Source organism: Geobacter sp. SVR (assembly GCF_016865365.1).
Lineage (GTDB): Bacteria > Desulfobacterota > Desulfuromonadia > Geobacterales > Pseudopelobacteraceae > Pelotalea.
On sequence record NZ_AP024469.1, the window covers coordinates 1,367,051 to 1,423,813 of the forward strand.

A 56,763-nucleotide genomic window follows, 5' to 3' on the forward strand; every position below is an offset into this window, starting at 1 on the left:
ATGATTGCCCGCCAGGGCAGGGGCGAACTCGCGGCAGGCTTCCTCCGGATCGTCTGTTTTGCGCCCTTTCAGGGATGCGGCAACAGTCTGCAGGTTGGCCAGGGTGGTGGCCACGGTTTCGCCAGTAATGTGGGCGGCAACGGCCGCTTCGCCGTAACCGCAGATGCCGTCGCTGGTCCGGAGTCTGAGAAAGACGTTTTCCAACTCATCGTGCTGCCCGGTGGCAATCCGAAACGGCGTGATCATCGGTGCTTTGATGATCGCAACTGTTGCATCCTCTATCGCAAACGAGACTCTTTCCATGTCATGCACCTCCAGGGTCGGTAGCAGCATTGAAAATCCATGAAACCTATATCCAATCTGAACACAACCGGACTGTCCGGCGAATCAGCAATCTTGTGCGCCAGGGGCGGTAAAGTGGTACTTCTCAATTTCAGGTTTGTATCCTGTTTATCAGTAGTCTGCTAAGCCCTGGTGGTGAGCCAGATGCCGGAGAAGATCAGGCCGATGCCGGTTACCTGGAACAGGTGCAGCGACTCCCCCAGGAACATGATCGACAGGAGCGTGCCAAAGACCGGCATCAGGTGCAGGAAAAGCCCGGCTCTGTTGGCCCCCACCTGGCCCACCGCCTGATTCCAGAAGATGAAGGCCAGGACCGAGGGGAAAAAGGCCACATAGAGCAGGCTGGCCCAGGTGGCCGGGCCCGGCGCCATGTGCAGCCCCTGGCCAAGCTCCCAGGCATAGAGCGGAGCCAGGCCCAGCAGGCCGAGGGCAACGATAGAGGTCAGAAAACTCAAGGGGTGCAGCCCGGCTGGTCGCTGGCGCAGCAGAAAGGTGTAGAGCGCCCAGCAGGCCACCGCCAGCAGCACCCACAGGTCCCCCCGGTTGACCCGCAGGGCCAGCAGCAGGTCCAGGTCGGCACGGCTGATGATGGTTATCACCCCGGCAAAGGAGATCGCCATGCCCACTGCCTGGAGCTGCGTCACCCGCGTTCCGCCGAAGAGCCGCGACAGGGCCACAATGGCGATCGGGATGATGGAGTTGAGCAGGATAGCATTGGTGGCGGTGGTGCTCTGCAGGGCGATGTAGACGAACGTATTGAAGCAGAATACTCCCAGGAAGGCGAACATGGTCAGGGCCTTCCAGTTGTGGCGCAACAGAGGCCATTGGTCGCGGACGTGGCGCCAGGTGAAGGGGAGCAGGATCAGCAGTGCACCGGCCCAGCGCCAGAAGACCAGGCTGACCGGCGGAATGCTGGCATGCACGGCCCGGCCGAGCACGAAATTGCCGGCCCAGAAGAGCGTGGTAAGCACGAGCAGCAGGTAGGGGGAAAGGGGGATGTGCATGGACCATGGGCCTCTGGTAAAATCGTGAATCCGTGAGGCCTTCCAGCCTTCACTTGCTACCCAAACCTCTGTTCCTGCGTTTCTGAAGCAAGAGACTGTTCAGTGGAGGTGACGCGGCATTGTCGGCATGAAGCGGGGCCGGCGGCGATCAAGCCCCGACATGACGCTCGCTTCGGCTTTATACCTCACGAATTCAGGAGAATCTGAATCTGCCGTCCGCACTCGTGCAGGCCGGGGGCGGGGCGGCGCGAGATACAGTACAGCATTGCGGTGCCGGTTACCAGCCCAATGCCAGCTTCACTCCCAGTATTCCCCCCACCGTCAGGAACAGCACCCGCACAAATCCGTACCCTTTGCTGCGTCCCAGGCGGGAGCCGCAATACGCCCCCAGCACGGCACCGGCCGTGGAGGGTATCATCAGTCTGGCGTCGGCAAAGCCAGCGGATATGAAGATGACCACCGCGAAACAATTCCAGGTGAAGGCGACCACGTAGTAGTAGCCAAGGGCGGTGAGCAGAGGGAAACCGCGGGTCTTGGAGAGCAGGAACGAGGTGAACAGGCCGTTGCCGGAGCCGAAGAACGACTCGTAGGCCCCCAGCGGAAAGGCCAGCATGCCGGTTACCCGGCGCGAGAGGCGCGGTTCCGATTCCCCGCGGCCCAAGGAGGGACTGAAACCTACTGCGGCAACCAGGCTGATGATGACAAGACCGACCACGCGTTTCAGGATCTGTTCGTCCACCCCTCGCACCAGGAGCGTGCCGGCATAGGCCCCGGCCAGTCCGAAGCCGATCATGAACCTGATCAGCGTCCAGTCGAGGGTCTTGCCCCGGAGATAGTTGCGCGCCGCGATCAGGGTCCAGGCGGCGCCGTTCATCTGGTTGGAGGCGATGGCGACCGGCAGGGGAAAGCCGAGGGACAGCCAGACAGGCGTGGTCAGCATGGCAGCCCCGGCGCCGCTCATGGAGCTGAGTAGCGAGGCCAGGAATGCGACGGAGAAGATGATGGTGGTGTGCATGCGTGATGTTTTCCAGCGGGGCAGGGATCTGCCGGGATGCGTAATACTGTTACCTTACTAATTACTTTTCTTCGATAGGTCGCGGAATCTCTTGATCGCAACCTTCCGAACCTCAGAATGGGGGTCTTCAAGTGAAATCGTGTTAGCCAATTCTTTATTGGTTAATTTTTGAACTGCAGCAATTCTAACTATTTTAGAGGTGTCTTCGAGTGCAGATTTAGAGATAATGACTTGATCATCGATTTTTGATATTGCTATGCTTCTTATGGTAGCATCAGCATCCCCGATGGCAAGACGCTTCAAAGTATCCTCTTTACTCAATCTTATTGTGGCAGCGGCTCTAACATCTGCATTATCATTACTAGTGGCTATTTTCTCCAACAAATCCATGTCAGTTAATTTCAGGGTGGCCGCTTCCCTTACATCACTTTTCATATCCTTAATGGCCAACTCTTTAAGCGTCTCCATGTCATTTAGACAACTTGTTGCTGCTCTTCTCACGTCTGTTTTGGGATCGGACAAGGCGAATCTTTTAATTACCTCTTGGTCGTTCGTTCGGCAAATCGCTATTTCCCTTATATCTGCGATTTCATCCTTCAATAGTTTCCGTAATACCGCTTGATTTTCAAGTCTTGCCACAGCAGCTTTCCTAACATCTGTCTTTTTGTCGCTGAATGCTATGTTTTCAAGTAAAGTCTGATTGGTTATGCGACTTACAGCAATTTCTCTGACATCATTATCAGTATCATTTTTATATAAATGTTCTAAGGTTTCTTGATCTTCAATTCTTGAGACAGCAGCTTTCCTTACATCATCATTCTTTTCATTTTTAGCTATATCGCTGATCAATTTCTTATTCTCAATCTTTTCTACAGCAGCAGCTCTGACATATGAATCGCTATCTCTCAGTGCAAATTGTTCAAGAAGAGATTGATCCGATATGTTTGCGACCATGTCTCTTCGAATAATTCTGTTTGTATAAACTTGAGTCAGCTTTTCAAAATGCTCAGAGGTGTAGCCCCTAAAAGGGCCTAGGAAAACACACTCCGCGATATCCTGACTAGCTTCTTCAAATGTAGCTTCGTTCGGATAGAAGTTGCCGCCGGTGAGAAATCCTATAGTGCCATTTAAAATTATTGCGAATGGGTCAGGGGTGTAATTAAGTGAAACAAATTTTGTTTCTTTGGGTTTGACATGGATTTCCATATCGTGAGCAGGGTTTAATAAGTACTTATAAAATGTTTTCCTTCTTTGGCATTAACCAAAAAGTACCCATTGTTGAAAAGCTTACCTAATTCGTTTCCATCAAAACTGATTTTAACTATAGTTGGGCTTCCACCAATACTACTTCTGTATATTATTACCGTACCTTCATCATCTGCTGGTTCGTTCTTCAATAGAAGGCTGTCGCCATATTTGATACCGGTGGCGCTACACCCACACAAAATTGATAAATAGAGAATCAAGACGGAAAATATCTTATACACGGTGCTCTCCAGTCTTTAATTAATATAATATTATTCTAGCCGCTGAGTTCCATAGCAGAACGACAATGACGGCTAGGGCGATAAGGTAGTAGTAATGACTTCCGATCCAGTTGAGCAAGTTTACGGCATCGTACATGGACTCCTCCTGGGAATGTTGTGCATCAAAAGTTCAACTATACTGAGTCAGGCACGACTATCATCCTCTTCCAAACAGCTCGAATTCCGGAGATGTACCTTTATCTGCAGCATAATATCAAATACTACATTGCGCTTGAGGTTATCCGCCGCTGCTCTATCGTCGACTTACTCCTTGTAGCCAGCCCTTTGCAGAAAAAGCAAAACCCCGTGCTCCATCACAGGAACGCGGGGTTTCGTCTTGAATCGGGGAATTGTAAGATCCAGTTGTCCTCACGATAGCTCCGCAGACATTGTCACGATATGCCGCCGCAGCTAATCAAATTTACTCACAAATGTCAAGTTGGGTTAATTATATTTCCTTGCATATGGATATGCCACCCCTTCGATAGTGATTTTTCAGGTCTGCTTCCAGTGCCCACATTATTTTTTGATACTGGGAATGATCTTCAGAACGGCCAGGCCGAGCAGCAAACCCCAGAATGCGCTGCCGATGCCCCTCAGGGTAAGCCCCGATGCGGTCACAAGGAACGTAATGAGCGCCGCATCCCGTTCCCGCTCGTCATGCAGCGCACCTGCCAGGCTGTTGCCGATTGTTCCGAGCAGGGCTATGCCGGCTATGGCCGCTACCAGCTCTTTCGGCAGGGCGGCAAAAGCAGTGGCCACGGTCGCGCCGAGCAGGCCGGTGATCAGGTAGAAAATGCCGGCCCAGACCGCTGCAAGATAGCGGCGTTCCGGATTTACATCCGCTTCCGGGCTCATGCAGATGGCGGCGGTAATTGCGGCCAGATTGAACTGGAACCCGCCGATGGGCGCCAGCAGCACTCCGGTCAATCCGGTCCAGCCGATCAGCGGCGAGACCGGAGTCTGGTAGCCATTGGCACGCAGAACGGCAATACCCGGCACATTCTGGGAGGCCATCGTGACAATGAACAGGGGGATCCCGACGCCGATGATTGTCGAAATAGTAAACGTCGGTGCGATAAATACCGGTTGGGCAAGGGTAAGTTTCACAGCCTCGAAGTGAATCAATCCGCCCTGGGCCGCCCAGACCAGCCCGCCCAGGAAGGTCAGCGGAATCGTGTAGCGTGAGTTCAGTCTTCGGCCAGCCAGGTAGATAAACAGCATCAGGGCCACCAGCCGGAGCTGGGAACCGAGGGACACGAAGACTCCCATACCGAAGCGGAGCAGTACACCCGCCAGCATGGCAGCGGCCAGCGATTTCGGGACATGCTTCATGAGCGTCTCGACCCAGCCGGTTACACCGCAGATCGTGAGCAGCGCCGAGGCGAAGATAAAGGTGCCGATGGCGTCGCTCATCGGCAGACCGACCAGTGCCGTGGCCAGCAGCGCCGCACCCGGCGTCGACCATGCGGTCAGCACCGGACTGCGGAAATACAGCGAGAGACCGATGCAGGTCAAGGCCATGCCCACACCCAGGGCCAGCAGCCAGGAACTGACGTGGGCAGGGCCGGCACCAGCAGCGGTAGCCGCCTGGAAAACTATGGCGGCCGAACTGGTGTAGCCGACCAACACCGCGATAAAGCCGGCGGAAATATGCGAAGGTCCGAAAAATTTACCCATAAATACTCATTGCTCCTATTGTGATGCCATTACCCAGATACGAATAAACCCGAATAATAAGAAGACGCACCAATTCCCCTGATCATGACTGTTATCTGTTCAATTATTCCTATTCCAGCCTTGTCAGATACGTGTTCCTTGTCAACCAAAGCTCCTCCATCCGGTACATATGCCAGTGATCATGCATCAGTACATGCCTGGTCAGAATATAGAGCGAATACTCTTCATATTCAGGATGGGTCGCCCTCTTTTTCCAGGCTATGTCATCTGCACTTTCCAGGAGCTGCAGTTGACTGGCTCTGTTACAGGAGAACAGTTCGAGCGCAGATTCGATGCTCATGCGAAGGGGAGTATCAGATTCTGCCTTGTCTTCACCGGGAATGAACGGGACAAACTCGGGATTATCCTCATTCATGAACCGTTCAATACGCTTTGTCAGCATGGGTTGCACGTCGGCCAAATGGCTGTAATGCTCTGCAACAGTCCAGAAGCCTTCACCTCTTCGTAAATCCAGTTTGGCTTCCGGAATGGACAGGACAAACTGAGATAGTATTTTGGGCGACCGTCTGAGCGATTCCAGCAGATCCGGAATGTCTTGCACCTTCACTCTCCTTTCATGGAGAAAGCAAAACCCCGCGCTCCATCATAGGAACGCGGGGCTTCATCTTTGAACCAGGGAAATTGTAAGATCCAATTGTCCTCACGATAACTCCGGAAGGCATTTACACGATATTTATGCCGTCTGAATTAAGTATGCCGCCTCCGGATTCGCCTTAAAATGAACTTGTCCGGGAGACGCTAATGGCCGCTATTTAATGGCAGCCTGGAACGCATAGAACAGGATGGTCGAAAAGCACTTGTAGGTCTCGTCGCCGATGATCTTGAAGGCCTCCTCCGGGGTTGAAGCCTTTCGGGTGGGTCTGTCGGATATGAGGGTACAGTACATGTCCGCCAGACCGATCACCTGGGTCGATACCCTGATTTCGTCCCCCTTGAGGCCGCCGGGATACCCGCCGCCAAAATACCGCTCATGGTGATGACGCACGGCATCCAGCACCAGATCATTGTAACGGCCGTTTTTCCTCAGGAATATATACCCCTCGAATGGATGGCGCCTGATCTCCTCCAGGGTGGGAGAGGTCCAGTAATCCTTTTCTTCCGTAATGTCCTTCAGAATGAGGGACATGCCGATGTCGTGCAGCATTCCGGCCATGCCGATATCAACCAGATCATCGCGTTTTTCCGGAAAAAGCTTTGACCATACCAGCATGGACATGACCGCGACCTGCATGGAGTGCCTGATGGCGAAGACCGAGCCGCTCCCCAGGGTCTTGAGCAGGTCGGCGATGCTCTGCGACTCCGAGATATACTGGGCCAGATGGCCGCTCAGATTCCTGCACCGTTCGGCATCCTGGGCCTTCTCAGGGTCTACGAAGATATTTTTCAGATAGTTTGTGGTGGCCTGGGTCAGCGCGGCGGTTTTCGCCATCTGGTCCATATCGCACCGCTCCAGGATCTCAGCCAGGTTTTCCTCGGTAAAACGGGCGACCTCCTCATGGTCTCCGGACCTGACATAGAGTATACGCGTATTGCTGGCCAGCAGCCGGTCACGATCGACTTCGGTGAATGGAAGCGATTCTTCCTTGTAAAGGACATGTTTTCCCCAGGTTTCGGTAAAGAGCGCCACTCGGGGGAAGATATCGGGCAGCACGCATGCCAGGGAAACAGGCTCATATATATCATGGGTTCCCATCGATTCACCTCGGTAAAGGGGGGGAGCAGTTTGAAAGCGAACGATACCAATGGCTGGTACGGTTTCATTTTGATTACGCCATTGCAGCGATAAATGCAAGGAGGAGTGCTATTGGATGTTGCCCACGGATTTTAAGAAAAAAATTTAAAATTAAATTGAGAAAATCATTGGGGCAGGATTGCAATAACTGTAAATCCATAGCCCGGCAAAAAAGTTCCTTCAACCGCTCCTGCCCTTTTCGGCCAGCGGTGCGTCCCTCACGACCGTAATATCAGGCTGGCGTCGCAAGCTTAAGCCCGACAATACCGGCAATAATCAGCGCAACACTGATGAGCCGACCAGTGTTTGCGGGCTCGCCAAAGAGTACGACGCCTAACGCTACCGTCCCGACGGCTCCGATCCCGACCCAGATGGCGTACGCAGTGCCCACGGGAAGGGACTTCATGGCAATGCCCAGCAACCAGAGACTGATAAGCATCGACAGAATAGTCCCCACACTGGGCCACAACCGGGTGAAACCTTCCGTGTACTTCAATCCGATTGCCCAGCCGACCTCAAATAACCCCGCAATAATAAGAATGACCCAAACCATGCAGTTTTCCTCCCGCAAATCCGAGGTCGTCCTCGATGTGTAGTGGAGCGGTGAGGTCGTCCCCACTTCCGTTCAGGCCTTACATGATATGCTTCACCATGATTATCCTACGGCCCATTGCCATGCCTTCGCAGCCTTATTTTTCAAACAGACCGGCAAACAGCTCCTTTGACCTCTCCAGCCCTTTTTCAGTCAGCACAACGGCCTTGTTCCTATTGCGGGGATCAAGGATGTACCCCTGCTCAAAAAGCCGGTCCATAACCTCGAAATCCGTTCCTTTCCAGGCCCGGTTCCCGTCATGCAGCGTCAACTGCAAAAGAGCCAGCACGCACTCGTCTATTTTCTCGGTATCGTATTCCGTTTTTTCCGCTGGCACATACCCGGTCTGTGCCTCGTGTATTCTGCTCACCAGCGGATAGCGTTCCGGATTGAGGATGCTGTCCACCTCAAGATCGACATCGAGCTCCGGCCAGTAGAGATGCTTTGGAGAGGGACATTCGACATGCATGACTTTTCCGATAGCCGCCTCCCGGAACCAGGGGAACTGGTCGTAGGGTAGGAACAGCTCCCGGTCTTCCAGCAGTATCCAGAGCCCATGAGGGGAGACATTCGTTACTTCAGCGGTCGAAGTGGAGGTGCCATGTTTTGCGTATGTCATCCTCATGCTCCTTTATGAGCCTGCTCGCCGTTTTCAGCTCCACTTCCGACATACCATGATTCTGCGCCAGTTCAATTACCGGTTCAATCCAGAACTTCGCTTCTCCTCTCTGGCTCGTCACATGGATGTGCATCCGTGATTCCTCACGGGAGAAGAAGTGGAATCGCAACCCGCTTTTTGTAAAAACAGTGGGACTCATATCTTTTCCGTCAGACCCGTTCACACCATCCGTTTCAGCTCATCCAGCAGGTTGAGCGCCTCCAGCGGGGTCAGGGTGGCGATGTTGAGCTTCTTCAGGCGCAGCCGCAACTGATCCTCGCTGCTCTCGAACAGCGTGAACTGGGGCGATTCCTTGGGGGGCCGCTTGCTGCTCTTGGCGATGCGTGGCGCCCCCTCCTCGAACTCGCCGCTCTCCAGATTGCGCAGCACCTCCTTGGCCCGTTCGATCACGTCCGAAGGCATGCCGGCCAGGCGCGCCACCTGGATGCCGTAGGAGTGGGAGGCACCGCCGGGGATGATGGTGCGCAGGAAGATGACCTGATCGTTCCACTCCCTGACCGCCACAGTGAAGTTTTTGATGCGCTCCCGCGTGGCGGACAGCTCGGTCAGCTCGTGGTAATGGGTCGCAAACAGCGTCCTGCTGCGGCAGGTGGGGACGTCGTGGATGTACTCGGCCACGGCCCAGGCGATGGATACGCCGTCAAAGGTGGAGGTGCCCCGGCCGATCTCATCCATCACGATCAGGCTGCGGGGAGTGGCGTTCTTGAGGATGCTGGCCGCTTCCATCATCTCCAGCATGAAGGTCGACTGGCCGCGGGCCAGGTTGTCGCCGGCCCCCACGCGGGTGAAGATGCGATCGGCAATGCCGATCCGTGCACTGGCTGCCGGCACGAAGCTGCCGACCTGGGCCATCAGCGTGATCAGGGCCACCTGGCGCATGTAGGTCGATTTGCCGGCCATATTGGGGCCGGTGATCATCAGAACCTGGTTCTCGTCACCGTCCAGGCGCGTATCGTTGGGGACAAAGCGTTCCCCCAGCTTCATCCCCTCGATCACCGGATGCCGCCCGTCGCGTATCTCGATCACGTCCGATTCGTCCACCATTGGTTTGCAGTAGTTGCGCTCGCCGGCCACGGACGCCAGCGCGATCAGCACGTCCAGGGCCGCCAGTCCCGCGGCAGTGCGGCAGATGCGCTCCGACTGGGCCGCCACCTGTTCGCGGATTTCCTGGTACAGGGTATATTCCAGATCGCAGATGCGCTCCTCGGCTCCCAGCACCTTCTCCTCGTAGTTCTTCAGCTCCTCGGTGATGTAGCGCTCGGCATTGGCCAGGGTCTGGCGGCGGATGTAGTCGGCCGGCACATTGGCCAGGTTGCTTTTGGTGACTTCGATCGAATAGCCGAAGACCCGGTTGTAGCGGATCTTGAGGGTCGATATGCCGGTGCGAGCCTTTTCCTGGGCCTCCAGCCGGGCGATGAAGCCCTTGCCTTCGTGGCTGATGGCGCGCAGCTCGTCCAGTTCGGCATGGTAGCCGCTGGCGATGATGCCCCCCTCCCGCAGCGAGAAGGGGGGCTGCTCCACGATGCCCCGTCCGATCAGGGTACGGATCTCCTCCAGCGGGTCGATGGACTGGGCCAGCGAACGCAGCAGGGGAGACTGCAGCCGCTCCATCTGTTCCAGCAGCCCGGGCAATTGCCGAAGTGATTCGTGCAGGGCGCGCAGGTCCCGGCCCGACGCCGAGGCCATGCCGATGCGTCCATTGAGCCGCTCCAGATCGGCAACCTGTTTGAGTTGCGCAACCAGGTCGTCGCGCAGGTCCGCCGCTTCCAGCAATTCCTCCACCGCATCCAGGCGCCGGCGGATCGGCTCCACTCCCACCAGGGGGTAGCTGAGCCACTGCTTCAGACAGCGGGCCCCCATAGCGGTGGCAGTCCGGTCCAGGCAGCCCAGGAGCGAACCGCTTTTCTTGCCCTCGGCCATGGTGGCGGTTATCTCCAGGTTACGACGGGTGGCGGGGTCCAGGGCCAGGTGCTCGGAGCGCTGGTAGACCCGGATGTCGCGGATGTGCGGAATGGCGCTTTTGCGATTCTCGCGCAGGTAGTACAGCGCTGCACCGGCCGCCATCAGGCCGTGGGGCATGGATTCCAGCCCCAACGCCTCGGCAGAGGCGGCCGCAAACTGGCCGCACAAGAGCGAGCCGGCATAGTCGCGTTCATAGACCCAGGCCGGAGCGCGGGAGATGATCTTTTCCGCCAGAAAGGCGCGCAGGTCAGCCGGTAGGGTCCCCACATCCAGGCCGTCGGTCAGCAGTATCTCGCGTGGGTTGACGCAGACCGCTTCCGCCACGGCAGCCGGCGCGCCGGTCAGTTCGGTGACGCGGAATTCGCCGGTGGAGAGGTCGAGCCAGGCGCAGCCCCATTGATCGCCGCTCCCCTGGCACAGGGCCAGCAGGTAGTTGTTCTCATCCGGGGAAAGGCTCTCGGTCTCGATCAGGAGGCCGGGGGTCACGACCCTGACCACTTCGCGCCGCACGATGCCTTTGGTCTGCTTGGGGTCTTCCACCTGTTCGCAGATGGCCACCTTGTAGCCGTGCTCGATTAGCTTGGCAATGTAGGGAGTGGCGGAGTGGAATGGCACACCGCAGAAAGGGATCTCGTCGCCGCTGCCCTTGTTGCGGGAGGTCAGGGTGATGTCGAGGATGCGTGCCGCCAGCAGGGCGTCGTCCAGGAACATCTCGTAGAAGTCCCCCATCCGAAAGAAGAGGATCGCATCGGGGTAGCCGGATTTGATCTCCAGGTATTGTCGCATCATGGGGGTCTGCTCTGCCATTGTCACGCCTTAAGAGGTTGTTGAAAAACGGGCATCTCGCCGCCGTCCTCGTCAGCCCTCTTGTGCGGCGTAGCGCTGCTACGCCTCCGCGGGGCTTCCTGCGGGTGCGACGATCTGCCCATTTTTGAACAACCTGAGAATTTCAACAACCTCTTCCGAGGTGCAATTGGTTCCGATTCGGAATGACAGGTTGTAGCATACCCCCCGGTGCATTTCAAGGCTGTCGGAGGTCGGCCAGTACGGTCATTGTCATGCGGAACTGATTGAGATTCCTCAGGTTCGGAAACTGATCAGGAGGAGGGCCTGGAGGTAGTCGTCCAGCTTTTCAAGTGCATCCTGTGGCAGGTCATGCCGCTGTACCGGCTGGATGAACTGGCGCAGGAAGCTCCGTTCCCGGCGGTCAAGGAGGGGATTGCTCCAGCCGAGGCGGCCGGCGATGCGCACCGGAGCGAGATGGACGCCGCTGACGCTGCTGCGCAGGCAGGGGTTGAGCGTGATCCGGGAAGGACAGTAGCCGGAAACCGGTCCGGCAGTGTTCTTGCCCAGATAGAGCACGAAATTTCCGGGTGATTCGTGTCGAGCTTCCAGTTCGCTGATACGTCCGATCTCCCGCTCTACCTCCGGCAGTGCCCCGCAGTGCGCAAACTGCAGCGGCTGCAATCCGCTCTGCCCGACCAGCTCCATCAGATCTATGATCCGGAAAGTTGAAACCTGGGGATGCAGCAGGGCGTCGGCCAGTCCGGCAGCGAAGGACACCTCGGACGAAGCTTCTACATAATTGCGCAGACGGGAGCCGGGCTTGGAGCGCCCAATCAGCCGCCGGGCCTCAGTCGGCGTCCGTACGCCCAGCAGGCGGAAAGCGCGCCGAATCGATTCCTCCTCGCGCCGGGCGTAGCGGCTGTAAACCATGATCCGCAGGATCCCGCCTTCCGCCAGCCGCGAGGCCAGTGCCTGCAGCCCGGTCAGCGGGTCGGGCAGATGATGCAGCACCCCGTAGGCATCGATCAGACCGAATCGGCCGGCAGCCATGGCCGGGTCGAGCAGGCTGCCTACCTGAAAAGAGACATTGCGCCTGCCGTGCAGCAGGCAGTGCAATCGTGCGCGTTTGAGGCTGGTGGCTGACAGATCCAGGGCGGTGATGGGAATGGTGGGATTGGCAACCGCAAAAGGGTAGGGGGCAAAGCTGCCGCAGCCGGCGATCAGGATGCGCCGGGCCGCAGAGGGGGGCAATTCACCGTTGAAGCGCGCCCAGAGGGCTTCCAGGTTGAGGGCATAGGTATCGCACCGACGTACCGAGGCCAGCAGGGGGTAATGAGGGTAGGGGTACAGCTCGTAATGGCGCAGGACGGGGTCGGACATTGAGGCAGGTTAAGGTTGAGGTTAAGGTTGAGATGTTTTGCTTTTACTTGACCTCAACCTTAACCTCAGCCTGTTTATTTTTTGACTGTCGCGTTTTCGATGATGGCGCTGTACTTGTAGCCGGCGCCGAAGTCCTTGTCCTTGGCCAGCGTGCCGGTCACGGTTATCACGTCGCCCACGGCGGCCAGTTCCTTGGAGGTGCAGACGATGTTGTTGTTGGCCTTGGCCTGGCTGCCGGTGCCGTCCTGGATATGGATCCAGTTTTTGCCCATGATACCGGTGGAAACCTTGACCACCTTGCCCCGGATGGAGACCTTTTTCTTATCGAGCTTGGCGCTGTTGGCGAAAGCGCCCGCCACGGTGGAGGCATCGGGCCCGCTGGCCTTGGGAACCGAAATGGGAGCGGTCGGCTGGGGTGCGCTGGGCTGGGCCGTGGCCGCTACGGCAGCGGCCAGCACTGCGGCGATCGAAACGGACAGGACGGTGAGCTTTTTCATGTAATCCCCTTTTTTGAATTTACCGGCATGAATTTTCTGATACTATCACGGAAACGTAGTCCGGCAACTCAAAAACGGGATGAGGTATTCTTCTATGCAGCGGAAGGCTGTTGTACTTTACAGCGGAGGATTGGATTCAACCACCTGTCTGGCTTTGGCGGCACGCGACGGATTCGCGCCCCATGCAATCAGCTTTTCATACGGACAGCGCCACAGCCACGAGCTGGAGGTGGCCAAGGCATATGCCCGGCGCCTGGGGGCGGTCGAGCACATGGTGGTGGATTTCGACCTGCGCCTGATGGGGGGCAGCGCCCTGACCGCGGATATCGAGGTGCCCAAGGAAGGGGTGGGAAACGATATTCCGGTGACCTATGTGCCGGCCCGCAATACCATCTTTCTCTCCTTTGCCCTGGGATGGGCCGAGGTGCTGGGGGCCTTTGACATCTACATCGGCGTCAATGCCCTGGACTATTCCGGATATCCGGATTGCCGTCCCGAGTACATCGCCGCCTACGAAATCATGGCCAATCTGGCCACCAAGGCCGGAGTGGAAGGCTCGGCCAGGTTCCGCGTGCACACCCCGCTGATCAGCCTGAGCAAGGCCGAGATCATCAAAACCGGCGTTGCGCTGGGGGTGGATTACGGCCTGACCCACTCCTGCTACGACCCGACCCCGACAGGGCTTTCCTGCGGCCAGTGCGATTCCTGCCGTTTGCGCCTGAAGGGCTTTGCCGAAGCGGGTTTGACCGATCCGCTCAGGTATGCCTGAAGCCACTTCGAGGTGCCGTCACAGATGTAAAAAAACCCGCCGAAAGAGCGGGTTTTTTTACGTCACGACATCAGGTTTTTTCAGGCATTACGGCAGGGTCATGGCCACATAGTGCACGCTTCCATCGGGCAGCTTGACCAGCAGCCGGGTCACGTCGCCGCTCTTCAGCTGGGCAACCAGTTTGTTGTACTGCTCAAGGGTGGTCGGCCGCTGTCCGTTGATCTCGAGGAGCAGTGTACCCGGCGGGATGCCGGTATCATCGGCCGGTGAGCCGGGCTTGACCTCCGTGATCACCAGCCCCTTGCCCTCGGCGTAGCCGAAGCGGGCGGCCAGATCCTTGGTGAGTTCGCTCACCGTAAAACCGAGCTTGTCGTTGGCCTGTCCCTCTTCTCCCTTGGCGGCGGCCTCGCCTTCAGCCTCCTCCTTCAACTTGTCTATCGTGGCAACCACCTCGCTCTTCTGTCCTTCCCTGAAGATGGTGATTTTGACTTTTTTGTCCAGCGGTGTGGCAGCCACCATGCGGGGCAGCTCGGTGTACTCGACGATCGGCTTGCCTTCGTACTGCAGGATGATGTCACCGGTTTTGATGCCTGCCTTTTCGGCCGGACTGCCCTTGATCACGTCAGCCACCAACGCCCCCTTGTCGGCATCCAGGTTGAACGACTTCGCCAGCTCGGGTGTCAGCTTCTGGATCTGTACCCCCAGATAGCCCCGGGTGACCTTGCCGGTTTCGCGCAGTTGGTCGACAATGGCTTTGGCCATGTTGATCGGGGTGGCAAAGCCGATCCCCTTGCCATTGGCAACAATGGCGGTGGCGATGCCGACTACTTTTCCTTCGGCATTGAACAGCGGTCCACCGGAGTTGCCGGGATTGATCGAGGCATCGGTCTGGATGAAATCGTCATAGGGACCGCTGCCGATCACGCGCCCCTTGGCGCTGACGATACCGGCGGTCACCGTTTGCGAGAGACCGAAGGGGTTGCCGATCGCCATCACCCATTCCCCCACCTCCAGCTTGTCGCTGTCACCCAGCTCCAGCGCAGGGACCTTCTCCTTGTCGGTGATCTTGATCAGAGCCAGATCGAATTTCTCGTCCCCCCCCTTGATCTGCCCTTTCAGTTCCCGGCCGTCGGCAAGTTTCACCAGGACCTCGTCGGCGCCGTTCACTACATGGAAGTTGGTAAGGATGTAGCCGTCGCTGCTGATGATGAAGCCTGAGCCCAGGTTCTGTTCACGGCGCGGACGCTGCTGGTTCTGGTCGAAAAACTGTCCGAAGAATTCGTCGAAGAAATTGTCGTAGGGGCTCTGCTGCGTGTTCGGGGAGCGTCGCGTGCGCTGCTTGGGCTTGATGTTCTTGACCGTGCGGATGTTGACCACCGTAGGTTTGAGCCGTTTGGAAAGTTCGACGAAATCGGGCAGGGTGGCCGTGGCTGCGGAAAATGACGGTACTGCCAGGGTGCATACCACAGCAATGGCAACCAGGCGTGCAATCGACGTGATAAGTGCGGGCATTGTCGTGACTCCTCGATTCAATGGATGATAGTCGCAAGGGGGCCGTGGCGGCCCCCCGAATGGTCAGGCGGAAGGTGTCATGGAATCTGCCACCGCGCTTCAACCGCTGATCTTGATCTGGCGCGGCCGCGCTGCCTCCGCTTTCTGCAGGCGCAGCAGCAGCACGCCATTGGAGAAGCTGGCAATGGTCTTTTCCTGCTGGATGTTTTCCGGAATCTGGAACTGCCTGAAATAGGGAGCCAGTTCGAATTCTGCATAGACGCTCCGTCCCGGCATGCTCCGCGAAAGGGGGGCGGTAATGGTCAAAATGCCCTTGTCCACGTTGATGTCGATGGTTTCCTTGGAAGCGCCGGGGATATCGGCAGCCAGTATCAGCTCCTCCTCGCGCTCGATGATGTTGACCGCGGGCCTGACATAGCGCTCCGGCGCACGGGTACTCTCCCGGGTCTGAAGGTCCCGTTCGTCGTTCGACTGTGTGATGCTGTTGACAGACATTGCTGTACCTCCTTTCATCGTCATGTGAAGGTTATCGGCTGGATATCTCTATTTTTCTCGGTTTGGCGTTTTCCGATTTGGCCAGTGCGATGTGCAGGATGCCGTCCCGGCATTCTGCGGTGATCCTGTTGGGATCAACCTCCACCGGCAGCTCGATGGTACGGGAAAATTTCCCGAAACCGAGTTCGCTGCGATGCACCACCTGCCCTTCCAGGGCAAAGGGGGGCTTTCTCTCCCCTTCGATGGTCAAGGTGTTGCGCAGCAGGGAGATGTTGATCTCTTTGGGCTCGACACCAGGCACCAGTGCCTCTGCGTGGATCTGGCCCTCATCTTCGCTCAGGTTCACCTCGGGAAAACGGCGCGTGGACAGAGGCGAAAGAAAGGCCGTGAAGGGGCGGCTATAGCCGTAGCCCCGAAAAGTTCGGTCGATTTCCCTTCTCATATTTTCCAATTCCCGGAACATATCCCAGCTTGCCATGTGAGTTATCTCCTTTCATGGGTCGATATTTATCTAAACAGTAATAATTGATATTCCAATGTCAAGGGGGGCGAGGCACGATCCTCGCGTCCCGCAGGATGATGAGCGGAGGGGGCTAGGCCCGCTGCGCATGCCACCAGCCGTGATAGCTGAAGGGAACATGATGGCTGAGATGCACGCGTGCGATTGGTCCTGCGGACAGGCAATCCGCCCGAAGCACGGCCAGAAAGCTCTTTTTGGTCCCGCTGTCGTATACTTCGGTCAGCAGAAAGCCCGCTTCCCGGGAATCCTCCGCCGAATACGCCACTCTCGGTATCGGGACGAATACCGGCTCGCTGCAGTAGCAGCCGGCACCGAAATCGAAATTCTCCATTCGTCCGGTGTGCAGGTCGATCCGGCAGATCAGCGACCAGAAGAATTCCCCCCGTGCCGTCTTGGCCATATACCCGAAACGGCAGCACCGGCCGCGCAGCAGCTCATTGATGCGCGGCCACTCGTAGCTGCCGGAGGCGATCTTCTCGTCGCGGATGGTCCGTGCCGAGGGATCGATCAGGTAGCGGCGCACTTCGCCGGGCCAGGCGTATTCGCCCCTGCGCCCCATCATGACCGCCGAGACGACCGGGTCCGCGCCGATGAAATGGTCCGGGTTATGGTAGCCGATAAATTCGGCTATGATTTCGGCACCCCGTTCATAGGCGTTGAAGGAGTGCCACATGTAACGCGCCGGAGTTTCGAGAAAGAGCGGAGGCTTGTCCCCTTCCCGATCAAAAACCATTACAAGGTTGCCCTTTTCCGGTTGCCAGCGCAGGGAATCCGCCATGCTGGAGTACCCCAGCATGAAGCCGAGATAGGAGATTTCCGCCGGGTGGAGGTTGAGAATCAGGTGGCGCGCCGAAACGAACCAGTCATGCATGTAGACGTTGCGCGGCAGCGGGACACTGCGGTGCTGTTTCAAGCTTCCGTCCGGCTTGAAGATGGTGATGTGGATCTTGGGGGAAGGGCCATAGCGCACCCCGAAATGGAGCCACTCTCCACTGAAGGGGTCCATCTTGGCGTGGGCCGCGTAAATGGTCATGTCCTCGGGCAGGCCCAGCAGTGAGAGACCGCTGGTCTCCAGCGTGTCCGGATCCAGTTCGTAGGGCAGGGCGCACTCGTCGAAGGCATACAGGCGTTTCCGCCAGTAGAAAACGGTGATGCCGGCCTGGCTTTTGAGGCGGCCGGGCGCCATGAAATTGGCCAGCATGCCCCCGGGCGCCTGGGTGCTCCAGCTCGGATAGACGAACCTGCCGGCCCGTTCCTCATCGATGAATTTCTGCGTTCGCACGAACCTGTTGCGGTAATGCACGCCGTTGTCATGAAAGCGGAACGACTGCACCAGGCCGTCCCCGTCCAGCAGGTTCCGCTTGCGCATCTCCCCCCGATCGAACAGCCCCGGCCCATTGCGGTAGAGCGTGCCGCGCAGTTGGGCCGGAATCTGCCCTTCGATCCGGGCTTCGTAGCTATATTCGTTTCGCAGGGATGTTGCCAGGCCGAGGTAAGGTCTGGCCGGATCGCCGAAATCGGCAAAGGCCTCCTTCCGCAGCGGAGGGCTGGTTGCGCAGCCCAGGACCGCCAGCGAAAGCGAGGCCTGGCCGGAAAGCATCAAGAAACGGCGACGCGACAGCATACGGGACCTGATGCCGGATCATGCCGGCTGCGCTGATGTTGGTGCCCCAAACGAGCGGGTGGGGTCATTCCGCAATCTCCTTTCGCCGGTTAAACGCCGGAAAGGGCACCCATGCAGAGCGGTCGGTCAGGCCGGCGCTTTTGTCAGATGTGGTACGGGGCTACTTGAAGGTTTTCAGGATGTAGTCGGCGATGACCTTGGCTTCTTTGTCAGGAATCGTTTTCTGATCGAAAACGGTCATGCCGGGGCCCGGCTTGCGCATGATGGCGATGATGTCCTTGGAGCTGGTGATGCCGTTGGCTTTCATCGCTTTTTTGCTCAGGGTTTTCTGGGAATTGATGGTATTGCCCCCATTGGGATGGCATACGGCGCAGTGTTTGTCGAATTCCTTTTTGCCGTCGATTTTCCCTCCTTCCGTGTCGCAAAAGCCGGCTGTTGCCAGCAGACAGAGTGCCACCATCGGAAGCGATAGCGTCAGGCAGTTTTGAGCCATGATCTCCCCCTTTTTCGAGAATTACGGCAGCTGGTGCCGGAAACGGAAAATGGCCTGCGGTATGGCAGGCCATTTCTTGCCGGTTGGGCGAAAGAGCCGACATACCGCTACTTGATCTGTCCCCGGATTTCCCCATCCGGATGTGCGTCGGTATGGACATTCACGAAGGTATTGCCCGCTTTGATTTCCTTGACCAGCGCATCAAGCCCTTTGCCCTGAAAATCTCCCATCAGGTCCTTGTCCGTGATGACGCCTTCGGCCAGTACTCCCTTGAATTTGCCCGTCTTTTTCGGCCCGGCAAAAATACCGGCCACTGGCGGTCCGTTTTCACCCTTCTTGCCGAGATGGATATGGGCGGCAGTCACGTTCTCGATGTCCTTGACCGTCAGCTTGTAATCGAGTTGCTTGCCATCTTTGCTCAATTTGAACTCGGCATCGCCGCTCGCCTTTGTCTGGACCGTCGGAACGCTCTCTCTTCCCGCCAGCTTGGCCTTGAAGGTCTTCTCTGCGGCCATGCCGACCGATACGCTCACGAAGATCGCCAGCACAGCGAGCATCAGCAGTTTGATCCTGTTCATCGCCTGCTCCTTTCCGGAAGTTTCACTCTACCTGCCCGTTCAATCAACCAGGATGTCCGTTCCGATTGCCGTCTGTTCTCAAACGAGCGGGAAACTACCTACAATCTGAGTTTATCCCATGCCAAACGCTTGTCAATTTGAGGAGAGAAGCTGGAGTACCGCCGCTTTGGTCGCGGTTTTTCGGCATCTGGGCAGGTGACTTCAATGTTTGCAGAAGGAGAAACGAGAGGATGGAACGACGGACACGGATAGCGCTCGCACACGACGATGTGGCAAGGAGCGGTCGGGCAGGGTGACGCAGGGGGATGTCAGCGGCGGGCGAAGAAGGTCTTCAGGGACTGCCCCAGCTCCCGGAACCTTTCGGTCAGTGATCGGGCCGCTGTGCGGCTTGCCTGGCCGGTCTGCTGGCCACCTTCCTTGAGGGCATGGCCCGTCTCATTGCCGAGCTTTTTGAATCCCTGGCCGATCTCCCTGCCCCCTTCCCTGAAGGCTTTGCCGGTGTCTTTGCCGATTTTCCCGGCTTCCCGGCCGATATTTCGGCCCGTTTGCCCCATGGAGGTGTCGGCCAGACAGGGGGAGCACAGGGACAGTACCAGGACGGAAATTTCGATCAAACGCATAATGTCTCTCCTCATGAGCATTGTACCAATGAAGGCGAAATCGGGGCAACAAAAAGGGCACGTCCGGTAGGACGCGCCCCTTTTCACAGCATCGATGCCGTCGATTATGCCTGTGCGGCCTGGACGGCGGTGATGGCCACCACGCTGACGATATCCTCCACCGAGCAGCCGCGGGAGAGATCGTTGACCGGCTTGGCCAAGCCTTGGATGATGGGGCCGACCGCCTCTGCCCCTGCCACGCGCTCGACCAGCTTGTAGCCGATGTTGCCGGCATCCAGGTCCGGGAAGATCAGGACATTGGCCTTGCCTGCCACCGGGCTGCCCGGAGCCTTCTTTTCGCCCACCTTGGGGAGCAGGGCCGCATCGGCCTGCAGTTCGCCGTCGATCAGCATGTCCGGCTTGATCTGTTTGGCGATCTCCATCGCCTTCAGCACCTTGTCGCAATCGGGATGGCTGGCGCTCCCCTTGGTGGAGAAGGAGAGCATGCCCACCCGGGCATCCACATCCAGAAAGGCCTTGCAGTTGCCGGCCGTGGCTACGGCAATCTCTGCCAGGGCCTGAGCGTCGGGGTTGGGATTGACGGCGCAGTCGGCGAACAGGACAATGCCGTTTTCACCGAAGCTGGGAGTTTTGGTAACCATCAGGAAAAAGGAGGAAACGGTCTTGATGCCCTTGGCAGGGCCCACGGTCTGGAAGGCTGCCTTGAGCACGTTGCCGGTAGTGCCGGTAGCGCCAGCCACCTCGCCCCCTGCATCGCCGCTCCTGACCATCATGCCGGCATAGTAGAGGTTGTCATCGGCAGTCAGGAGTTTCCTGGCCTCGTCTGCAGTCAGCCCTTTGCTCTTGCGCAGTTCGACCATCTCGGCCACGTACTGCTCCAGCTTGGGAGATGTCTTGGGATCGAGCAGTTCGACCCCTGCCAGGTTGATGCCCTTTGCTTCGGCTTCAGCCTTGATTTTGGCGGGATCGCCCAGAATGACGATCTTTGCCAGCTCTTCTTTCACGATCTTCTCGGCAGCGTACAGCATCCGCTCGTCGTAGCTTTCCGGCAGTACCACCGTCTGCAGGTTCTTCCTGGCCTTCTCCTTGATCTGGTCGACAAGATGCATTCTCCGGCTCCTCCTTTGATGGTTGATATATCAGGCAAAAGGTTGTGCTCTCTCGAATGGGTTCACATTTATAGGCGAAGATCAGGTGACGGTCAATAGAAAAGGCAGTAGAATCAGGCTTTTAGTGATATTGAAAAGCGTTAAAATATGATTAAACTATTCAGGGGGTTGGCCGCTTTCACGGGCGGTACGGAACGATAGGTGAAAAAGCGCTGTCGTCTTGCTTTCCCGATGTGCTAGGGTGTGCCGGCGGCAGCCTCCGAGGCGGCCTTCATGACAAGCTCAGGAGTAATCGATGAAAATCCGACGGATCTGTGTTTTCTGCGGTTCGAACCCCGGCAATGATCCTCATTTCATGGCAGGCGCGCGGAAGCTGGGAGAACTGCTGGTCAGCCAGGGGATCGGCGTTGTGTACGGCGGCGGGAACGTCGGTTGCATGGGAGCCTTGGCCGATGCGGCACTGGCGGCCGGTGGCGAGGTGATCGGCGTTATTCCGCAGGCCCTGCAGGACAGGGAGCTTGCCCACCCGGGGTTGACGAGCCTGCATCTGGTGGCTACCATGCACGAACGCAAGGCGCTGATGGCCGAACTGTCGGACGGCTTCATTGCCCTGCCGGGGGGGCTGGGCACCCTAGAGGAACTGTTCGAGATCGCCACCTGGAGCCAGCTCGGCCTGCATGCCAAGCCGCTCGCCCTGCTCAACGTCCACGGCTTCTACGATCACCTGGTGGCCTTTCTGGATCAGTGCGAGACAGAGGGGTTTGTACAACAGGCCAACCGCGACACGATCATCGTCGAGAGTGAGGCGGAGCTGGCACTGGAGCGGATAAGGAGCTACACTCCACCCCTGGTGCGCAAGTGGATCGACAAGCAGGAGATATGAGCGGGTATGAAAGGAACGGTGGGCATGTCCGGTTCCGCTGAGAAATATCAGGCTATTTACCGGGTAGTGGCCCGGATACCGAGAGGATGCGTGGCCACCTATGGTCAGGTCGCCGCCCTGGCCGGGCTTCCGGGGCGGGCGCGTCTGGTGGGATATGCTTTGCGTGTCTGCGACGACCGTGCGCTCCCCTGGCAGCGGGTGGTCAACGCCAGGGGGGAGATCAGCCTGCGGGACGATTGTATCGGCGACGCCGAACTGGTGCAGCGGCTGCGGCTGGAGAGTGAGGGGGTGCGGTTCGACGAGCAGGGGCGGATTCCGTTGGCTCGCTATCAGTGGCGGCCGTGAGGGAGGCTGTGTGGTAGAGGTTGAGGAAAAACTGTTGGTAAAACATTAAGTAAACAGGCATGTTATTTAAAAGATTAACGCCCTGTGGCTTGCAGTAGCCGCAGGGCGTTGTCGTTAGTCTCGATTTTTTTCGCATAACGGTAGCGTGGCGCACCAGCGCGTCAGCGCCTGTGTGCCGCCTCCTGGTTATGTACTTCACATTCTTGTGTATTTTTAACTTTACTATTTATTCAGTCGGTTTCTCTCTAATACAGGAAACCACTCAAGATATTCACGCAATTCGCGAAGCCGTTTTTTATTAGAAAATCGGTCAAAAAAGCCTCTGCTGATTCCCCAAGGTATTGCAAGCAAGAAACATGTTATAACTACAAACACAAAGTGGTTTGTTAGGTCTGATATTTTGCTAACAGGAAATGCTTGTTGTAAAATATAACTTACAAAATTTGATATTATTGCCAAAATAACACCAAACGAAATTATAGAAAATCTGTGCTCACCAAGTGATGCCAGGTGGGAAATTAACTCTTCATTTAATTTAACCAATATTTGCTCTCTTACTGATAATAAGTCAGTCTTTTCTTTGAATTTCTCACAAAACATAGAAAATTCTATGAATTTAATGTCAGGCTTGATTGCAATGATATTTTGCTTATAAATTTTAAGTTCGCCTTCAAATGTAGCTCTTAACCAAAAATACCTTATTATTATAGAAAATATTATGCTTGCTGCTAATGGAAGTAGCAGAATTAGTCCTAATTTGCCTTTAACGACTATTACAATGTAAAACATTGGGATAACAATAATATATATTACTAGCATCATTGGTAAGATATGTTTCCAGAAGAATTTTAGTTCAATTTGTTTTTTTAGATTTATAGATTGATTTAATGCTTCAATACTCATCATTCCTCCAGTATAACGGGTTGCCGCTGAGCCGCTAGCATAGCGAGTTGGCTCCAGTGGCGTGTTGAATTGCACTGCTTGTCATTGGCTTGATAGCCTCATAAGACTCTTCAGGCGTCGTCGGTATTCCTCAACTAATTCATACGAAATTCCTACTGAGTCTCCAAGCCCCCAGGGGCATGGTTCCCCAGCACTTTGGAAACGGTCTATTGTCGATTGGCTAATAGTTCGGGAACCATGAGCGATAAAATTCCGGGCTACGGCAACCTCAATAATGCCCGCACGACCTCCTAATACCTCGCTCCAGACCCGTCCTGTTTGGCTTAAAAGCTGTCCTCCCCACCCCTCAATCCCGCCAGGCAAGCGATCTCCTTCGCCCAAGCCGAGTTTGACTCGTGCATAGCACTCGCAGAGAGAATAACTGTATGTCAATACTATGAAATATAGAAGGTCTTCGTCTTGTAGTGTTCCAACATGTTCATCGACTGTAGCAGTGAAGCGACTGCTGCCATTTAGCGTTGTGATTCTAGCTGTACCCAAATCAGGAACTTGTAGGCTACTCCAAATATTTAATTCTCGTTCAAAGGCGATTTTAGAGGATTCAAGAAAACGTGTCAGCCGCTTCCACTCTTCCCAGACATCAGGTATTGAAAGTGCCATCGAACCCTCTTTTCTGCATTAATAATTTATTTTTTACCAACTGGAAGAGCTACAGGGATTGAAAATTGGAGTCGACTGCTCATGCTGCTCTCATCTGCTTGAGTACCGTCTTTTCCAAGCTTAATTCCAACTACAGTCACGCCAATACCCTCTTTACCATCCTTTTTAGTCGCGGAAGATACAGCAACGTCAAACTTTACCAAATGAACTGGACGCCGGTAATCTTGGTTTTCTTGTTCTTTAAGTAAAAACCCATAAACCTCTTCATTCTTACTTGAAGGCACAACATCCTTTGGATTGACTATAGTGCCAACACCAAGTAGCTCGCTATTAGTCTCAGCGATTGCCTCTGATATATCCTTGATTGCTTCTTTTATAAAATCTTTTAAATCCACGTTTTCCTCCTTCTTCGATTCAACGGGGTTGGCCATGACCCGCCCGCCCAGTCTTTTCGGACGGTCGGCGTCTATTAACGTGGTCATCCATTCATTTCGATTTCAAAGGGTGATCTATGAGCGTTCTCAACAAAACTCAGAAGCCTGTTGATATTCTCTAGGGCATATTCTCTGGTGTCTCGGGCTTCCCATTTGTTTTCAAAGTATTTTTCAAGAAACGGATATTCCGGCTCACCATCTACGTCATAGCGGCAATACTCTTTCCATGCTTCATCGAATTTTTCTCTTTTGTCGGCGGAGAGGTACAGGCGAAAGCGCAGCATGGCCTTAATTTGCTGAGGGAATGTTCTGTGGAGAATGTAGTAGACTTTTCCGATTCTATTTTCGTCGGGGTCGGGGTTTTCTCGGCAGTAGTACTTTTGGTCGAGACTCATCAAAGCGTCAAGAAAAGCCTCGTGAAAGTCGATGGCGGCTTTCTGCATTTCCTTTCTGTCGGAAACTCTTACGGCAGTGTTGTAGCCGATAAGACCTCCGATTGCAGTTCCGATGAGAGAAAAAATGACACTCATGTTGTTAGCCACAATGATTCCTCCAGTGATAACTCGGCAGAGCATGCCATTGGCGGGATTATCGGAATATTACTCGGCTCGGCTATTGTTCATTTTGGGGGGGAGTTCGGGGGATACCATACTTATCTCACTTTAAATATAGGTTTCCTGAAACGCCCCTATCCATTCTTTCGGCATCGCCGTTTTCCCGTGGGCCAGCTGTGACATACCGTAATTAATTCGGGCTAAGGTATGTCAGAACATCAATCATGTCAATGCCGCAAAAAAACGAAACAGCCCCATCCGGGTTACTCTCTGTTCGAAAAGTCAGGAGAAGGGACAAGCGTGACAGGCATTTGAATGCTCGAGATCTTGCAGCGCAGGTTTTGGTTGCTATGCTTTTCCATAGGAAGGTATGAAACACAGGGCTGGAACGGATGCCGAAGGCATCCCGATCCAATGGGGAAAGGAGAAACGAGATGCGGAAGAGTATCGTGTTTCTGGCAATGCTGGCGCTGGTGATAGCCGCACCAGCCACTCTGCCGGCCAAGGACAAGGTCGAGGGCGAAGTGGTCATGGCGGTGGGCAACAAGGTCAATCTCTTCCACAGCGGCACGGCCGACGTGAAGAAGGAAATCTGCATCAACGACGTGATCCCGGTCTTCCGGGAGTACGGGGGTGCCAAGAATCCCCGGTCAAAGGAGGTCGGGCAGGTGAAGGTGCTGTCCTATGCCGGGGAGCATTATTTCGAGGGGGAGGTCGTCAAAGGGGAGGTGAAGCCGGGGGATGTGGCCAAGAAGACGGGGGCTGCCTGCCTGATCCAGCCCTACCGGCAATAGTGCATCATTTTTAAAACCGCTGTGATTTCCGGGTCAACGATGCCCCGGAACCTTTTCTTCCCACTGGTTTATCATTCCGTAACCGATCAGTCATACTTCAATCAGTCGTCTCCTCATCCGCCGAGCCGTCGGTCTTCCCCCGCATATCGCCGTCCCGCTTCGACCGCAGCCACAGTACCAGCAGATTGCCGATAACGAAAGCGATCGCCCCGGACAGGGCCATGCCTGCGCCCGGTTCCCGGTGGACCTCAAGGAGTGCCCGGGGGTAGGGGGCGTTGACCGCCTGCTTGATATAGACGCCGTAGCCCTCGGAAAACCAGGGGTGATTGGGGCTGATCGTCACCCGCTGCGACGGGTTGCGGAGATCGGTAACCAATTCGGCGCTGAAGCCGAGCGGCATCCCCATGGGGGAGCCCTGTACCGTTATGGCCGCCACGCCGAAAGGCTGCCCGTCGGGAAGCTGCAGCAGTTCCCCCTGGTGGACTTCGAACTGCTGCACCGAGGAACCGAGGGCACTAATCAGATGGGCCGCCACGATCAGCAGGAAGCCGGCGTGCACAAGCTGTGGCGCAATCAGGGCAATGAAGCCGATGCGCCGCCAGCGCGCCATGACCGCATCCCAGGAGCAGAGCAGGGTGGTAATCACCACCAGGGCCAACAGCACCAGGGTCAGCCAGAGCCACCAAGAGTGGCTGACCGGCGTCTGCATCAGCCAGGCGAAGAACGGCATGAAGTTGATGGCTGCCCCCTGCTCACCCTTGAGCAGGAAGGAGCCGGCCGCCATTGCCAGGCAGAGCAGCGCCAGCAGCCAGAGCGAGAGTTGTAGCGATATGAGCGCGTTCCAGAGCCGTTTCATAGTGGTCAGAAGCTGTGCGAGCTTTTCATCAGCATGCTTACACCCAGGTAAGTGAAAAGCATCACGAAAAACCCGGCGATGCCCAGCCAGGCAGCAAGCCGGTCCCAGCGCGTCCCCTTGAGGCGCAGATGGAGGAACAGGGCGTAAAAGATCCACAGGATCGAAGTCCAAAGCTCTTTGGGGGTCCAGAGCCAATAGGTACCCCAGGCGTAGTATCCCCAGATACCCCCCGCCAGCATGGAGGCCGAGAAGAACGACCAGCCGGTCAGGGCGGTGCGGTACTGCAGTTCAAGCAGAGAGCGTTCGCCCTGGCCGAGATACCCGGCACAGAGCAGTGCACCGACCGCGAACAGGGCATAGGCGAAAAAGGCCAGTACCACGTGCGCTTCGAACCAGAGGGTGTCCAGGATCTGCGGCAGCGGCATGGCCGAGGCGGGGAACAGCAGGGCGAACAGGGCGAAAAAGCCGGCAGCCATACCGGAAGCGGTTCCGAACCACTTCTTGCCGGCCAGGGCTGGGGAGAAGGCGGTGGCAAGGGCCATCACGCCGATGGAGGCGGAGAAGAACGCCAGGGTATCATGGGGCCCGAGCAGAGGCAGGCGCCCCAGGGAGAGGCCGCGCATGCCCAAGTACACGACCTCGGCCGCAGCTCCGGCAGCAAGGAGCAGCCGGTTGGACGAGCCGAACATGTACAGGCAGATGGAGGAGATCAGGAGCGGTTTCACGGATGTAGCAATCTCCCGGTTGATTAGGGCAGATGGTAAAATTCGAGGTTGTTCAAAAATGGGCAGATCGTCGCACCCGCAGGAAGCCCCGCGGAGGTGTAGCAGCGCTACGCCGCACAAGGGGGCTGACGAGGACGGCGGCGAGATGCCCGTTTTTCAACAACCGTTTAGAACGCCACTCCCATGGCATCGGCCACGGTGTGCATATCCTTGTCGCCGCGTCCCGACAGGCAGACCACGATACTCTGGTCCCTGGTCATGGTTGGTGCCAGCTTCAGGGCATAAGCGATGGCATGGGACGACTCCAGGGCCGGGATAATGCCCTCCTCGCGCGCCAGTGCCTGGAATCCCTCCAGGGCCTCCTGGTCGGTGATGCAGACGTACTCGGCCCGGCCGCTGTCCTTGAGCCAGGCATGCTCGGGGCCGACGCCGGGATAGTCCAGGCCGGCCGAGATGGAGTGGGCGTGGGTGATCTGGCCGTGCTCGTCCTGCAGCAGATAGGTGCGGTTGCCGTGCAGGATGCCGGGGGAACCGGCGCAGAGCGGAGCGGCATGCTTGCCGGTCGCGATGCCGTATCCGGCCGCCTCGACCCCGATGATCCTGACCGATGTGTCCTTCAGGAAGGGGTAGAACAGCCCCAGGGCGTTGCTGCCTCCACCCACGCAGGCCACCAGTGCGTCGGGCAGGCGCCCTTCGGCCTGCCGGTGCTGGCGTTTGGCTTCCCGGCCGATAATGGCCTGGAAGTCGCGCACCATCATCGGGTAGGGGTGCGGACCTGCCACGGTACCGATGACGTAGAACGTGTCGGCAATGGTGCTGACCCAGTTGCGCATGGCCTCGTTCATGGCGTCCTTGAGGGTGGCGGTGCCAGCTGTGACCGGCGTGACCGTGGCGCCCAGCAGTTTCATGCGGAAGACGTTCTGGGCTTGGCGCCGGGTATCCTCCTCCCCCATGAACACCTCGCACTGCATGCCGAACAGGGCAGCGATCGTGGCGGTGGCCACGCCGTGCATGCCGGCGCCGGTTTCGGCGATCACGCGTTTCTTGCCCATCCGGCGTGCCAGCAGTCCCTGGCCGATGGTGTTGTTGACCTTGTGGGCCCCGGTGTGGTTCAGGTCCTCGCGCTTGAGGTAGATCCTGGCCCCTCCCAGCCGTTTGGTCAGCTTTTCAGCGAAGTAAAGCGGGTTCGGGCGGCCGACGTACTGGCGCAGGTAATACAGGTATTCTTCCTTGAACTCGCGGTCGTGGCGGTAATGCTGGTAGGCTTGTTCCAGCTCCAGCAGGGCGGGCATCAGGGTTTCGGGAACGTAGCGGCCGCCGTATGCGCCAAAATGGCCTTGTTTGTCGGGATAGTTCATGTTGTCACCTATGGTTGATGGAGAGGTCTGAAAAACGCCACCCGGTATGGTGTGGCTTCCGAATGGTAGACGGAATCAAGGGCAAAGCCCGGCGCCGCAGAGGCCAGTCCGGCATCGGGAACCTCCGCATTGTGGACCTCGATGACGAACAGGTCCACATGGTTCCGAACGGCATACCGATAGGTGGCGGGCGGGTCCGCCACCGGCAGGGCGGTCCAGAGGCCGTTCAGGTAGTAGATCATCTTGTTCCAGGCTACCATATAGTTTTTGCCGGGGCCATACCGGAGCGCGGCCCACTGGCCCGCTTTGCGGGCATCATCCGCGTAATTCAGCCGGACCGCGCGGCCGGGGTCGGGAACGGCCTTGACCGTTACCTTTGCGTCCTGTTTCGGGGAAAACATGCCGGTCAGCAACCCGTTGCCGTACCTGTCAAGGTAGTAGGCCATGAGGCCTGTTGTGCACACGATAACCACACCTGCAGCGGTTCTGTCCGTAAACAGCCTTCTGGCAGCATAAACCAGGCCGGCAGAGGCGAGTATGAGCAGTAGCGGCGCATAGGGCACCAGGTATTTCCACCACCCCTCGCTGAACACCGGTAGAATGAGGAGGATCAGGAACGGGGCGGCAATGGTTGCCTTCCTGCGCAGGGAGGAATCTCCCCACGAAAACAGAAACGACAGCGCTGCCAGAAACGTCAGGTACACCGGAAAGACATTGGGAAAGTGCTGCGTGCCGCTGTTGTTGGGGACCCGGCCGGGCAACTCCATCAGGAGGTTATGCAGGTAGACCCGGATGCTTTTCTCCGGATCCTGCAGGAGGTAACGTGCCAGATCGCCGATCCCTGAAGGCTGCTGCCATTTCAGCCTTCCGTCCGGGGCAAGGCCCCAGAGCTCATCGTTGCCCTGCTCCCCCTTGTTGTGGTCATGATAGATCCTGCCCTTCATCCAGATCAGGACGTAGGTCGCCTTGGGGCTGATGACGAACGTGCCGTAGTTTTTCTTGAGGAATGCCAGGTAGGGAGAGGACGCCAGGAAGAATACTACCACCATGATTGCCACGAGGCGGGGCATGAACGAACGCAACACCTGTCTGCCCTGTATTGCCAGCAGCGTCATGGATGTCAGGCCCATGATCAGGAAGCCTTCGGAACGGCTGAGATAGGCGCAGCAGAACAGGATACCTGCGCCTGCGGCATGCCACAACGAGTTGCGGGAGGCGGCACGGTCCAGCAGCCCCAGAGCGGTTATCAGAAAGACCGAATAGTAGATTTCCGGTTCCGTGGAGAAGGTGATGGCCAGAAAATGGGGTGTTACGGAGGAGGCCAGGGCCGCCACCAGCGCGATTCTGCGGTCGAACAGCCCGACAGCCAGGAAATAGACCGCGGCGGTCAGCAGCACCCCCATCACCGGGGCGACAAGGCCCGCAGTCCTGAGAAGGTCGTGCATGCCGAAGATGCTGTCCACTCCGGCAATGATGATGGAGGGCAACGGCGTGGCCCAGAGGGCCTGCCAGCCTGGCCCGATCCCCAACTGGATGTTACGGGCGATCTGAAGGTAAGTGTGGCCATCGGCGGATATGCCGGGGGGATGGTAGAACAGGCAGATCACCAGTGCCGAAAGGCAGAGGGGTATCAGGGGGAGCCAGCGCGAATCGATCAGACTTGTCCCGGATTGCTGCGTGCTGGCTGTCATCTCGCGTGCAGTCCCGGAAGGGAGGCGGGGGAGGCCGCCTGCCGGCCGGCTGAGGCATGTTTGGCAGCGGCGATGAAGTCCCGCACCAGCGCGGCATCCTTCCTGCCCGGCGCCGATTCGACCCCGCTGGAGACATCCACGGCATAGGGGCATACCCGCTTTACCGCCTCAGCCACGTTGGCAGGGGTCAGGCCGCCGGCCAGGATGATGCGGTGTGCGGCGGCCGCAACAGCGGCAATGTCCCAGTTGAAGGTCTGGCCCGTGCCGCCGTGGGCGGTCGGGGACCAGGCATCCAGCAGGCAGGCTGCCACACGGTAGCTGTCCACGCCGTCAAGGCTGGTGCTGTCCTTGATCCGGAAAGCCTTGATGATCCGGCGTCCGATCCCCCGGCAATAGTGCGGGGATTCGTCGCCGTGCAGTTGGATGAGATCCAGCCCGCACTGGTCGGCAATGCTGTTGACGGTCTGCTGTGTCTGATTGACGAACAACCCAACCGTATGCACGAAAGGGGGCAGCTGGCGGATTATGTCGGCAGCCTGCTCGGGGGCAATGTGGCGGGGGGAGGCCTGGACAAAGACGAAGCCGAGCGCATCGGCGCCAGCGTCAATGGCCGTCAGCGCGTCGTCAAGATTGGTTATGCCGCAGATTTTGACTTTGACCATAGATACAGGGATCAGGGACCGGGGACCAGGAACCGGTGAGAACCTGTCCATGGATTTACCCGTCCGGTTGTTAGGTTGCGTTGGGAGTAGAAATAGGAACCAGGACTAGAGGGGTGTAAAGCCTTACCGATCCCCGGTCCCTGGTCCCCATCCCCCGATTTTCGGCAGTTTCTCCAGCGCCGCCTTCACCATTGCATCCGGATATTCGTAATCCTCCAGATTGCCGGACAGGTAGGAGTCGTAGGCTCCCATGTCGAGCTGGCCGTGGCCGGACAGGCCGAACAGGATCGTGCGCTCCTTACCCTCTTCCTTGGCCAGCACCGCTTCGTCGATGGCGGCCCGTACAGCATGGGAGGATTCCGGGGCCGGCACGATGCCTTCGCTGCGGGCAAACAGCAGCGCACCTTCGAAGCAGGAGTTCTGCTTGTAGGCTTTGGCCTCGATCTGTCCGGCGGCGTACAGCTGGGAGACCAGCGGTGATTCTCCATGGTAGCGCAGGCCGCCGGCATGGATGCCGGGGGGCATGAAGTCGTGCCCCAGGGTGTACATCATGGCGATCGGCGCCACCTTGGCGGTATCGCCGTAATCGAAGGCATAGATACCCTTGGTCAGGGTGGGGCAGGAGGCCGGTTCGACCGCCAGGCAACGCACCTGTTTGCCGGTGGCCCGGTCGGCGATGAAGGGGAAGGCCAGACCGGCGAAGTTGGAGCCGCCGCCGCAGCAGGCGATCACCACGTCCGGGTAGTCGCCGGCGATCTGCAACTGCTCTTTGGCTTCCAGGCCGATCACGGTCTGGTGCAGGCAGACATGGTTCAGCACGCTACCCAGGGCGTAGTTGGTATCGGCATGGGTAGCGGCATCTTCGACCGCCTCGGAAATGGCGATGCCGAGGCTGCCGGGGCAGTCCGGGTCATGGGCCAGGATCGAGCGGCCGGAATTGGTGAATTCAGAGGGAGAGGGGATCACGTTGGCCCCCCACAGCTGCATCATGCTCTTACGGTACGGTTTCTGGGTGCAGGAAACCTTGACCATGTAGATCGTGCATTCCAGCCCGAACAGCGAACAGGCCAGGGACAGCGAGCTGCCCCACTGCCCGGCTCCGGTTTCGGTGGCCAGACGGCGGATGCCGGCCTGTTTGTTGTAGAAAGCCTGAGGTATGGCTGAATTGGGTTTATGCGATCCGGCCGGAGAGACCCCTTCGAACTTGTAGTAGATCTTGGCGGGAGTACCTAAGGCCTGCTCCAGCCGGCGGGCGCGGAAAAGCGGGGAGGGGCGCCACAGCTTGTAAATCTCGCGGACTTCGTCAGGAATGTCGATCCAGCGGTTGGGGGACATCTCCTGCTCGATCAGCGCCATGGGGAAGATCGCCAGCATGTCGTCCGGGGTGACCGGCTGCAGGGTTTGCGGGTTGATGACCGGGGCCAGCGGGCCGGGCATGTCCGGGATGATGTTGTACCATTGACGCGGAATCTGGCTTTCGCTGAGCAGAATCTTGGTGTTCATGATCTCTCTCCTGAAGTCAAAATATCAACGTCAAAGGCAATGGAACGCGGCCCCACAAAACGGGCCTGAAGAAAAGGCATTAAGTTTCTGGTCTATTCCAGGTTGTCCTCGATCCGGATGAAGCTGGTCTTTTCGCAGATGAAATCGAATCCGTCGATCTCCTTCAAGGCCGCCTGCACGGCGCCTTCGCGAGCCTCGTGGGTCATTATCACGATCGGAACCGGGGTTTCGTCGCCCGCCTGGTGGGAGGTCTGCATCATCGATTCTATGCTGATGCCGTTGCTGCCGAGTGCGCCGGCGATGGAGGCCAGTACCCCGGGCTTGTCAAGGGCGCTGAAGCGCAGCATGTACTTGCTGACGATTTCGGCCATCGGCTTGACCGGCAGGGTGGTGATCCTGTCGTCAAGGAAGCCGAGCGGCGCAATCCTGCGTCCGGCGCAGACCATCATGCTGCGGGACAGTCCCATCAGGTCCCCCACGATGGCGCTGGCGGTCGGATTCTGGCCCGCTCCGCGGCCGTAGAACATGACCGGGCCGACAAAGTCGCCGGTCAGGCGGATGGCGTTGAAGACGCCGTTGACGTCGGCCAGCGGGTTGTGCAGCGGGATCATGGTCGGATGCACGCGGGCTTCCACCTGACCGTTGGAAAGCTTGCCGATCGCCAGCAGCTTGATGCGGTAACCGAAATCCTGGGCAAATTTGACATCCAGTCCGCTGATGCCGGAGATGCCTTCGGTATGGATGTCGTTAAAGTCGATGCGCGTGCCGAAGCAGAGCGAAACCAGCACGGCCAGCTTGTGGGCCGTATCGATACCTTCTACATCGAAGGTCGGATCGGGTTCGGCGTATCCGAGTTCCTGGGCGGCCGTGAGCACATCGCCGAAATCGGCCCCCTCCTGGGTCATGCGGGTCAGGATGTAGTTGCAGGTGCCGTTCATGATGCCGAACACGCTGCCGAAGCGGTTGGCAGCCATGTTGCTCTTGATGGCCGTCAGTACCGGAATGCCGCCCCCCACCGAGGCTTCGAACTGTACCTCCACGTTGTGCTTGGCCGCCGCGGCATAGATCTCCGCACCGTGCAGGGCCAGCAGCGCCTTGTTGGCCGTGACGATGTGCTTGCCTTTTTCGATTGCCTTGAGCACGAAACTCTTGGCAGGCTCGTAGCCGCCGATCAGCTCGATCACCACCGAAATCTCGGGGTCGTCGAAGATGGCATTGACATCGGTGGTCAGGCAATCGGGATCGACCGTGACGCCCCGGTCGGAGGTGATGTCCAGATCGGCGATCCGCTTGAGGACGATACCGGTACCGACCTTGCCGCGGATCACATCCGCATTGTCCTGCAGCAGCTTGACCACTCCGGCGCCGATGTTGCCGAATCCTATCAGTCCAACCTTGATGTCGTTCATTTGGATGCCCTTTATAGTCAGAGTTTACTCTTCGTTCGTTTCTTCGGTCTTGGGGCAGGGCTCGATATCGTCGAGAATGCCGTTGACAAAGGCGGGCGAATCCTTGTCGCCGAATTTGCGGGCGATCTCGATGGCCTCGTTGATGGTGACCTTTTTGGGAATGTCAGGCCGGTACATCAGCTCGTAGGCTGCCAAACGCATGACGTTCAGGTCGACCCGCGGCATTCTGGCCAGCGACCAGTTCTTGGAACGGGCGCTGATGGCGGCATCGATCTCGGGCCGCCACTGCCGGACCCCGTGGACGAGCCCTTCGGCGAATTCCCGCACCCTGGCCGCAACCTCGGGCTGGTCTTCCCGGAAGGACTGCAGCGTTTCCCTCAGGCTGGCCGTCGGATTGGCATCCAGCGCATAGAGCATCTGCAGCGCCAGTTCTCGTGCTTCGCGTCGTAAACCCATTATTTCAGAGCCCTCAGCAGGTTAACGGTTTCAATGGCGGTTACCGCGGCTTCGAAACCTTTGTTGCCGGCCTTTGTGCCGGCCCGCTCCACAGCCTGCTCTATGGTATCGGTGGTCAGTACGCCGAAGACCACCGGCACTCCGCTGTCCAGCGAAACCGCTGCGATGCCCTTGGAGACTTCAGATGCGACATAATCGAAGTGGGGGGTGGAGCCGCGGATGACGGCACCCAGGCAGATCACGGCGTCGTACTTCCCGCTGTCAACCATCTTCTTGGCTGCCAGGGGGATCTCGAAAGCGCCCGGCACACGGGCCACATGGATATCCTTATCGTCGCCGCCGTGGCGGACGATGGCGTCGATGGCGCCCTCCAGCAGGCGCTCCGAAATGAAGCTGTTGAAACGGCTGACGATAACGCCCATCTTCTGGCCGCTGGCGTCCAGCTTTCCTTCAATGAATTGCGGCATGGCAACCTCCTCGCATGACGTAAAGAAATCGAAATATTAGCACAGTTTTTCAAGATGTATAAACCAAAATATACGGACAACGCGGCAGGCAATGATACTGACGGCGACTCGACGCCGAACTCCGTACCTATCAGCTCGTGTGCACTTCGGGAGCGGGTCAGGAGCTGAAGGCAATTTTTCCGGTATAATCGGCTATCAGAAAGGAGGGAAAAACATCCGGGGCATAGCTGTGGGCGGCCCGGGAGGCATGGTCGCAGACCAGTTTCAGCAGGTCGGTGTCGAATCCGCCGGCAACGACGATTTCACGGGCGGTGTTGGCACCGCCGATGAGGTCAAGGAGCGGCTGCGGGAGTCGCTGCCGCTCGGCCCAACCGCGCAGGGTCGCCAGATCCAGGTCCGAGGCGGCGGCATGAGTGTTCTCATGACCGCAGGCGATCTTGAGCAGCTTCGCGAACTGGCAGGCGAGCAGCGGCCGGTAAAAGCCGCGTTGGCTGCAAGCCTTCAGGGCATGGGCGACATGGTCCCCCATCATGATGCAGGCCTCTTCAGGCAACAAGGCAGGGAACGTGCCAGCCCTGCCCGGTTCGAGCAAGGCGTGTCCTGCCTCTTCAAGGTGTCGTTGCGCCGCCAGCTCGCTGGTACGCCCGGTCGAGAGCATCACGGTAGGGCAGCCACAGGCCCGGGCCACATCCAGGGCCGTGTCGATGGTGTCGGTCCAGGCCTTGGCTGAAATGGGGCGGACAATCCCGGTGGTGCCGAGGATCGACAAGCCACCGACAATGCCGAGACGGGCGTTGAGGGTTTTTTGGGCAAGCGCTTCGCCGTTGGGTATGGAGATAGTGACGAGGATGGAGCATGGGGAGAAATGAGCGGGAAAAACGCCTCGCACCGCCTCTTCGATCATCTGCCGCGGAACAGGGTTGATGGCCCATTCCCCCGGTGCAACTGCCAGACCTGGTTTTGTGGCCTTGCCGATACCGATACCTCCCTGGATGACAATATGGCTCTCCTCTTCGGGAGAGGGGGGCGAGGGGGGATTCACCGTCACCACGGCATGCACCTCGGCGCCGTTGGTCACATCCGGATCGTCGCCGGCATCCTTGATCACGAAGCAGGCGGCAGATGCAGCATCGAAGCGCTGCCCGTGCAGGCCGAAGCCGGCAGTGACTCCGGCCGGCAGTTCGATACTCACTTCGGCGACCGACTCCTGCCGGACCAGCATCAACGCCGCCCCCTTGGCGGCTGCAGCAGCGCAGGCGCCGGTAGTGTAGCCGTGGCGAAGCATTTTTCCCATCGTCAGTTCACCTGCATCAGGGGCGCCGCATATCGCTCATGTCCCATTACCGGCACGATTCGGCAGCCAGGATCGCCAGGGCGTTCACCACTGCTGCCGCTATGTTGGAGCCCCCCTTGCGTCCCATATTGGTGATAAAGGGTGCCGGGTGCTGCATGGCTGCCAGAGCCTTCTTGCTCTCCTCGGCACCGACGAATCCGACCGGTAGCCCAATGATCAGCGCCGGGTCGGCCTGGCCGTTCTCCATCAGGCGCAACAGCTCGAAAAGTGCCGTGGGGGCGTTGCCGATCACGAAAATGCGGTTCGCGGAATCGGCCACTCCCTTGCGCATGGCCGCGATGGAGCGGGTGATGCCCTCCCGGGCGGCCAGTTCGGCCACGTCCGGATCTGCCACATGGCATGACACGCGGCATCCGAAGCGTGCCAGCCGGGCCCGGCTGATGCCGGCCATGGCCATGTGCGTGTCGGTGACGATGCCGTGGCCCTGTGACAGCGCCGTCAGCGCCCGTTCGACCGCACCGTCGGAAAAGACGGTGGTGCGGGCGTATTCGAAATCAGCGCTGGTGTGGATGGCGCGCCGGACCACCTGCCACTCGGCTTCCGGCCAGCCGTGCGCGCCAGCCTCGTCATCGATGATGCTGAACGAAAGCGCCTCGATCTCTTCCGGTTTCAGGGTCAGCGAATCCATCAGCGCCACCCGAGCCGGTCCAGGGCCTCTCCGATCCGCTCGGCCTGGATCTCGGCCAGTTTGCGGTGCGCACCCAGGTGTTCTCCCATTTCCATCACCAAGTCCGGATAGCGCTTTTTCGCCTCGGCGATCTCCTCGGGCAGATCGTGGAGCACGTGCGCTCCCATGAAGAGAAAGTAGGGCATCAGCAGGATCCGTTCGGCACCTCTGGCCACGCAGGCGTCGATCCCTTCCTGGATGTTTGGTGCGTGCATCTCGCGGAACGAAACCTCGACGATCTCAAAGCCGGTCATCTGCTGCACCATGGCGGCTACTTGGCGGGCAGCGTCGTTTGCAGTGGCGATGCGGCTGCCGTGAGCCATCATCAATATTGCGGTCTTCATCAAATGTTTCCTTTCCGGGGTGGTAAAGCGGTGGATCTGGCCGGGGGCAAGATCAGCCTTGACGTGCGGGGCGCATGCCGAAAGGGGGGGATGCTGCTTTCAGCCCTGCGTGCTGCGGTGTTGGCGGAACCGTGTGGTGTGCGGTTCTTTAACGGATCGGGATCCCTTCCCCGGAGCTATCCAGGGTGTTCAGTGATGCCCAGCATCCACTGAGCGGGTGGCGGTACTCCCCACCCAGGCGGTACAGCAGATCCGAGATAATCTGCCAGGATGGGCGCAGATCACCTCCAGGTGCCTCTTTTCCGAACTCGCGGGGAGGGTGGCGGTCAGGATCGAGTCCCTTGATCGGCAGCCCGGGCCGCATGACCTGGTCGAAGCGTTGGGCGCGCCCCTCGTTGTTGACGAAGGTGCCTTCCATCTCCACCCAGGCCGTCGCAGGGAGTGTCACTTCGGCCCTCTGCATCACGCTCCCCGCTTGCCAGTCCACGGAGGCCAGTACCCGTACCCCTGGCGGAAGTTCCGCCAGATCGGCTTCGAAGGAGAGTATCCCTTTGACGGCGCCGCTTGCCAGGGCCTCGGAAAGCGCCATTGCACCGTATTCCCGGGCCAGCACTGCGCACCCGAAGGCGTTGGGCCCGTTCAGGATAAAGGCATGTCTGGCCGCGGACTCATCTGTCTTCGGCATGTCCGTTCCGGGGCGGTGAATCACCACACCCCGCTTGGCCTCGGTCAATGGCACATCTGCCGGGGATGTTACAGTCACTATCCGGTACATATCGCCGGCTTCCCGGGAATCGGTGCGGTTGCCAGCTGAGGCAGCTTCTGGGACGATCTTGTAGATCCGGGCGCCGTTGCGCCAGGCCTGGCGTACTGCCAGGGCCATCATCGGAGCCTCTGCCAGCAGGTCCCCCTCCGGCAGAACGATCAGGTCGGCCGCTCGGACGTCGGCCAGCGAGGCCGGACCGCCCGGAGTGACCCGTTCGGCGGCTTCCATGGCATGCCGGGCCTCTTCCGCATTCGGAAAGTAGCTGAGCATGCCGGCGCCGGTCAGCTCCTTCAGGCGGGCCGCCATGATATTGCCCTCGTGGCTCATGCGGGGAGAGCCGACGATGGCCAAGGCCTGCGGTCCGTGCACGGTGAGGAATTCCCTCAGCCGTTCCGCCAGCGTGCCCAGGGCGGCATCCCACTCGACCGGGGTGCCGTCCACCAGCGGCTGGCGAGGACGGTCGGGTGCATTGACGGCGGCATTGGAAAAGCGCCCCCGGTCGCAGATGAACCAGCCGTTGACGGCGTCGTTCCTGCGGGCCACGACCTTGAGCAGCTCACGGTAGCGTGCCGCCGGGATCGTGTTGCAGCCAAGGGAACAGTGGGGGCAGATAGAGGCTGCCATGTCGTAATCCCAGTAGCGGGCGCGGAAGCGGGCGGTCTTGTCGGTGAAGACCCCGGTGGGGCAGATATCCACCAGGTTGCCTGAAAAGGGGGATTCCAACTGGCCATCCTGCTGCCGTCCGAAGTAGATCATGGAAGCCCGGCCCATGGCGCCGAAGTCGGTGCTGCCGGCATATTCCTGATAAAATCGCACGCAGCGGTAACACTGGATGCAGCGATTCATCTCGTGCTCGATGTAGGGGCCGAGAAACTGATTGAGATAGGTCCGTTTCCTGCCGTCATAGCGGCGGCGGCCGTGGCCTCCGGCAATGGTGAAATCCTGCAGCAGGCACTCGCCCCCTTCATCGCAGACCGGGCAGTCGTGGGGGTGGTTGATCATCAGCCACTCGATGACGCTTTTGCGCATGGCCAACGCTTCGTCGTCGGTGGTCGAGACGACCATGCCATCCTGGGCCGGTAGCATGCAGGACATCTGCAACCCTTTGGCGGGACCATCCAGGATCTTGACGGCGCAGACGCGGCAGGCACCGGCCTTGCCCAGAGCGGGATGCCAGCAGAAATGGGGGATGGGGATGCCGACGCTGTGAGCCGCATCCAGCACGTTGGTCCCTTCGGAAACCTCAACCGGTATGTTGTCGATGATTAATTTCGGCATGCCGTCTCAGTCCAATATCAGAGTCTGCCACAGAAACAGTGGAGAAATCCCGGAACACGAAGCTCCGGCAAAGATCAATGTCTTCAAAACGGGCAGGTACCTTTGGTGATGTGCTCCCTGATCTCATCCTCGAACAGCCGCAGCAGTCCCTCCACCGGTCCCATGGCGCCGGGGGCCAGGGCGCAGAAGGCATAATTCAGGCGGTGGACATGTTCCCGCAATATATCGATGTCTGATGGGGTCCCGTGCCCCTGCTCGATCTTGTCCAGGATGTGCACCACAAATGGCAGCCCTTCTCGGCAGGGGGTGCACCAGCCGCATGATTCGCGGGCGAAGAAACGGGTCAGGTTGAGGGTTGCGGCGACCATGCAGGTGGTGTGGTCGAAAACGACGATGCCGCCGGTGCCCAGGCGGGAACCGGCCTTGGCCACCGGATCGAAATCCAGCGGCACCTGCCAGTGTTCCTTCGTGAGGTAGGGGGTGGAGGCGCCGCCGGGAATGCAGGCCTTGAAGCTGCTACCGGGACGCATGCCGCCGCAGGGGCCGTCGATGACCTCGCCCAGGGTGATGCCCAGCGGCAATTCCAGGCATTCGCAGGAGCTGACGTGGCCGCTGATGCAGAAGAGCTTTGTACCGGCAGCCTCGGGCGTGGCGGCCTGCGCTTTCCACCACTCCGCGCCCCGGCCGATGATGGCGGGGATGTTGGCCAGTGTTTCCACGTTATTGACCACGGTCGGCTGGCCCCACAGCCCCTTGACGGCCGGAAAGGGGGGCTTGGCGCGCGGATTGGCGCGCTTGCCTTCCAGGGCATTTATCAACGCGGTTTCCTCGCCGCAGATGTAGCGTCCGGCCGACTGGTGCAAGTCCAGCGTCAGATTGAAATTGGTGCCGTGAATGCCGGAACCCAGGAAACCCGCTTTTTGGCTCTGGAGAATGGCTTCGGCCAGTTCGGCCGCCCCCTTCTCGTAGCCGCGCCGGATGAAGATAAAGGCATGCTCGACCCCCAGGGCATAGCAGGCCAGGGCCATGCCTTCCACCAGCAGATAGGGGTTTTTTTCCAGCAGTACGCGGTCCTTGTAGGTGCCCGGCTCCATTTCGTCGCAATTGCAGATCAGGTAGCGCGGTCCGGGCAGGTCGCGCGGCACGAACGACCACTTCCTGCCGGTGGGAAATCCGGCCCCCCCGCGCCCGCGCATGCCGGAGTCGATCACCGCCTGCTGGACATCGTCCGGGGACATCTCCTGCAGTGCCTTGCGCAGGGCGGCATAGCCCCCTTCGGCACAATATTCGTCGAAGCGTACAACCCGGTCCGGCCGGTTATGCCTGAAGAGAATCTGTTCCATGGCGGGCCTACGTTACCGCTGTTTGCCGCGGTTTTCAAGAGGTTTTGATGAAGTCCGGCCTATGAGCTTCAGCCTATAGTATACCTCACCTATGGCAGGGGGCTTTGCGTGCGCTTCTTTTTGCAATGGTTAGCGGGTGATCGGAAAAGGGGAAAGCGTGGATTCGATGCTGCAAAACAGTTCAGGAAGAACGGGAGGGGGAGAGGCAACAGATTGGCAAGGATGCGAGAGGTTCCCCGTCAGGGTGCAGAGGGCAGCCCGGAAATGATCTGTTCCGCCTTCTCCATGCTGACCGGACCGTACAGGCGGTCTCCGATCATAAGGGCCGGTCCGTCGCCGCAGTTACCGAGGCATGAACAGGGCACCAGGGTAATGCTGCCGTCGTCCGTGGTTCCGCCTGCACTGACGTTCAGGCGTTGTTCCAACTGCTTCAACAGGGTTTCGCCACCCATGGCCCAGCAGGAAATCGAATCGCAGACATGGATAACCGTCCGTCCCACCGGCCGGCGATAGATCATCTCATAGAAGGTGGCCAGCTCCTCCACCTGAAGCGGCGAGAGTCCCAGCACATCGGCAGCCTCGCCGACCGCCTCGTCCGTCAGCCAGCCGTAATGCTGCTGGAGCGCCTTCATCACGTCCACTGCGGCTTCGCGGGGGGTGATGGCTTCTTTTACTCGGTGGAGCAGTTCCTGTTTCAGCGCTTGAGGAATCATGGGCCTATTATAAGGTGTTTGCGAGAAGTGGCAAGGAGAAATGACGCTGGCATTTTGACAGTTTTGACGTCGTTAGGGCAGAAACATGGCAAAGACCCGGTTGGAGAGCAGCATGCCTTTGCGCGTAAGGCGTACCGAACAGTGATCCGCCTCCATCAGCCCTGCTTTTGACAGCTTCTGGAATATTTCACCGTACAATGTTACGGGGGACTGGCCGAATTCCTTTTCGAAGGCAGCAAAGCGGATGCCTTCGGCCAGGCGCAGCCCCAGGTACATGAACTCGGCCATGGCTTCCTGACGTGACAATTTCGAGACGTCGCAGCGGGGCAGGTCGTTGCGGTCGAGCGCGGCAGCATAGCCCTCCAGATCGGGTACATTGCCGAACCTGGTGCCGCAGGCGCTGTCCCGCAGGAAAGAATGGGCGCCGGCTCCCAGCCCGAGATACCCGTCACGGTGCCAATAGCCGCTGTTATGGCGCGAGCGGAAGCCGGGACGGGCATAGTTGGCGATCTCGTAATGGTCGTAGCCGCCGGCGGTCAGCAGCGTGTCGGCCTCTTCGAACATGTCAGCCGCCAGGTCCTGGTCGGGCAGAGGCGAATCGTCGGCATAGCGCTCGGCAAAGGGGGTGCCTTCCTCAATGCTCAGGCCATAGACCGAGATGTGTTCGGGCGCCATTCGCAGCGCCTGTTCCAGATCCAGGCGCCACATGGCCGGGGTCTGGCCCGGCAGGGCATGGATCAGATCGATGCCGATGTTGCCGAAACCGGCCCGGCGTGCCGACGTTATCGCATCCACTGCCTGGGCAGGCGAATGGATGCGCCCCAGCAAGGCCAGCATGCGGGGATCGAAGGACTGAACCCCGATCGAAAGCCGGTTGATGCCGGCCGTCCGAAACGCCTTCAGGCAGCGGTCATCGATGGTGGCAGGATTTGCCTCCAGGGTAATTTCGGCATCATCCTTCAGATCGAACAGTCCGTTGACCCGTTCCAGGAGGGCCGCGACCTGGGAAGGGGGCAGCAGCGACGGCGTTCCTCCCCCGAAGTAGACCGAATCCAGCGGGCCTGCGGTGGCGACCTTCTTACGTACCGCTTGCATCTCTTTGAGCAGCAGGGCGACGTAATCGTCGATCTCCCCCTCTCTTCCCTGGCTGGAGACGAAGGCGCAATAGGGGCATTTGCTGCGACAGAAGGGAATATGGACATAGATGCGGGTAAACATATGGTTGCAATTTTAGGCGGATTCAGTACAATAAGTCCACATTTTATGCCGTTGTTATCAGACCCCAAGGAGTCGAGAAAATGAAAAGAGCATTGACGTTGATTGCCGCATTCGCCGCCGTGGCACTGCTGACCGTGGCAGCCCAGGCCGAGAACAAGGGAGAGCAGATTTTTGCCCAGAAGTGCGCCATGTGCCACAAGGCTAATGGCAAAGGGGGCGCCATCGGCCCCGACCTGTCCAAGATTTCTGCCCGGATGAAGGAGCAGGATCTCAAAGGCAAGCTGGAAAATCCGAAGAAATCCAATCCTTCCAGCTCCATGCCGAGCTTCAAGACCCTCCCCAAGGCAGATATGGATGCCCTGGTAGGGTACCTCAAGACCCTGAAATAGAGGAACAGCAGATGGGGCCTGCCGCCAGGCAGGCCTCTTGCGAAGCTCCCCCACTAATCTTTTCCCCACAGGCATTTCATGCGATTAAAGCAGGAACAGATAAAACACCTGGCAGATAAAATCTACGGTGACCTGTTCACCGAAGGGCTGATCGCACCGCGACGCGATCGCGGCGCCGCGGTGAACGGCATTGCCGGGGCGATCCTTAATGATATCAGCCGAGAGCAGACGCTGGAGCGGGACGCCGAGCGGATGCTGGACGATACTATTGCTGCCATGGGGCGTGGCGGGGCCGATATCGACCGCCGCAAAATGTTGCGGATGATCAAGGAGAAGTTGGCCAAGGACCGTAAGATCGTCCTCTGAGAGATCTCTCCACTGCGGTAACGAAAGGGAATCAGGTGCATGTCACTGTCCGAAGACCGCATTTCCAATCTGTCGCACGAGATCATGGAACGCCTGGGGCGCGACGATCTCGCCGATTTCCCGGATAAAGCCCGGGCGCTGTCCCGTATCAAACAGACACTGTCCTCGTTCTTTCTGGCGGCAGAGGAGATCGACGAGGCGGTGCGTGCCAAGCTCAGAAACAGGGCACAGGGCAGCCGCGACTGGGATGTGCTCTACCAGAAGTTTTTTCTGGAGGAGCTGGTGAGGAGAAAATTGTGATTCCGGGCCATCATGCTTGACCCCGCATTAACCGCTCAGCTCAAACGGGTGCTGACCTCGCTGGAACAGCTCCTGCCCCGTCCGATCCCCTCGATCGACTGGACCGCCACCATTGCCGCCAATTGGCGCAAACATTCCTTTGTCGGCTACCTGGAACCGCTTGAAGACGTCGAACGGATAGCCCTGCCGGACCTGCTCGGCATTGATGAGCAGAAATCGGTGGTGGAGGAAAATACCCGGCAGTTTCTGGCCGGGCTGCCGGCCAACAACGTGCTGTTGTGGGGCACGCGTGGCACGGGCAAGTCATCGCTGGTTCGCGCCATTCTGAACAGTTACGCCGACCGGGGGCTGCGGGTGATCCAGGTCGACAAGGATGATCTGGTGCACTTGCCGGATATCGTCGATGCCGTCAAGGGGCAGCCATTCCGCTTCATCATTTTCTCCGACGATGTTTCCTTCGAGGTGGGTGAGTCCAGCTACAAGATGCTGAAGAGCGCCCTGGACGGCTCAGTCTACGCCCCACCGGAGAATGTGTTGATCTATATCACCTCCAACCGGCGTCATCTGCTGCCCGAATACGAAACCGACAACCTCGGCGCGATGCTGGTCAAGAACGAGATCCATCACGGTGAGACTACCGAGGAGAAAATTTCTCTCTCAGGGCGCTTCGGACTGTGGGTCGCATTCCATCCTTTCAGCCAGGAGCAGTATCTGGAGGTCGTCTGCCAGTGGATCGGCAGGCTCTGTGCCCGGATGGGATCCGAGCCGTTCTGGGATGAGGAGAGCCGACAGGCCGCCATCCTCTGGTCCCGCCAAAAGGGAGACAGTAGCGGCCGCATCGCATACCAGTTTGCCAGCCATTGGGTTGGAAAGTGCCTGCTTGCGGGAGTCAGGGAATCCTGATCGATTTGCTCCGTTCGATGACCATGTTTTCAATGCAGTTCCGAATATTACAACTCAAGTGTTTATTCTGAACGACCACAGAGCGTGCGCTCTTGGTCGTTTTTCCGTGAAAGGTGTGACATGCAGCGATTCAAAAAAGTATCGATCATTATCCTGGCTGTAGTGAGCCTGTTCGCGGGCAGCGGTTTTTCATCCTCCGCCGACGATCTGTTCGCCCGCGCCGTAAGCCGGTTCCGTCAAAAGGACTATGCCGAAGGTCTTACCTTGGCCGGGAAAACTGCCGATACGCCGCAGCGTACCTTTTTCATGGGGGTGAGCGCCATGCGGATCGGGCATTTCGAGGAAGCCGTGCCGCTCCTGAAAGAAGCGGAACAGAAACTGCCGCTGGTCGCCGACTACGCCGCGCTCTACCAGGTCGAGGCGCTGCTGAAGCTCAAACGGTACACCGAAGCTGCCTCCAAGGCGGCTGCGTTCGCCAAGGCCTACCCCTCCTCGCTGCTGATACGGCGTGCCGAAAAATTCGGCGTGGATGCCCAGGTGGCAGCCGGTGATTACAAGGGAGCCCTCAGGATGTGCGACCTGTTCATCGAGAAATATCCTTCCGGCAGCGATTCCGTGGATGTGCTCTATCAATCCGCCCGTTGCCGGGAAGAGACCGATGACAAAGTGGGTGCCGCGCAGATTTACCGCAGCATCTGGCTGAACAATCCGCTGGCAGCGCAGGCGAAAAAGTCCCGGGAACGTTTGGGAGAACTGGAAAAGGGGGAAACGAAGGTCGCCGGGTACACTGCCGACGAACTGCTGCGCCGGGCCTCGGCCCTGTTCACCCAGAACGAGTTTTCTCAGTCGCTGCAGGTGCTCCAGTCCATTCCTTCAGAGGGGCAGCCGGCCGCAGTTGTCGGGCGCATTGCCGTACGTTCCGGCATGGCTTACTATCGTCTGCGCAACTACAAAGAGGCTGAAAAGAGCCTGGCCGCTGCAATCGGCATTGCCGACCTGCAGCCTGCCATACGGTCCGAGGCACGCCTCTGGCACGCCAGGGCAATCGAGCGCCAGGACCAGTCCGAACGGGCATTTGCGCTCTATATGGAGCTGGTTGGTGAAGGGAAAAAACAGGAGTTTGCGGCCGATGCTCTGATGGAGGCAGCCGGCCTGCGGCGGGGACAGGGGCGCTATACCGAGGCTGCCCCGTTGTTCGAGCAGGTCACCAAAAACTTCCCCGAATCGAGATTCGTCGGCAAGGCAGCCTGGGATGCAGCCTGGTGCCGCTACCTGGCGGGTGAGTACCCGCTGGCGGTCGAGGCCTTGAAAGCATTGCTCAATGACGGGGGACTGCGGGAAAAGGCGCTCTACTGGCTGGCCAGATCACTGGAAAATACCGGCAGTGCCGATGCAGCCGTATATTACCGCATGCTGCTGGACGAATACCCGGCGGGGTTCTACGCCGTGTGGCACCGCGAACAGAAGGGAATCAAGGATGAGCGGGAGCAGCTCGCACAGCGGGTGTTCCCGGCGGTCGCGGTACCGGCCTGCTTTGACAAGCCGCGCCTGCTGGCTTCCCTAGGTATGCAGGAAGAGGCGCGCAACGAGATGGGAGCTGCCCGTAAAAAGGCGGGTGAGAAGAAGGTGCCATTCTCCGACCTGGCCCGCCTCTATCTGGAGATCGGCGACTACGGATCGGCCATTGCCACCTTTCTGCAAAACCGGCCGGTGAAATGGGAGAAGTCCACCCTGCAGGTATGGTCAGCCGGTTATCCGCTGGCTTACAGCGATCTTGTGGCGCAACATACGTCGACCAATTCCCTGTCCGAAGCACTGATCTATGCCCTGATCCGGGCTGAAAGCGCTTTTTCCCCGACGGTCAAATCGCATGCCGGGGCGATCGGCCTGATGCAGCTCATGCCGGCCACCGCCAGGGCGACCGCCCGGGACAAAGGGACATTCGACCCGGCCTGCCTGACAATACCGGAGCAGAACATCAAGTTGGGCACCAAGCATTTCCGGGAGCTGTTGAAGGCTCACGACGGGAACGTCGTGTATTCGGTGGCTGCCTACAATGCCGGTACAGCGGCGGTGGAACGCTGGAAGAAGAATTTGAAGGGACTCAGGCAGGATGAATTCATCGAGAGCATTCCCTATCAGGAAACCCGCGATTACGTCAAGAAGGTCTACGCCTCGGCCGCCACCTATCGTCAGCTGTACGGCTTGCGATAGGCAGGTATTCAGTCGCAGAGACGCGGAAACACCGAGCTGACCAGACAAAGCCGGTGTGTGTCGATGCTCCGCGATGCCTCCCTGTGGGGGATCGCCGGGAGATCGATGCACATCGGCTTTTCTTATCTGAACGAGTTGGTCAGGCCGGCCAGATTGAAATTGAACGTGACGGACTGGTTGCCGGGGCGGTCATGGTAGGCGAGACTGACGGTCCAGCACTGGTGGCGGTACTCCACAGAATACACCGCCTCAAGGAATTGGCTACGGTCGAATGAGTAGCGGGCGGTGTAGCCGAGGGTCCAGGGCTTGAACAGTTTTGTGGCCACATGTCCCTCCAGGTATTCGACGACATTGCGGGACATGCGATAGCCGGCGCCCACGGTAGTGCCTTGCCGGTCGTCGAATTCCAGGCCCGGCGCGGCATAGGAGATCTGCTTGTCATAGACGTTGAAACGGGAATCGAACGTCAGCCTGGCCTGCGGGTGCAGCCAGGTGTCGGTTTCCAGGATAACGTCAGTCCAGGGGCGGCCCGCATCCACCAGGGTCAGCAGGTCACGCCGGGACCCGTCGATACTGTAACCCTGCATCAGGCGTATCCGCGAGATTTCGCGGTAGTCGTTGATGTCCCCCCTTTGAAACTTGCCCCCCAGTTGGCTGGTCAATCCGTAATAGAGTATGTTCTGCGGTACCAGGCGGTCGCCATAATCATAGAACGGCAGGCGGGATTGATCCTGATCCGTTACGTAGCGGTAGGATATCTCGGGGGTCAGCTCGTGACGTACTTTTTTGAGGTGATCCCAGTCAAGATCGTAGACCCGGCTGACGGAAGTGGACAGCGACAGGCCCAGGTCCGGCAGCAGGCTGCCATCCGTCCGGTGGATAGTGCTGCCGGAGGGGATGTTGTCGGTGGAGTAGGCCCTGAGATGTGCACCGAAGAAGAGCGATGCATTCAAATAGCCGGGGATGCCCCCCAGCAGGGTCAAGCGTGGGAAAGCATGCAGACGTTGACCCGTGGTATCGGTCTCCCGGTAGAGGTTTTCAGCGCTGGCATCCAGGTCAAAGTACAGCGGCAGGTCGAACAGCCGCTGACGGACCGCAGCCAGGCCGATGGCCGGAAGGGTCTGCAGCGTGTTGCTGTTGTCCGGCGCGTAGTAGTCTTCGGTGTAACGCAGATGAGCGGTAAGGGCGTAATGCTGCCAGGTCTTGAGCGCATTGACGACCGTGTCGCTGGACTGCCGGTTGTAATCGCCGCTTTTTTCCCCGAAGTCGTGCAGAAAATTGCGGTCGCTGGTCTGGTTGACGTTCATGCGCAGGTTCAGGTCCGGTGAAAATATCTCCCGGTGATTCTGAATCACCTGTCCGCGCCAATGCTCATCCAGCATGTCATATATCAAATAGCCTGCGAAGTTGCCTTCGCTGCCCTGTTTCCTCAAGTAGCGATAGTCCACCCCGGTGCCTATGCCCCGCTTGGTCTGGATGTCGAGATCGAATACCGCATCCTGGCTGGGAGATATTACCCAGTACAGCGGGATATCGAGCTGTGCGCCGCGGCTTTTGGAGTAGCCGAAACGGGGGAACAGCAGCCCCGATGTGCGCTCGCGCACGACCGGAAAGGCGACCCAGGGGAGATAAAGAACCGGTATGTCCTTGACATAGAAGACCACATTCTTGCCGATGGCATACCCGAGCAGGTTGACCTTCAACTCGCCGGCGCCGAACTTCCAGCTGGGGTGGGGCATTTCGCACGTGGTCAACTCGCTGTCGGTGGCCACCAGGGTAGTCTCGTCCAGTCTGACTATCTTTTTGCCGGTAAAGGTGGCATTGACCTGCTTGACGTTGACGGTGGCCAGTTCCAGTTCTCCGCGGCCGCTTGCCACGTCCAGGGATATGGATTCTCCCCGCAGGACATCGTCCCCTTTGGTGGCAACGATGTTGCCGGTGGCGGTCAAAATGCGCGTAGTGCGGTCATAGGTGGCCCGATCAGCGGTCAGGTTCATCCCCTCCCATACCAGGACCACGTTGCCGCTTGCGATGACCGTGTCGGTACTCTGTTCCTGACTGATGCTGTCGGCCTTGATGACAATGTCGTCCGCGCCCAGAGCGGGAACCGCGCACAGGAGCAGAGCCAGGCAGACCAGCGGGATCAGGCGTTTCAGTTGCATAGGCAGTAGGTTCCTATCCGCGTATTCCTTTGAAATTTCTGCCTGTCAGCCAGGCCTTGGCCTCGCCCACCGTGAACAGCGAACCGCATACCAGAATCAGATCATCGGGACCGGCCTCGCTTTGCGCCGTTGTGATGCCGTTCGCAACGCTGCCGCAGGGTAGAGTCGGGATTCCCGCAGCGCCCAGGATGCGGGACAGGCTGAGATCGTCCAGGGCCCGTTCAACAGCCGGAGTGACGCAATAGCAGGTCGTGACGAGCGGGGCGAGCGGGGCGATTATCTGCCCGACCTCCTTGTCCGCCATGACTCCGATCACCAGCAGCAGGCGCCGGTAATTGTAATCGGAAAGAGCTGCGGCCAGTGCCGCGGCCCCGGCCGGATTATGCGCCCCGTCCAGGAGCAGGGGGGGGCGCCCTGGAACCATTTCCATACGTCCCGGCCAGTATGCAGTGGCAAGACCCGACTGCATCGCCCGCTCCGCTGCCGGGAACCCCAGACCGGCCAGCGCTTCGGCGGCGGCCAGCGCCAGGGCGGCGTTATCCGCTTGGTAGCGCCCCGGTATGCCCGGCTTCAGGCCTTTCAGGGAGCATTGGACACCCTGGTAGTCGAGCGTTCCTTCCCGGTTCCATTCCGCCCTGAAGGCGTCTCCTGCGAAGAGGGTCCTGACGGAATTCTCTCTGCCGTAGCATTCAAATACCGCTCGTACTGCCGGCGCTTGGCAGGCGATGACGGCCGTGCTTTCCGGTTCGATGATGCCCGATTTTTCGAAGGCGATCTGTTCCAGGGTGGTGCCCAGATACTCACAGTGATCGAGCGCGATCGGGGTGACAAGGGTCATGATGCCGGGCAGTGCTGCGGTAGCGTCGCTGCGTCCCCCCATGCCCGCCTCCATGACGGCCGCTTCCACCTTCTCCTCCGCAAAGGAAAGGGCAGCCAGGGCAGTGACGATCTCGAAGAAGGTGGCATCTTCCGGGGCGTTTGACAAAACCCGGCCAAGCCGGGCCGCAAGCGTTTCCGATTCGATCTGGCCGCCATTCACGCGAAACCTTTCGCTGAAATCGACCAGGTGGGGCGAGCTGAACTGCGCGGTTCGAATCCCGCCGGAGCTTAAAATGGACGAGAGAAAAGCAGAGGTCGAACCTTTACCGTTTGTACCGACAACATGGATGCTGCGAAAGGAGCGCTCGGGGTTGCCCAGGCGGTCGAGCAGCAGACGTACTCGCTCGACGCCGGGGCGGATACCGAAACGCCGGCGGGCATAAAGCTTCTCCAGCATGCCTGCCAGGGGCATGTCAGGCAGCGGGGGAGGTGAGCATCTTCAGAATCGACGCAAGTTTTGGACGCATCTCGGTCCGGGGGATGATTACATCCACCATGCCGTGGTCGAGCAGATATTCGGCCCGCTGAAATCCTTCGGGCAGTTTCTGGCGAATGGTCTGTTCAATGACGCGCGGACCGGCAAATCCGATCAGCGCCTTCGGTTCGGCAACATTGAGGTCGCCCAGCATGGCGAAACTGGCGGTGACGCCGCCGGTGGTGGGGTCGGTCAGGATCGATATGAAGGGCAGCCCGGCCTTTTTCAGTTTAGCCAGGGCAGCAGAGGTCTTGGCCATCTGCATCAGCGAGAGGATGCTCTCCTGCATGCGCGCTCCGCCTGAAGCGGAGATGATAATGACGGACTGGCGTTTCTGCAGGGCGCGCTCGATGGAACGGGTGATCTTCTCCCCCACGACGCTTCCCATGCTGCCACCCATGAAGGAAAAATCGAAGATTGACACCTGAACACCGATGCCATCGATGGTACCCTCCACGCAGATGATGGCGTCTCTGGCGCCCCCTTTGGCCAGAGCGGCATTAATCCGCTCCTGGTAGCTTTTGGCATCTTTGAACTCCAGAAAATCGGTGGAGGTCATGCCAGCATCAAATTCCTGCCAGGCAGCTCCATCCAGCAGGAGTTCCAGGCGGCGGCGGGCCGCTATGCGGTAATGGTGCCCGCACTTGGGACAGACGTTCTGGTTCTGTTCGATATCCTTGCCGAGTACCGTTGCCGAACAGCCGGCACACTTGATCCACATTCCCTCCGGGACTTTGCTCTTCTTGCCGCCGGTACTCTCTATGCCTGCCTTTTCCCTGGTAAACCAGCTCATGGTAAACCTCTCGATTGTTTAATTTGACAAAAAATGTTTACTGAAAATGAAGGAGCTTGGTAGCAGATATACACTGCCGTGTCAAGTTCGATCCCTTGTGTGAATCGGTCGGAATGCGCCTCAACCTGCCGGGGTGATGGCCTGTTTCAGGGAGCTGACGAAACGTTGCAGCTCACCTTTGAGCTCTTCGCCAGCATAGTTCTGGAAGAGCCGCACAATGGCACTTCCCACCACCACGCCATCGGCTAGCAGCGATACCTCGGCGGCCTGTTGCGGCGTGGCAATGCCGAAGCCGGCCACGACCGGTATCCCGATTTTTTCCCTGACCGCGATGAGTTCAGCGGACAGGCTGGTGGAAACCTGCTGCCGTGCGCCGGTGACGCCGGTGACCGTCACATAATACACGAAGCCGCGTCCCAGCCTGGCTACCGTTTCGAGCCTGGCCCGGTCCGAGGTGGGGGTAAGCAGAAAGATGACCTTGAGGCCGCTGCTTTCAGCATGCCGAAGAAACTGCCCTGCTTCCTCCGGCGGCATATCGACCAGCAGAACCCCGTCTACGCCTGCATCGGCGGCATCGCGGCAAAAGCGCTCGTAACCGTAAGCATGGATCGGATTGAGATAGCCCATCAGGATGATCGGAATCTGCGAGGTGATCCGTACCTCCCGCACCGTGGCGAGAATACCGTCCAGGGTTGTGCCGGCGGCCAGGGCGCGTTCCGAGGAGAGTTGTATGGTGGGGCCGTCGGCCATCGGATCGGAAAAGGGCATGCCCAGCTCGATGATGTCGGCTCCCGCCTCTTCCAGCAGGTGGATCATTTCCCGGGTAGTGGGGAGGTCCGGGTCCCCCGCGGTGATAAAGGTGACCAGTGCTTTGCCCCGATCTTTTCCGAGGGCGTCGAAACGACTCTTGATTCTGTCCATGGTGGTGGTTTTCCGTGGTTGATGAAATGCCGGATGTCAGATCTTGAAGCGGGACATCTCTTTCTCGAGGAGCGAGATCTGTTTCGAAAGACCGGTGACCGATCCCTCAAGCACCCTGACCATCTCGGTATTGGAGGCTGTAGATTTCCGGATGTTCTGGACGGCGGCTGTGATGGTGTCGCTGTTCATGGCCTGAATATGGCAGCCGTTGCGTACCTGTTCCACCATCAGGTTGGAATTTTCGATGGCATGGGCTATCAGGCTGCTGGTGCGGCTCTGTTCGCGGGTCGAAATCCTGACGTGGACCGTGAGATCCTTCATCCGCTCCACCGCCTTGGCGATCTGCTCGCTGGTCAGGGCATGCTCGTTGGCTGAACTGGCGATATGTTCGACCATTTCGGCGACACTTTCCATGGCCTCCTTGATACTTTGGCTGCCGTAAGCCTGTTCAACGGTGGCGCGTGCGATCTCCGCGACCTGGATGCTGGCTTTCTGCACGCCGCTGACGATTTTTTCCAGGGCGGCGCCGGAGCGCTCGGAAAGCTTTTCCCCCTCGGAAATGCTTTCTTCAGCCATATTGATGGCGTTGACGGCCCGGTTGGTTTCTTCCTGCACCCCGCGGATAACAGTGGCAATTTCCCGGGTGGAGCTGCTGGTGCGCTCGGCCAGTTCCCTGATCTCGTCCGCCACCACCGCAAAGCCTTTGCCGTGTTCACCCGCCTGGGCCGCGATAATGGCGGCATTCAGGGCCAGCAGGTTGGTCTGTTCCGCCACCTCGTCGATCACCGAGAGGATGGTGCCGATATCGTTGGCGCGCAGGGACAGGTTTTCGATCACCTCGGCCGTGATTCGGGATGATTCCCTGATGGCCTGCATGCCGGCCATGGCTTCTTCAACCGCGCGCTTCCCGGTTTCGGCGTCCTTGCGTACCCCCTCTGAAATGGCGGAGGTGTCGAGGGCATTTTTCTCGACCTGTCTGATGGTGGCATCCATTTCCGAAATGGACGAGGAGGTGGTATTGGAGGCATCCTGCAGATTGATGATACTGGAGCCGATCTGCTTGATGGAGGTCGCCATCTCCATGATCGACGAGGTGACTTCATCGACCGCCTCGCTGAGCTTGTCGGCGCTCAGGGCCACCTCTTCGATGCTGGCTGCCATTTCAAGGCTGGATGACGATGTTTCGGTGGCAGAAGATGCCAGCTTTTCGATGCCGTCCGCCACATCCATGGCGGTCGCCTTGATGCCGTCTACGGCCTCGGAAGTTTCTCTTACGGCCGTCTCCTGCAGACTGGCGGAAACGACCACGTGCCGGGAAGCCTTTTCGATGTTGTTGTCTATGGCCGAAAGCACATCGGCGGCGGAGCTGATCCGAGAAACCATGCTGTGCAGGTTCTCCACCATGATGTTCATTGCGCCGGCCAGATCCGCCGCTTCTCCGCCGCCACGCACCTTCAGGCGCTCATCCAGTTTACCCCCGGCCACGGATCGCGCGAATGCGACACAGGCGCCCAGGGGGCGGGTGATCGAGATGGTGATCAGGTACGAGAACAGTGCCACCAGACAGAAGACCGCCAGCGTCACGACACCGGACATGATCATCTTGATCCTGATACTGGCGGCAACCCGCTCTTCGGCGGCACTGACATCCTGGCGCGTGATGTCGACCATCTGGGCGATCGCCTTGCTGAAGGTGCTGAAACGTCGGGCCTGGATGGCAGCCATGAGATCCCCGGCCCGTTTCACGTCACCCCGGGCGGCGGCAGGCAACACCTCGGCCTGCAGGGTTTTCTGATACTCCTTCCAGATGACCTCGGCCTTGTTGATTGCGTCTTTTTTTTTGGCGGATTCGATTGATTCGAGCACAATGCCGAAATTGAGCTCGATGTCGTTGATCAGGTTTTCAATGGTGGCGATGTTCTTGCGGGCTGCCGAGGCGTCCGCCTCGATCATCAGGTTCTGCACCTCGCTGTTGATCTGGAACAGGTCGGACTTGAGCAGGGCGATGCTTTCGAGCGCGTCCTTGTTTTTTTGAATCGATCGGTAGGCGGGACCCCCGACCCTGACTTCATGCATCAGAAACAGACTGATCAGGGTCACGAACAGGATGCCGGCGAAGGCCGTTGCGGAAAGCAGCGCCATCTTGGTCCGCAGGGTCAGGCCGTTACTGATGCTCGGAGTCGAGGGACTCTTCACAGAGCTGCTCCTTATGCCGATTCGGGAACCTTCGGTCCGGGGTACATCGGCGGAATCGGATTAAAAATCTGTAGAAAATACGGCAAACTATAGCAGAGCGTCAGCTTTGATATCAAGCAAAAACACCCCGAACGGGGCAGGTGGGAGTGCGTGGGGAGTCGGTCTCGGTGCAGGGGAGGGCTGGCATGTCAGCGGCCGGACCGCTCGGGCGGTCAGAGGCAGGCGGCCCCCACACTGCTGGGGGCACTCCTGTCCGTCCCGGAAAAGACGCAGGGTCCGAGGCTGCCTGTCTTTCTGCTGCGGGCCGCGGGCAGCATCCCGCGGGAGGCGGGGGTCAGCGGATCAATGTTTCCGCTTCGCTCATAGCCAGGCGCGCATTCTGGCGCGCCAGCTCAGCCTGCATTTCCCGGCGCACCTTGCGTATCTTGCGCATGTAAAAATCCGCTTCCCGCCCTTGGCCGCAGTAAAATCTCTTGGCGCGCTCAAGATTGCCCTGGGCCATCTCCAGCTTGCTGAACAGTTCCCTCACGGCGGCTTCGGCACATTTTTCGTCGCTCTTCATGTCAAGGGGGCTATAGCCGTGACTCCTGGCCCGATGGGGCATAAGCTGCCATACGCCCAGGGCCCCTTTGGGGGAGACTGCTCGGGCCGAAAGATTGTGTCCGCCGGATTCCGCCAGGGCGATTTCTGCAAGATCGAAAGGAAGGAAAGGGGTGCCGAGGGTTTTGATAAAACAGAGTGCAGCTAATTGACGGGCCCGATCAGGGGTGGTGATGCGTTCGAATGTCGCTTCTATAACCGGCACTTGACGTTTCCGCTCGCTGATCGAGGTCCCTTTCTCGAGGATCCCTTTGATCTCCCGGTCAAGCTGAGAATCGTTCGAAGGCGTGGATGCTGTCGCCAGTTCGGCTTTCTTGGCAGGTGCGTCTTCGCAGCCCGCCAGAAGCAGCAGACATAAAATTGTAAATAGGGTTCTTTTCATAGGTGTATGGGATCCGTTGTCGGCTTTGCCGGACCGGCGCACGCGCCAGGGAATGAAACTACTCGATTCCGGCCGGATTCTCCTTTCTCAGGATGCCTCCCCAAAAATGCCAAAGTCCCGGGGGTCCGAGACTTTGGATGGGGGGCTAAAGTTGGTAAGTATATATATCAGCTTTCGGTTTTTGTCAAGTTTGCCGAAAATAATACCTGCAAAATCAGCTATTTAAATATTATATGAGGGCTTGTTTAGTAAGCTTCGCTGTTGCCGAGCACCTCCTCGTCCGTGATCCTCTCCCGGAAGATCCGGTACACCCACACTTTGTAGGCGATGACGATGGGCACAAAGATCAGGGCAACCACGGTCATGATTTTCAGGGTATAGGCACTGGATGACGAGTTGTAGATGGTCAGGCTGGAGGCGGGATCGAGACTGGAAGGTATCAGGTTCGGAAAAAGGCCGGCAATACCGGTGAAACAGACGAATACGATGGTCAGGCAGGAGCAGGCAAATGCCCGGTGCAGCTTGCCTCTGGCCGCACTGACCTTTATCTGCAGCAGTGCGGCAACCGCTACGAGCGGGATGAGCAGCAGCACCGGGGCCTTGAGATAGTTAGCGTAGAGCGTGGTGGCGGGATAGGTGTATCCCAGGAATACCACCGCCACCACCAGCAGTGGCAGCCACAGCCGGGAGGCCATGGCGCCGGCACGTTCAGACAGCGGCCCGGTGGTCTTGATGGCCGCATACAGCGAGCCGTGCACGGCAAACAGGAGCACGAACAGCAGGCCGGTCAGCAGGCCGTACGGGTTGAGCAGGCTCAGGAGGTTGCCGAAGTATTCGAAGTTTCCAGCGGCAAAGTCGTTGCGCATCGGCAGACCCTTGAAGATGTTGCCGAAGGCCACGCCGAACAGGAGTGCCGGCAGGAAGCTCGAGACGACCACCGCGGTATCCCAGCCCTTTTTCCAGGCCGGGCTGTCGATCTTGCCGCGGAACTCGAAGGCAACCCCCCGCACGATCAGGGCGAAGAGCAGCAGCAGGAGCGCCGTGTAGAGATTGCTGAACATCAGCGCATAGGTGGTGGGGAAGGCGGCAAAGGTGGCGCCGCCGGCCGTGACCAGCCAGACTTCATTGCCGTCCCAGACCGGCCCCACCGTATTGATCAATACCCGCTTTTCCGTGTCGCTCTTGGCCAGAAACGCCGACATGAACCCGGTTCCCAGAACGAAACCGTCCAGCATGAAGTAGACCCCCCACAAGACACCCCACAGCACGAACCACGTGATCTGCAGTTCCATTGGTCAGTTCCTCCCTTTGGCAGGTATGATACCGGACAGGTCATGCTCCGGGCCCTTGCGGGCGTACTTGTTCAACAGGTAGATATCCATGACGCCCAGGGAGCCATAGAGCAGGGTGAACCCGGCCAGCGATACCGCTACCTGTGCGGTGGTGACATGCTTCGAAACCGCATCGGCGGTCTTCAGGACCCCGTAGACGATCCACGGTTGGCGCCCCAGTTCGGCCACTATCCAGCCCAACTGGTTGGCGAGGTAGGGCAGGGGGATCGAAAAGACAAGGATCGTCAGGAACAGGCGCTGTTTTTCGAGATGTTGCCGACGCGAGAGGAACACGGCCAGCAGGCTGGCCAGGATGAAGTAGGTGCCCAGGCCGACCATGGTCCGGAAGCTCAGGAATACCGGAAGCACCGGCGGGCGCAGCTCTTTGGGGATGTCCTTGAGCCCGGTGATGACGGCATCCGGATTGTGGAAGGCCAGCATGCTGACCATGTTGGGAACGCACAGGCGTTCAACGGCGTTACATTCCCGTTTTT

Annotated in this window: 57 protein-coding genes and 2 pseudogenes (2 of these 59 only partly in view); 8 read left to right on the plus strand and 51 right to left on the minus strand. The window is 58.6% G+C overall.

All coding sequences use genetic code 11. The features are described 5' to 3' along the window. From GSVR_RS06190 to GSVR_RS06255, 15 genes and pseudogenes are all read right to left on the minus strand, one after another. Positions 1–303: the start of a dipeptide epimerase gene (locus GSVR_RS06190; protein ID WP_173196753.1), read on the minus strand. It extends 807 nt beyond the left edge of the window; only the first 303 of its 1,110 coding nucleotides appear in the window; the start codon lies at positions 301–303; its stop codon lies beyond the left edge, outside the window. Positions 304–464: 161 nt separating this feature from the next. Beyond that, entirely contained in the window at positions 465–1,346 is an 882-nt protein-coding gene (locus GSVR_RS06195) for a DMT family transporter (RefSeq protein ID WP_173196755.1), read from the minus strand. 277 nt (positions 1,347–1,623) lie between these two features. Further along, positions 1,624–2,361, minus strand: a complete 738-nt coding sequence (locus GSVR_RS06200) for a sulfite exporter TauE/SafE family protein (protein ID WP_173196757.1) — start codon at positions 2,359–2,361, stop codon at positions 1,624–1,626. Between the two features lie 57 nt (positions 2,362–2,418). Further along, complete coding sequence (locus GSVR_RS06205) at positions 2,419–3,567, minus strand: HEAT repeat domain-containing protein (protein ID WP_173196759.1); 1,149 nt, start codon at positions 3,565–3,567, stop codon at positions 2,419–2,421. A 14-nt stretch (positions 3,568–3,581) separates the two neighbouring features. Next, positions 3,582–3,848, minus strand: coding sequence for a hypothetical protein (locus GSVR_RS06210; protein WP_173196761.1), 267 nt, complete (start codon positions 3,846–3,848; stop codon positions 3,582–3,584). A 558-nt stretch (positions 3,849–4,406) separates the two neighbouring features. Then, complete coding sequence (locus GSVR_RS06215) at positions 4,407–5,567, minus strand: benzoate/H(+) symporter BenE family transporter (protein ID WP_173196771.1); 1,161 nt, start codon at positions 5,565–5,567, stop codon at positions 4,407–4,409. Between the two features lie 109 nt (positions 5,568–5,676). Further along, positions 5,677–6,168, minus strand: a complete 492-nt coding sequence (locus GSVR_RS06220; protein WP_173196772.1) for a DinB family protein — start codon at positions 6,166–6,168, stop codon at positions 5,677–5,679. A 207-nt stretch (positions 6,169–6,375) separates the two neighbouring features. Beyond that, the gene (locus GSVR_RS06225; RefSeq protein WP_173196774.1) at positions 6,376–7,320 is read right to left on the minus strand and encodes an HD-GYP domain-containing protein; all 945 of its coding nucleotides are present in this window, start codon (positions 7,318–7,320) and stop codon (positions 6,376–6,378) included. 271 nt (positions 7,321–7,591) lie between these two features. Beyond that, positions 7,592–7,912 (minus strand): quaternary ammonium compound efflux SMR transporter SugE, encoded by a 321-nt coding sequence (sugE, locus tag GSVR_RS06230; protein WP_173196776.1) that lies wholly within the window; start codon positions 7,910–7,912, stop codon positions 7,592–7,594. Positions 7,913–8,048: 136 nt separating this feature from the next. Next, entirely contained in the window at positions 8,049–8,288 is a 240-nt protein-coding gene (locus GSVR_RS22355; protein WP_173197469.1) for a DUF6429 family protein, read from the minus strand. Between the two features lie 54 nt (positions 8,289–8,342). Continuing rightward, a pseudogene (locus tag GSVR_RS22360) lies at positions 8,343–8,576 on the minus strand (DUF2442 domain-containing protein); the annotation flags it as partial. After that, entirely contained in the window at positions 8,530–8,769 is a 240-nt protein-coding gene (locus GSVR_RS22365; protein ID WP_173196778.1) for a DUF4160 domain-containing protein, read from the minus strand. The gene GSVR_RS22365 and the pseudogene GSVR_RS22360, both read right to left, overlap by 47 nt. A gap of 20 nt (positions 8,770–8,789) precedes the next feature. Beyond that, a complete protein-coding gene (mutS, locus tag GSVR_RS06245; protein ID WP_173196780.1) occupies positions 8,790–11,399 on the minus strand; it encodes a DNA mismatch repair protein MutS in 2,610 nt (869 codons plus the stop codon). Between the two features lie 273 nt (positions 11,400–11,672). Then, positions 11,673–12,758: a bifunctional 2-polyprenyl-6-hydroxyphenol methylase/3-demethylubiquinol 3-O-methyltransferase UbiG gene (locus tag GSVR_RS06250; RefSeq protein WP_173196782.1), complete on the minus strand. Its 1,086-nt coding sequence runs from the start codon at positions 12,756–12,758 to the stop codon at positions 11,673–11,675. A 74-nt stretch (positions 12,759–12,832) separates the two neighbouring features. Then, the gene (locus tag GSVR_RS06255) at positions 12,833–13,255 is read right to left on the minus strand and encodes an OB-fold nucleic acid binding domain-containing protein (RefSeq protein WP_173196784.1); all 423 of its coding nucleotides are present in this window, start codon (positions 13,253–13,255) and stop codon (positions 12,833–12,835) included. A 94-nt stretch (positions 13,256–13,349) separates the two neighbouring features. Here GSVR_RS06255 and queC point away from each other — a divergent pair, with 94 nt between their 5' ends. Further along, the gene (queC, locus tag GSVR_RS06260; protein WP_173196794.1) at positions 13,350–14,024 is read left to right on the plus strand and encodes a 7-cyano-7-deazaguanine synthase QueC; all 675 of its coding nucleotides are present in this window, start codon (positions 13,350–13,352) and stop codon (positions 14,022–14,024) included. A gap of 87 nt (positions 14,025–14,111) precedes the next feature. On the opposite strand, the gene GSVR_RS06265 is transcribed toward queC, so the two are convergent. The 8 genes from GSVR_RS06265 to pta form a co-directional block, all read right to left on the minus strand. Further along, positions 14,112–15,536 (minus strand): Do family serine endopeptidase, encoded by a 1,425-nt coding sequence (locus GSVR_RS06265; RefSeq protein WP_173196796.1) that lies wholly within the window; start codon positions 15,534–15,536, stop codon positions 14,112–14,114. A gap of 99 nt (positions 15,537–15,635) precedes the next feature. Beyond that, complete coding sequence (locus GSVR_RS06270) at positions 15,636–16,031, minus strand: Hsp20/alpha crystallin family protein (protein ID WP_173196798.1); 396 nt, start codon at positions 16,029–16,031, stop codon at positions 15,636–15,638. A gap of 31 nt (positions 16,032–16,062) precedes the next feature. After that, on the minus strand, positions 16,063–16,509 hold the full coding sequence (locus GSVR_RS06275; protein ID WP_173196800.1) for an Hsp20/alpha crystallin family protein: 447 nt from the start codon (positions 16,507–16,509) through the stop codon (positions 16,063–16,065). A 115-nt stretch (positions 16,510–16,624) separates the two neighbouring features. Further along, a complete protein-coding gene (locus GSVR_RS06280) occupies positions 16,625–18,175 on the minus strand; it encodes a carotenoid oxygenase family protein (protein ID WP_239077473.1) in 1,551 nt (516 codons plus the stop codon). A gap of 160 nt (positions 18,176–18,335) precedes the next feature. Further along, positions 18,336–18,668, minus strand: a complete 333-nt coding sequence (locus tag GSVR_RS06285) for a c-type cytochrome (RefSeq protein ID WP_173196802.1) — start codon at positions 18,666–18,668, stop codon at positions 18,336–18,338. 107 nt (positions 18,669–18,775) lie between these two features. Then, a complete protein-coding gene (locus GSVR_RS06290; RefSeq protein WP_173196804.1) occupies positions 18,776–19,246 on the minus strand; it encodes a CHRD domain-containing protein in 471 nt (156 codons plus the stop codon). Positions 19,247–19,554: 308 nt separating this feature from the next. Then, positions 19,555–19,866: a hypothetical protein gene (locus GSVR_RS06295; protein WP_173196806.1), complete on the minus strand. Its 312-nt coding sequence runs from the start codon at positions 19,864–19,866 to the stop codon at positions 19,555–19,557. Positions 19,867–19,970: 104 nt separating this feature from the next. Next, the gene (pta, locus tag GSVR_RS06300; protein ID WP_173196808.1) at positions 19,971–20,975 is read right to left on the minus strand and encodes a phosphate acetyltransferase; all 1,005 of its coding nucleotides are present in this window, start codon (positions 20,973–20,975) and stop codon (positions 19,971–19,973) included. A gap of 301 nt (positions 20,976–21,276) precedes the next feature. Between pta and GSVR_RS06305 the strand changes: the two genes are divergently transcribed. Together GSVR_RS06305 and GSVR_RS06310 are read left to right on the plus strand one after the other, a co-directional pair. Continuing rightward, positions 21,277–21,858, plus strand: a complete 582-nt coding sequence (locus GSVR_RS06305; protein WP_203978877.1) for a TIGR00730 family Rossman fold protein — start codon at positions 21,277–21,279, stop codon at positions 21,856–21,858. 6 nt (positions 21,859–21,864) lie between these two features. Then, positions 21,865–22,203, plus strand: coding sequence for an MGMT family protein (locus tag GSVR_RS06310; RefSeq protein ID WP_239077474.1), 339 nt, complete (start codon positions 21,865–21,867; stop codon positions 22,201–22,203). A gap of 222 nt (positions 22,204–22,425) precedes the next feature. On the opposite strand, the gene GSVR_RS06315 is transcribed toward GSVR_RS06310, so the two are convergent. The 4 genes from GSVR_RS06315 to GSVR_RS06330 form a co-directional block, all read right to left on the minus strand. After that, positions 22,426–23,181: a hypothetical protein gene (locus GSVR_RS06315; protein WP_173196812.1), complete on the minus strand. Its 756-nt coding sequence runs from the start codon at positions 23,179–23,181 to the stop codon at positions 22,426–22,428. Positions 23,182–23,187: 6 nt separating this feature from the next. After that, the gene (locus tag GSVR_RS06320; protein ID WP_173196814.1) at positions 23,188–23,766 is read right to left on the minus strand and encodes a hypothetical protein; all 579 of its coding nucleotides are present in this window, start codon (positions 23,764–23,766) and stop codon (positions 23,188–23,190) included. A 26-nt stretch (positions 23,767–23,792) separates the two neighbouring features. Then, complete coding sequence (locus GSVR_RS06325; protein ID WP_173196816.1) at positions 23,793–24,161, minus strand: hypothetical protein; 369 nt, start codon at positions 24,159–24,161, stop codon at positions 23,793–23,795. 83 nt (positions 24,162–24,244) lie between these two features. Beyond that, entirely contained in the window at positions 24,245–24,742 is a 498-nt protein-coding gene (locus GSVR_RS06330; RefSeq protein WP_173196817.1) for a hypothetical protein, read from the minus strand. 446 nt (positions 24,743–25,188) lie between these two features. Between GSVR_RS06330 and GSVR_RS06335 the strand changes: the two genes are divergently transcribed. Continuing rightward, positions 25,189–25,548, plus strand: coding sequence for a hypothetical protein (locus tag GSVR_RS06335; protein WP_173196819.1), 360 nt, complete (start codon positions 25,189–25,191; stop codon positions 25,546–25,548). Between the two features lie 97 nt (positions 25,549–25,645). On the opposite strand, the gene GSVR_RS06340 is transcribed toward GSVR_RS06335, so the two are convergent. The 16 genes from GSVR_RS06340 to hemW form a co-directional block, all read right to left on the minus strand. Beyond that, positions 25,646–26,404 carry a cytochrome C biogenesis protein ResB gene (locus GSVR_RS06340; RefSeq protein WP_173196821.1) on the minus strand — a complete coding sequence of 253 codons (759 nt, stop codon included), beginning with the start codon at positions 26,402–26,404 and terminating at the stop codon, positions 25,646–25,648. Between the two features lie 5 nt (positions 26,405–26,409). Then, entirely contained in the window at positions 26,410–27,129 is a 720-nt protein-coding gene (locus GSVR_RS06345; RefSeq protein ID WP_173196830.1) for a cytochrome c biogenesis protein, read from the minus strand. A 167-nt stretch (positions 27,130–27,296) separates the two neighbouring features. Beyond that, positions 27,297–28,487: a tryptophan synthase subunit beta gene (gene trpB / locus GSVR_RS06350; protein ID WP_173196832.1), complete on the minus strand. Its 1,191-nt coding sequence runs from the start codon at positions 28,485–28,487 to the stop codon at positions 27,297–27,299. Positions 28,488–28,495: 8 nt separating this feature from the next. Beyond that, positions 28,496–30,178 (minus strand): glycosyltransferase family 39 protein, encoded by a 1,683-nt coding sequence (locus GSVR_RS06355; RefSeq protein ID WP_173196834.1) that lies wholly within the window; start codon positions 30,176–30,178, stop codon positions 28,496–28,498. After that, positions 30,175–30,840, minus strand: coding sequence for a phosphoribosylanthranilate isomerase (locus tag GSVR_RS06360; protein ID WP_173196836.1), 666 nt, complete (start codon positions 30,838–30,840; stop codon positions 30,175–30,177). Before GSVR_RS06360 ends, GSVR_RS06355 begins: the two co-directional genes overlap by 4 nt. Positions 30,841–30,963: 123 nt before the next feature. Beyond that, positions 30,964–32,343, minus strand: coding sequence for a TrpB-like pyridoxal phosphate-dependent enzyme (locus GSVR_RS06365; protein ID WP_173196838.1), 1,380 nt, complete (start codon positions 32,341–32,343; stop codon positions 30,964–30,966). A 92-nt stretch (positions 32,344–32,435) separates the two neighbouring features. Continuing rightward, on the minus strand, positions 32,436–33,752 hold the full coding sequence (locus GSVR_RS06370; RefSeq protein ID WP_173196840.1) for a homoserine dehydrogenase: 1,317 nt from the start codon (positions 33,750–33,752) through the stop codon (positions 32,436–32,438). Between the two features lie 24 nt (positions 33,753–33,776). After that, positions 33,777–34,208, minus strand: a complete 432-nt coding sequence (gene nusB, locus GSVR_RS06375; protein ID WP_173196842.1) for a transcription antitermination factor NusB — start codon at positions 34,206–34,208, stop codon at positions 33,777–33,779. Further along, a complete protein-coding gene (ribE, locus tag GSVR_RS06380; RefSeq protein ID WP_173196844.1) occupies positions 34,208–34,675 on the minus strand; it encodes a 6,7-dimethyl-8-ribityllumazine synthase in 468 nt (155 codons plus the stop codon). The genes nusB and ribE overlap by 1 nt, the downstream gene beginning before the upstream one ends. A 157-nt stretch (positions 34,676–34,832) precedes the next feature. Then, positions 34,833–35,969 (minus strand): cobalt-precorrin-5B (C(1))-methyltransferase CbiD, encoded by a 1,137-nt coding sequence (gene cbiD, locus GSVR_RS06385; protein WP_173196846.1) that lies wholly within the window; start codon positions 35,967–35,969, stop codon positions 34,833–34,835. 46 nt (positions 35,970–36,015) lie between these two features. Next, positions 36,016–36,657 carry a precorrin-8X methylmutase gene (locus tag GSVR_RS06390; protein ID WP_173196848.1) on the minus strand — a complete coding sequence of 214 codons (642 nt, stop codon included), beginning with the start codon at positions 36,655–36,657 and terminating at the stop codon, positions 36,016–36,018. Further along, complete coding sequence (locus tag GSVR_RS06395; protein WP_173196850.1) at positions 36,657–37,040, minus strand: sirohydrochlorin chelatase; 384 nt, start codon at positions 37,038–37,040, stop codon at positions 36,657–36,659. The genes GSVR_RS06390 and GSVR_RS06395 overlap by 1 nt, the downstream gene beginning before the upstream one ends. Before the next feature lie 148 nt (positions 37,041–37,188). Further along, on the minus strand, positions 37,189–39,084 hold the full coding sequence (locus tag GSVR_RS06400) for a molybdopterin-dependent oxidoreductase (protein WP_173196852.1): 1,896 nt from the start codon (positions 39,082–39,084) through the stop codon (positions 37,189–37,191). Positions 39,085–39,167: 83 nt separating this feature from the next. Further along, complete coding sequence (gene nuoF / locus GSVR_RS06405) at positions 39,168–40,427, minus strand: NADH-quinone oxidoreductase subunit NuoF (RefSeq protein WP_173196854.1); 1,260 nt, start codon at positions 40,425–40,427, stop codon at positions 39,168–39,170. A gap of 239 nt (positions 40,428–40,666) precedes the next feature. Beyond that, a complete protein-coding gene (nuoE, locus tag GSVR_RS06410; RefSeq protein WP_173196856.1) occupies positions 40,667–41,140 on the minus strand; it encodes an NADH-quinone oxidoreductase subunit NuoE in 474 nt (157 codons plus the stop codon). 72 nt (positions 41,141–41,212) lie between these two features. Further along, positions 41,213–42,358 carry a radical SAM family heme chaperone HemW gene (hemW, locus tag GSVR_RS06415; protein WP_173196867.1) on the minus strand — a complete coding sequence of 382 codons (1,146 nt, stop codon included), beginning with the start codon at positions 42,356–42,358 and terminating at the stop codon, positions 41,213–41,215. Positions 42,359–42,438: 80 nt separating this feature from the next. On the opposite strand from hemW, the gene GSVR_RS06420 reads away from it, so the two are divergent. The 4 genes and pseudogenes from GSVR_RS06420 to GSVR_RS06440 all read left to right on the plus strand — a co-directional run bounded on the left by GSVR_RS06420 (position 42,439) and on the right by GSVR_RS06440 (position 46,530). After that, positions 42,439–42,747 (plus strand): cytochrome c, encoded by a 309-nt coding sequence (locus GSVR_RS06420; protein ID WP_173196870.1) that lies wholly within the window; start codon positions 42,439–42,441, stop codon positions 42,745–42,747. A 78-nt stretch (positions 42,748–42,825) separates the two neighbouring features. Then, positions 42,826–43,413: pseudogene (locus GSVR_RS22005) on the plus strand (DUF507 family protein). A 9-nt stretch (positions 43,414–43,422) separates the two neighbouring features. Next, entirely contained in the window at positions 43,423–44,316 is an 894-nt protein-coding gene (locus GSVR_RS06435; RefSeq protein WP_173197475.1) for an ATP-binding protein, read from the plus strand. Positions 44,317–44,436: 120 nt separating this feature from the next. Beyond that, entirely contained in the window at positions 44,437–46,530 is a 2,094-nt protein-coding gene (locus GSVR_RS06440) for a transglycosylase SLT domain-containing protein (protein WP_173196880.1), read from the plus strand. Between the two features lie 122 nt (positions 46,531–46,652). On the opposite strand, the gene GSVR_RS06445 is transcribed toward GSVR_RS06440, so the two are convergent. The 8 genes from GSVR_RS06445 to GSVR_RS06480 all read right to left on the minus strand — a co-directional run. Continuing rightward, positions 46,653–48,692, minus strand: a complete 2,040-nt coding sequence (locus GSVR_RS06445) for an LPS-assembly protein LptD (RefSeq protein WP_173196881.1) — start codon at positions 48,690–48,692, stop codon at positions 46,653–46,655. A 13-nt stretch (positions 48,693–48,705) separates the two neighbouring features. Continuing rightward, on the minus strand, positions 48,706–49,983 hold the full coding sequence (locus GSVR_RS06450; RefSeq protein ID WP_173196882.1) for a folylpolyglutamate synthase/dihydrofolate synthase family protein: 1,278 nt from the start codon (positions 49,981–49,983) through the stop codon (positions 48,706–48,708). Position 49,984: 1 nt separating this feature from the next. Next, on the minus strand, positions 49,985–50,839 hold the full coding sequence (gene accD / locus GSVR_RS06455; protein WP_173196884.1) for an acetyl-CoA carboxylase, carboxyltransferase subunit beta: 855 nt from the start codon (positions 50,837–50,839) through the stop codon (positions 49,985–49,987). A gap of 120 nt (positions 50,840–50,959) precedes the next feature. Beyond that, positions 50,960–51,760 (minus strand): tryptophan synthase subunit alpha, encoded by an 801-nt coding sequence (gene trpA, locus GSVR_RS06460; protein ID WP_173196886.1) that lies wholly within the window; start codon positions 51,758–51,760, stop codon positions 50,960–50,962. 36 nt (positions 51,761–51,796) lie between these two features. Beyond that, positions 51,797–53,956, minus strand: coding sequence for a methyl-accepting chemotaxis protein (locus tag GSVR_RS06465; protein ID WP_239077475.1), 2,160 nt, complete (start codon positions 53,954–53,956; stop codon positions 51,797–51,799). 334 nt (positions 53,957–54,290) lie between these two features. Further along, entirely contained in the window at positions 54,291–54,938 is a 648-nt protein-coding gene (locus GSVR_RS06470) for a transglycosylase SLT domain-containing protein (protein ID WP_173196888.1), read from the minus strand. A gap of 245 nt (positions 54,939–55,183) precedes the next feature. Next, the gene (cydB, locus tag GSVR_RS06475) at positions 55,184–56,230 is read right to left on the minus strand and encodes a cytochrome d ubiquinol oxidase subunit II (protein WP_173196890.1); all 1,047 of its coding nucleotides are present in this window, start codon (positions 56,228–56,230) and stop codon (positions 55,184–55,186) included. A 3-nt stretch (positions 56,231–56,233) separates the two neighbouring features. Beyond that, positions 56,234–56,763, minus strand: partial view of a cytochrome ubiquinol oxidase subunit I gene (locus GSVR_RS06480; RefSeq protein WP_173196892.1) — the final stretch only. The gene runs 817 nt beyond the window's last position; 530 of the gene's 1,347 nt are visible here — the last part of the coding sequence; its start codon lies beyond the right edge, outside the window — the gene reads right to left on this strand; it ends in the stop codon at positions 56,234–56,236.

Excerpts from the sequence above, each read along its gene's own strand:
- GSVR_RS06195 (WP_173196755.1), bottom strand. The coding sequence starts at position 1,346 with ATGCACATCCCCCTTTCCCCCTACCTGCTGCTCGTGCTTACCACGCTC.
- GSVR_RS06200 (WP_173196757.1), bottom strand. The coding sequence starts at position 2,361 with ATGCACACCACCATCATCTTCTCCGTCGCATTCCTGGCCTCGCTACTC.
- GSVR_RS06205 (WP_173196759.1), bottom strand. The coding sequence starts at position 3,567 with ATGGAAATCCATGTCAAACCCAAAGAAACAAAATTTGTTTCACTTAAT.
- GSVR_RS06215 (WP_173196771.1), bottom strand. The coding sequence starts at position 5,567 with ATGGGTAAATTTTTCGGACCTTCGCATATTTCCGCCGGCTTTATCGCG.
- GSVR_RS06225 (WP_173196774.1), bottom strand. The coding sequence starts at position 7,320 with ATGGGAACCCATGATATATATGAGCCTGTTTCCCTGGCATGCGTGCTG.
- sugE (WP_173196776.1), bottom strand. The coding sequence starts at position 7,912 with ATGGTTTGGGTCATTCTTATTATTGCGGGGTTATTTGAGGTCGGCTGG.
- GSVR_RS22365 (WP_173196778.1), bottom strand. The coding sequence starts at position 8,769 with ATGAGTCCCACTGTTTTTACAAAAAGCGGGTTGCGATTCCACTTCTTC.
- mutS (WP_173196780.1), bottom strand. The coding sequence starts at position 11,399 with ATGGCAGAGCAGACCCCCATGATGCGACAATACCTGGAGATCAAATCC.
- GSVR_RS06250 (WP_173196782.1), bottom strand. The coding sequence starts at position 12,758 with ATGTCCGACCCCGTCCTGCGCCATTACGAGCTGTACCCCTACCCTCAT.
- GSVR_RS06255 (WP_173196784.1), bottom strand. The coding sequence starts at position 13,255 with ATGAAAAAGCTCACCGTCCTGTCCGTTTCGATCGCCGCAGTGCTGGCC.
- queC (WP_173196794.1), top strand. The coding sequence starts at position 13,350 with ATGCAGCGGAAGGCTGTTGTACTTTACAGCGGAGGATTGGATTCAACC.
- GSVR_RS06265 (WP_173196796.1), bottom strand. The coding sequence starts at position 15,536 with ATGCCCGCACTTATCACGTCGATTGCACGCCTGGTTGCCATTGCTGTG.
- GSVR_RS06270 (WP_173196798.1), bottom strand. The coding sequence starts at position 16,031 with ATGTCTGTCAACAGCATCACACAGTCGAACGACGAACGGGACCTTCAG.
- GSVR_RS06275 (WP_173196800.1), bottom strand. The coding sequence starts at position 16,509 with ATGGCAAGCTGGGATATGTTCCGGGAATTGGAAAATATGAGAAGGGAA.
- GSVR_RS06280 (WP_239077473.1), bottom strand. The coding sequence starts at position 18,175 with ATGCTGTCGCGTCGCCGTTTCTTGATGCTTTCCGGCCAGGCCTCGCTT.
- GSVR_RS06285 (WP_173196802.1), bottom strand. The coding sequence starts at position 18,668 with ATGGCTCAAAACTGCCTGACGCTATCGCTTCCGATGGTGGCACTCTGT.
- GSVR_RS06290 (WP_173196804.1), bottom strand. The coding sequence starts at position 19,246 with ATGAACAGGATCAAACTGCTGATGCTCGCTGTGCTGGCGATCTTCGTG.
- GSVR_RS06295 (WP_173196806.1), bottom strand. The coding sequence starts at position 19,866 with ATGCGTTTGATCGAAATTTCCGTCCTGGTACTGTCCCTGTGCTCCCCC.
- pta (WP_173196808.1), bottom strand. The coding sequence starts at position 20,975 with ATGCATCTTGTCGACCAGATCAAGGAGAAGGCCAGGAAGAACCTGCAG.
- GSVR_RS06310 (WP_239077474.1), top strand. The coding sequence starts at position 21,865 with ATGAAAGGAACGGTGGGCATGTCCGGTTCCGCTGAGAAATATCAGGCT.
- GSVR_RS06320 (WP_173196814.1), bottom strand. The coding sequence starts at position 23,766 with ATGGCACTTTCAATACCTGATGTCTGGGAAGAGTGGAAGCGGCTGACA.
- GSVR_RS06335 (WP_173196819.1), top strand. The coding sequence starts at position 25,189 with ATGCGGAAGAGTATCGTGTTTCTGGCAATGCTGGCGCTGGTGATAGCC.
- GSVR_RS06340 (WP_173196821.1), bottom strand. The coding sequence starts at position 26,404 with ATGAAACGGCTCTGGAACGCGCTCATATCGCTACAACTCTCGCTCTGG.
- trpB (WP_173196832.1), bottom strand. The coding sequence starts at position 28,487 with ATGAACTATCCCGACAAACAAGGCCATTTTGGCGCATACGGCGGCCGC.
- GSVR_RS06355 (WP_173196834.1), bottom strand. The coding sequence starts at position 30,178 with ATGACAGCCAGCACGCAGCAATCCGGGACAAGTCTGATCGATTCGCGC.
- GSVR_RS06360 (WP_173196836.1), bottom strand. The coding sequence starts at position 30,840 with ATGGTCAAAGTCAAAATCTGCGGCATAACCAATCTTGACGACGCGCTG.
- GSVR_RS06365 (WP_173196838.1), bottom strand. The coding sequence starts at position 32,343 with ATGAACACCAAGATTCTGCTCAGCGAAAGCCAGATTCCGCGTCAATGG.
- GSVR_RS06370 (WP_173196840.1), bottom strand. The coding sequence starts at position 33,752 with ATGAACGACATCAAGGTTGGACTGATAGGATTCGGCAACATCGGCGCC.
- nusB (WP_173196842.1), bottom strand. The coding sequence starts at position 34,208 with ATGGGTTTACGACGCGAAGCACGAGAACTGGCGCTGCAGATGCTCTAT.
- ribE (WP_173196844.1), bottom strand. The coding sequence starts at position 34,675 with ATGCCGCAATTCATTGAAGGAAAGCTGGACGCCAGCGGCCAGAAGATG.
- cbiD (WP_173196846.1), bottom strand. The coding sequence starts at position 35,969 with ATGGGAAAAATGCTTCGCCACGGCTACACTACCGGCGCCTGCGCTGCT.
- GSVR_RS06390 (WP_173196848.1), bottom strand. The coding sequence starts at position 36,657 with ATGGATTCGCTGACCCTGAAACCGGAAGAGATCGAGGCGCTTTCGTTC.
- GSVR_RS06395 (WP_173196850.1), bottom strand. The coding sequence starts at position 37,040 with ATGAAGACCGCAATATTGATGATGGCTCACGGCAGCCGCATCGCCACT.
- GSVR_RS06400 (WP_173196852.1), bottom strand. The coding sequence starts at position 39,084 with ATGCCGAAATTAATCATCGACAACATACCGGTTGAGGTTTCCGAAGGG.
- nuoF (WP_173196854.1), bottom strand. The coding sequence starts at position 40,427 with ATGGAACAGATTCTCTTCAGGCATAACCGGCCGGACCGGGTTGTACGC.
- nuoE (WP_173196856.1), bottom strand. The coding sequence starts at position 41,140 with ATGATTCCTCAAGCGCTGAAACAGGAACTGCTCCACCGAGTAAAAGAA.
- hemW (WP_173196867.1), bottom strand. The coding sequence starts at position 42,358 with ATGTTTACCCGCATCTATGTCCATATTCCCTTCTGTCGCAGCAAATGC.
- GSVR_RS06420 (WP_173196870.1), top strand. The coding sequence starts at position 42,439 with ATGAAAAGAGCATTGACGTTGATTGCCGCATTCGCCGCCGTGGCACTG.
- GSVR_RS06440 (WP_173196880.1), top strand. The coding sequence starts at position 44,437 with ATGCAGCGATTCAAAAAAGTATCGATCATTATCCTGGCTGTAGTGAGC.
- GSVR_RS06445 (WP_173196881.1), bottom strand. The coding sequence starts at position 48,692 with ATGCAACTGAAACGCCTGATCCCGCTGGTCTGCCTGGCTCTGCTCCTG.
- GSVR_RS06450 (WP_173196882.1), bottom strand. The coding sequence starts at position 49,983 with ATGCCCCTGGCAGGCATGCTGGAGAAGCTTTATGCCCGCCGGCGTTTC.
- accD (WP_173196884.1), bottom strand. The coding sequence starts at position 50,839 with ATGAGCTGGTTTACCAGGGAAAAGGCAGGCATAGAGAGTACCGGCGGC.
- trpA (WP_173196886.1), bottom strand. The coding sequence starts at position 51,760 with ATGGACAGAATCAAGAGTCGTTTCGACGCCCTCGGAAAAGATCGGGGC.
- GSVR_RS06470 (WP_173196888.1), bottom strand. The coding sequence starts at position 54,938 with ATGAAAAGAACCCTATTTACAATTTTATGTCTGCTGCTTCTGGCGGGC.
- cydB (WP_173196890.1), bottom strand. The coding sequence starts at position 56,230 with ATGGAACTGCAGATCACGTGGTTCGTGCTGTGGGGTGTCTTGTGGGGG.